This is a genomic window from Streptomyces sp. NBC_01261, from assembly GCF_036226385.1.
Classification (GTDB): Bacteria; Actinomycetota; Actinomycetes; order Streptomycetales; family Streptomycetaceae; genus Streptomyces.
On the sequence record NZ_CP108463.1, the window covers coordinates 10,443,191 to 10,500,131 of the forward strand.

General features: G+C 70.4%; 52 protein-coding genes and 3 pseudogenes (2 of these 55 cut by a window edge). 35 read left to right on the forward strand and 20 right to left on the reverse strand.

Translation table 11 applies throughout. From position 1 onward, the window contains the following. From glgB to OG226_RS46340, 5 genes are all read right to left on the reverse strand, one after another. Positions 1-338: the beginning of a 1,4-alpha-glucan branching enzyme gene (gene glgB / locus OG226_RS46320; RefSeq protein WP_329353715.1), read on the reverse strand. It extends 1,849 nt beyond the left edge of the window; only the first 338 of its 2,187 coding nucleotides appear in the window; the start codon lies at positions 336-338; the stop codon falls past the left edge of the window. Positions 339-907: 569 nt separating this feature from the next. Next, a complete protein-coding gene (locus OG226_RS46325) occupies positions 908-2,275 on the reverse strand; it encodes a maltokinase N-terminal cap-like domain-containing protein (RefSeq protein ID WP_329352544.1) in 1,368 nt (455 codons plus the stop codon). Between the two features lie 28 nt (positions 2,276-2,303). Next, positions 2,304-4,022 (reverse strand): maltose alpha-D-glucosyltransferase, encoded by a 1,719-nt coding sequence (gene treS, locus OG226_RS46330; protein ID WP_328685519.1) that lies wholly within the window; start codon positions 4,020-4,022, stop codon positions 2,304-2,306. After that, positions 4,019-6,010, reverse strand: coding sequence for an alpha-1,4-glucan--maltose-1-phosphate maltosyltransferase (locus OG226_RS46335; RefSeq protein WP_329352546.1), 1,992 nt, complete (start codon positions 6,008-6,010; stop codon positions 4,019-4,021). The genes treS and OG226_RS46335 overlap by 4 nt, the downstream gene beginning before the upstream one ends. A gap of 73 nt (positions 6,011-6,083) precedes the next feature. After that, the gene (locus OG226_RS46340; RefSeq protein WP_328685521.1) at positions 6,084-6,386 is read right to left on the reverse strand and encodes a DUF5133 domain-containing protein; all 303 of its coding nucleotides are present in this window, start codon (positions 6,384-6,386) and stop codon (positions 6,084-6,086) included. A 298-nt stretch (positions 6,387-6,684) separates the two neighbouring features. On the opposite strand from OG226_RS46340, the gene OG226_RS46345 reads away from it, so the two are divergent. Both OG226_RS46345 and glgX read left to right on the forward strand, forming a co-directional pair. Next, entirely contained in the window at positions 6,685-7,188 is a 504-nt protein-coding gene (locus OG226_RS46345) for a pep a2 (RefSeq protein WP_328685522.1), read from the forward strand. Beyond that, positions 7,185-9,350: a glycogen debranching protein GlgX gene (gene glgX, locus OG226_RS46350; RefSeq protein WP_329352548.1), complete on the forward strand. Its 2,166-nt coding sequence runs from the start codon at positions 7,185-7,187 to the stop codon at positions 9,348-9,350. The genes OG226_RS46345 and glgX overlap by 4 nt, the downstream gene beginning before the upstream one ends. Here glgX and OG226_RS46355 read toward each other — a convergent pair. Next, positions 9,328-10,131, reverse strand: coding sequence for a VOC family protein (locus OG226_RS46355; protein ID WP_328685524.1), 804 nt, complete (start codon positions 10,129-10,131; stop codon positions 9,328-9,330). The genes glgX and OG226_RS46355 overlap by 23 nt on opposite strands. A gap of 142 nt (positions 10,132-10,273) precedes the next feature. Between OG226_RS46355 and OG226_RS46360 the strand changes: the two genes are divergently transcribed. From OG226_RS46360 to OG226_RS46375, 4 genes are all read left to right on the forward strand, one after another. Then, on the forward strand, positions 10,274-10,729 hold the full coding sequence (locus OG226_RS46360; protein WP_328685525.1) for a MarR family winged helix-turn-helix transcriptional regulator: 456 nt from the start codon (positions 10,274-10,276) through the stop codon (positions 10,727-10,729). Further along, positions 10,726-11,616, forward strand: coding sequence for an ATP-binding cassette domain-containing protein (locus tag OG226_RS46365; protein WP_328685526.1), 891 nt, complete (start codon positions 10,726-10,728; stop codon positions 11,614-11,616). Before OG226_RS46360 ends, OG226_RS46365 begins: the two co-directional genes overlap by 4 nt. Beyond that, complete coding sequence (locus OG226_RS46370; RefSeq protein ID WP_328685527.1) at positions 11,576-12,436, forward strand: ABC transporter permease; 861 nt, start codon at positions 11,576-11,578, stop codon at positions 12,434-12,436. The genes OG226_RS46365 and OG226_RS46370 overlap by 41 nt, the downstream gene beginning before the upstream one ends. A gap of 189 nt (positions 12,437-12,625) precedes the next feature. Continuing rightward, positions 12,626-13,141 carry a hypothetical protein gene (locus OG226_RS46375; protein WP_328685528.1) on the forward strand — a complete coding sequence of 172 codons (516 nt, stop codon included), beginning with the start codon at positions 12,626-12,628 and terminating at the stop codon, positions 13,139-13,141. Between the two features lie 45 nt (positions 13,142-13,186). On the opposite strand, the gene hemC is transcribed toward OG226_RS46375, so the two are convergent. From hemC to OG226_RS46410, 7 genes are all read right to left on the reverse strand, one after another. Continuing rightward, positions 13,187-14,122 (reverse strand): hydroxymethylbilane synthase, encoded by a 936-nt coding sequence (gene hemC / locus OG226_RS46380; protein WP_328685529.1) that lies wholly within the window; start codon positions 14,120-14,122, stop codon positions 13,187-13,189. 61 nt (positions 14,123-14,183) lie between these two features. Beyond that, entirely contained in the window at positions 14,184-15,203 is a 1,020-nt protein-coding gene (locus OG226_RS46385) for a questin oxidase family protein (protein ID WP_328685530.1), read from the reverse strand. A gap of 225 nt (positions 15,204-15,428) precedes the next feature. After that, positions 15,429-16,991 (reverse strand): MGH1-like glycoside hydrolase domain-containing protein, encoded by a 1,563-nt coding sequence (locus OG226_RS46390; protein ID WP_329352550.1) that lies wholly within the window; start codon positions 16,989-16,991, stop codon positions 15,429-15,431. A 77-nt stretch (positions 16,992-17,068) separates the two neighbouring features. Beyond that, entirely contained in the window at positions 17,069-17,845 is a 777-nt protein-coding gene (locus OG226_RS46395) for an NPP1 family protein (RefSeq protein WP_328685532.1), read from the reverse strand. A 136-nt stretch (positions 17,846-17,981) separates the two neighbouring features. Beyond that, positions 17,982-18,929: an ATP-dependent DNA ligase gene (locus OG226_RS46400; RefSeq protein ID WP_329353716.1), complete on the reverse strand. Its 948-nt coding sequence runs from the start codon at positions 18,927-18,929 to the stop codon at positions 17,982-17,984. Between the two features lie 187 nt (positions 18,930-19,116). After that, on the reverse strand, positions 19,117-19,761 hold the full coding sequence (locus OG226_RS46405; RefSeq protein WP_329352551.1) for a response regulator transcription factor: 645 nt from the start codon (positions 19,759-19,761) through the stop codon (positions 19,117-19,119). A gap of 22 nt (positions 19,762-19,783) precedes the next feature. After that, complete coding sequence (locus OG226_RS46410) at positions 19,784-20,944, reverse strand: sensor histidine kinase (protein ID WP_329352553.1); 1,161 nt, start codon at positions 20,942-20,944, stop codon at positions 19,784-19,786. A 256-nt stretch (positions 20,945-21,200) separates the two neighbouring features. Here OG226_RS46410 and OG226_RS46415 point away from each other — a divergent pair. Both OG226_RS46415 and OG226_RS46420 read left to right on the forward strand, forming a co-directional pair. Beyond that, positions 21,201-21,842 (forward strand): annotated as a pseudogene (locus tag OG226_RS46415) (TetR/AcrR family transcriptional regulator); the annotation flags it as partial. A 51-nt stretch (positions 21,843-21,893) separates the two neighbouring features. Further along, positions 21,894-22,811: pseudogene (locus tag OG226_RS46420) on the forward strand (cytochrome P450); the annotation flags it as partial. 15 nt (positions 22,812-22,826) lie between these two features. On the opposite strand, the pseudogene OG226_RS46425 reads toward OG226_RS46420, so the two are convergent. Next, positions 22,827-22,997: pseudogene (locus tag OG226_RS46425) on the reverse strand (SDR family NAD(P)-dependent oxidoreductase); the annotation flags it as partial. Between the two features lie 333 nt (positions 22,998-23,330). Here OG226_RS46425 and OG226_RS46430 point away from each other — a divergent pair. Continuing rightward, positions 23,331-24,053 (forward strand): response regulator transcription factor, encoded by a 723-nt coding sequence (locus tag OG226_RS46430; RefSeq protein WP_328685535.1) that lies wholly within the window; start codon positions 23,331-23,333, stop codon positions 24,051-24,053. Between the two features lie 556 nt (positions 24,054-24,609). On the opposite strand, the gene OG226_RS46435 is transcribed toward OG226_RS46430, so the two are convergent. Further along, positions 24,610-25,518: an EamA family transporter gene (locus OG226_RS46435; RefSeq protein WP_329352555.1), complete on the reverse strand. Its 909-nt coding sequence runs from the start codon at positions 25,516-25,518 to the stop codon at positions 24,610-24,612. Between the two features lie 68 nt (positions 25,519-25,586). Here OG226_RS46435 and OG226_RS46440 point away from each other — a divergent pair, with 68 nt between their 5' ends. From OG226_RS46440 to OG226_RS46475, 8 genes are all read left to right on the forward strand, one after another. Continuing rightward, positions 25,587-26,441 (forward strand): LysR family transcriptional regulator, encoded by an 855-nt coding sequence (locus OG226_RS46440; protein WP_328685537.1) that lies wholly within the window; start codon positions 25,587-25,589, stop codon positions 26,439-26,441. A gap of 62 nt (positions 26,442-26,503) precedes the next feature. Continuing rightward, positions 26,504-27,241, forward strand: a complete 738-nt coding sequence (locus OG226_RS46445) for a tannase/feruloyl esterase family alpha/beta hydrolase (protein WP_329352556.1) — start codon at positions 26,504-26,506, stop codon at positions 27,239-27,241. A 185-nt stretch (positions 27,242-27,426) separates the two neighbouring features. Then, complete coding sequence (locus tag OG226_RS46450; RefSeq protein WP_329352557.1) at positions 27,427-28,077, forward strand: GntR family transcriptional regulator; 651 nt, start codon at positions 27,427-27,429, stop codon at positions 28,075-28,077. A 61-nt stretch (positions 28,078-28,138) separates the two neighbouring features. Further along, the gene (locus tag OG226_RS46455; RefSeq protein WP_328685540.1) at positions 28,139-28,888 is read left to right on the forward strand and encodes a PIG-L deacetylase family protein; all 750 of its coding nucleotides are present in this window, start codon (positions 28,139-28,141) and stop codon (positions 28,886-28,888) included. A 2-nt stretch (positions 28,889-28,890) separates the two neighbouring features. Continuing rightward, positions 28,891-29,595 carry a 4-carboxy-4-hydroxy-2-oxoadipate aldolase/oxaloacetate decarboxylase gene (locus tag OG226_RS46460; RefSeq protein WP_328686628.1) on the forward strand — a complete coding sequence of 235 codons (705 nt, stop codon included), beginning with the start codon at positions 28,891-28,893 and terminating at the stop codon, positions 29,593-29,595. Continuing rightward, the gene (locus OG226_RS46465) at positions 29,592-30,740 is read left to right on the forward strand and encodes a 4-oxalomesaconate tautomerase (RefSeq protein WP_329352559.1); all 1,149 of its coding nucleotides are present in this window, start codon (positions 29,592-29,594) and stop codon (positions 30,738-30,740) included. Before OG226_RS46460 ends, OG226_RS46465 begins: the two co-directional genes overlap by 4 nt. After that, entirely contained in the window at positions 30,721-31,671 is a 951-nt protein-coding gene (locus OG226_RS46470) for a catechol 2,3-dioxygenase (RefSeq protein ID WP_329352560.1), read from the forward strand. Before OG226_RS46465 ends, OG226_RS46470 begins: the two co-directional genes overlap by 20 nt. 136 nt (positions 31,672-31,807) lie before the next feature. Further along, the gene (locus OG226_RS46475; RefSeq protein ID WP_329352561.1) at positions 31,808-33,151 is read left to right on the forward strand and encodes an MFS transporter; all 1,344 of its coding nucleotides are present in this window, start codon (positions 31,808-31,810) and stop codon (positions 33,149-33,151) included. A 178-nt stretch (positions 33,152-33,329) separates the two neighbouring features. Here OG226_RS46475 and OG226_RS46480 read toward each other — a convergent pair whose 3' ends face one another. Then, the gene (locus OG226_RS46480; protein ID WP_329352562.1) at positions 33,330-33,740 is read right to left on the reverse strand and encodes a cupin domain-containing protein; all 411 of its coding nucleotides are present in this window, start codon (positions 33,738-33,740) and stop codon (positions 33,330-33,332) included. 234 nt (positions 33,741-33,974) lie between these two features. On the opposite strand from OG226_RS46480, the gene OG226_RS46485 reads away from it, so the two are divergent. The 12 genes from OG226_RS46485 to OG226_RS46540 all read left to right on the forward strand — a co-directional run bounded on the left by OG226_RS46485 (position 33,975) and on the right by OG226_RS46540 (position 45,468). Beyond that, positions 33,975-34,556 (forward strand): carboxymuconolactone decarboxylase family protein, encoded by a 582-nt coding sequence (locus OG226_RS46485; protein WP_329353717.1) that lies wholly within the window; start codon positions 33,975-33,977, stop codon positions 34,554-34,556. Next, a complete protein-coding gene (locus OG226_RS46490; RefSeq protein ID WP_329352563.1) occupies positions 34,553-36,055 on the forward strand; it encodes a sugar ABC transporter ATP-binding protein in 1,503 nt (500 codons plus the stop codon). Before OG226_RS46485 ends, OG226_RS46490 begins: the two co-directional genes overlap by 4 nt. Further along, complete coding sequence (locus OG226_RS46495) at positions 36,052-37,065, forward strand: ABC transporter permease (RefSeq protein ID WP_329352565.1); 1,014 nt, start codon at positions 36,052-36,054, stop codon at positions 37,063-37,065. The genes OG226_RS46490 and OG226_RS46495 overlap by 4 nt, the downstream gene beginning before the upstream one ends. Before the next feature lie 50 nt (positions 37,066-37,115). Next, a complete protein-coding gene (locus tag OG226_RS46500) occupies positions 37,116-38,066 on the forward strand; it encodes a sugar ABC transporter substrate-binding protein (RefSeq protein ID WP_328685547.1) in 951 nt (316 codons plus the stop codon). Positions 38,067-38,283: 217 nt separating this feature from the next. Then, positions 38,284-39,195, forward strand: a complete 912-nt coding sequence (locus tag OG226_RS46505; RefSeq protein ID WP_328685548.1) for a LysR family transcriptional regulator — start codon at positions 38,284-38,286, stop codon at positions 39,193-39,195. Positions 39,196-39,497: 302 nt separating this feature from the next. Next, on the forward strand, positions 39,498-40,418 hold the full coding sequence (locus OG226_RS46510) for a VOC family protein (RefSeq protein ID WP_328685549.1): 921 nt from the start codon (positions 39,498-39,500) through the stop codon (positions 40,416-40,418). 40 nt (positions 40,419-40,458) lie between these two features. Next, complete coding sequence (locus OG226_RS46515) at positions 40,459-41,907, forward strand: NAD-dependent succinate-semialdehyde dehydrogenase (protein ID WP_329352566.1); 1,449 nt, start codon at positions 40,459-40,461, stop codon at positions 41,905-41,907. Positions 41,908-41,913: 6 nt separating this feature from the next. Continuing rightward, on the forward strand, positions 41,914-42,684 hold the full coding sequence (locus OG226_RS46520) for a fumarylacetoacetate hydrolase family protein (protein ID WP_329352567.1): 771 nt from the start codon (positions 41,914-41,916) through the stop codon (positions 42,682-42,684). Then, on the forward strand, positions 42,681-43,052 hold the full coding sequence (locus tag OG226_RS46525; protein WP_019056998.1) for a VOC family protein: 372 nt from the start codon (positions 42,681-42,683) through the stop codon (positions 43,050-43,052). The genes OG226_RS46520 and OG226_RS46525 overlap by 4 nt, the downstream gene beginning before the upstream one ends. A gap of 26 nt (positions 43,053-43,078) precedes the next feature. Next, on the forward strand, positions 43,079-43,864 hold the full coding sequence (locus OG226_RS46530; RefSeq protein ID WP_329352569.1) for an alpha/beta fold hydrolase: 786 nt from the start codon (positions 43,079-43,081) through the stop codon (positions 43,862-43,864). Beyond that, a complete protein-coding gene (locus tag OG226_RS46535; RefSeq protein WP_329352571.1) occupies positions 43,861-44,436 on the forward strand; it encodes a GlcG/HbpS family heme-binding protein in 576 nt (191 codons plus the stop codon). Before OG226_RS46530 ends, OG226_RS46535 begins: the two co-directional genes overlap by 4 nt. 3 nt (positions 44,437-44,439) lie before the next feature. Next, positions 44,440-45,468, forward strand: a complete 1,029-nt coding sequence (locus tag OG226_RS46540; protein ID WP_328685554.1) for a methionine synthase II (cobalamin-independent)-like protein — start codon at positions 44,440-44,442, stop codon at positions 45,466-45,468. A gap of 54 nt (positions 45,469-45,522) precedes the next feature. On the opposite strand, the gene OG226_RS46545 is transcribed toward OG226_RS46540, so the two are convergent. Continuing rightward, entirely contained in the window at positions 45,523-45,810 is a 288-nt protein-coding gene (locus OG226_RS46545) for a putative quinol monooxygenase (RefSeq protein ID WP_328685555.1), read from the reverse strand. A gap of 305 nt (positions 45,811-46,115) precedes the next feature. Here OG226_RS46545 and OG226_RS46550 point away from each other — a divergent pair, with 305 nt between their 5' ends. The 5 genes from OG226_RS46550 to OG226_RS46570 all read left to right on the forward strand — a co-directional run bounded on the left by OG226_RS46550 (position 46,116) and on the right by OG226_RS46570 (position 52,625). After that, complete coding sequence (locus OG226_RS46550; RefSeq protein ID WP_329352572.1) at positions 46,116-47,528, forward strand: aldehyde dehydrogenase family protein; 1,413 nt, start codon at positions 46,116-46,118, stop codon at positions 47,526-47,528. Between the two features lie 47 nt (positions 47,529-47,575). Beyond that, positions 47,576-48,784, forward strand: coding sequence for an L-2-hydroxyglutarate oxidase (lhgO, locus tag OG226_RS46555; protein WP_329352574.1), 1,209 nt, complete (start codon positions 47,576-47,578; stop codon positions 48,782-48,784). A 156-nt stretch (positions 48,785-48,940) separates the two neighbouring features. After that, positions 48,941-49,801, forward strand: coding sequence for an amidohydrolase family protein (locus tag OG226_RS46560; RefSeq protein ID WP_328685558.1), 861 nt, complete (start codon positions 48,941-48,943; stop codon positions 49,799-49,801). Between the two features lie 13 nt (positions 49,802-49,814). Then, positions 49,815-51,524 (forward strand): thiamine pyrophosphate-dependent enzyme, encoded by a 1,710-nt coding sequence (locus OG226_RS46565; protein ID WP_329352576.1) that lies wholly within the window; start codon positions 49,815-49,817, stop codon positions 51,522-51,524. Positions 51,525-51,545: 21 nt separating this feature from the next. Then, positions 51,546-52,625 (forward strand): Ldh family oxidoreductase, encoded by a 1,080-nt coding sequence (locus OG226_RS46570; RefSeq protein ID WP_329352577.1) that lies wholly within the window; start codon positions 51,546-51,548, stop codon positions 52,623-52,625. Positions 52,626-52,691: 66 nt separating this feature from the next. On the opposite strand, the gene OG226_RS46575 is transcribed toward OG226_RS46570, so the two are convergent. The 3 genes from OG226_RS46575 to OG226_RS46585 all read right to left on the reverse strand — a co-directional run bounded on the left by OG226_RS46575 (position 52,692) and on the right by OG226_RS46585 (position 55,317). Beyond that, positions 52,692-53,627: an alpha/beta hydrolase fold domain-containing protein gene (locus tag OG226_RS46575; RefSeq protein WP_329352578.1), complete on the reverse strand. Its 936-nt coding sequence runs from the start codon at positions 53,625-53,627 to the stop codon at positions 52,692-52,694. Positions 53,628-53,882: 255 nt separating this feature from the next. Further along, on the reverse strand, positions 53,883-54,887 hold the full coding sequence (locus OG226_RS46580; protein ID WP_329352579.1) for a M56 family metallopeptidase: 1,005 nt from the start codon (positions 54,885-54,887) through the stop codon (positions 53,883-53,885). Between the two features lie 4 nt (positions 54,888-54,891). Continuing rightward, on the reverse strand, positions 54,892-55,317 hold the full coding sequence (locus OG226_RS46585) for a BlaI/MecI/CopY family transcriptional regulator (RefSeq protein ID WP_329352580.1): 426 nt from the start codon (positions 55,315-55,317) through the stop codon (positions 54,892-54,894). A 241-nt stretch (positions 55,318-55,558) separates the two neighbouring features. Between OG226_RS46585 and OG226_RS46590 the strand changes: the two genes are divergently transcribed. Beyond that, positions 55,559-56,941: the 5' portion of a glycosyltransferase gene (locus tag OG226_RS46590; RefSeq protein ID WP_329352581.1), read on the forward strand. Its footprint extends 72 nt past the window's final position; the window shows 1,383 of its 1,455 coding nt (coding positions 1-1,383); the start codon lies at positions 55,559-55,561; its stop codon lies beyond the right edge, outside the window.

The window sequence follows — 56,941 nt, forward strand, 5'->3', positions numbered from 1 at the left end:
AGGGCGGGCAGGAAGGCGTACGGGTCGTGCACCTCGTGCTCGTCGCCCTCCGCGTACGACACCAACAGCGTGTACACCGAGGGGAGTTGGGCGAGCGGGAGCACGCCGGAGAAGAGGCCGCCGCCCTCCGAGACGAGCGGGCTGTGCGTCCCGTCGATCAGGACGCTCACGGCACGGGCGTACGGACGCAGCGCCCGGAAGGCGATCCCGCCCGGCACCGGATGCGCGCCGAGAAGTGCGTGCGGGTCGTGGTGGGCGCCGGCGAGGAGCCGGTCGTGGTCGGCGGGGTCCAGCGGGGAGGCCGCCGTGGGACCGCCCGCGCCCGGGGGAACCGGAATGGTCGCGGGCGGGGAGGTGGTACCGGACAGGCCCTCATGCGCTCGGCCGGCAGTCGTAGGCGAATCGCTCGTCTCCGGCGCGGCGGGCCCGCTTGGTTCGCCCGTTTCCGGGGCGGCAGGCGTGGGCGAGCCGTTCGTCTCCGGTGCCTCGGTCGCGGTCCGGCCGACGGTCTTCGGTGGGCCAAGTACGGCCGGGGCGGAGCCGTCGGGTGCGGCGGGCCCGCTTGGTTCGCCCGTTTCCGGGTCGGCAGTCGTGGGCGAGCCGTTCGTCTCCGGTGCCTCGGTCGCGGTCCGGCCGACGGTCTTCGGTGGGCCAAGTACGGCCGGGGCGGAGCCGTCGGGTGCGGCGGGCCCGCTTGGTTCGCCCGTTTCCGGGCCGGAGGTTATGGGTGAGCCGTTCGTCGGGGGTGCCTCGGTCGCGGTCCGTTCGGTGGTCTCCGGCAGGCCGGGCGCGGCCGGGCCGCGGGCGTCCGGTGCGGCTGACCCGGTCGGTTCGCCCGTCTCCGGGCCGGCGGGCGTGGACGGACCGCCCGTCTCCTGAGGTGAAGTGTCGCGCAGGGCCACGGAGTTCAGCCTCCTCGGACGGCGAGACGCTCGATCGCCGCCATGGGTACGGGAAGCCAGTCCGGACGGTGTCTGGCCTCGTACAGCACTTCATACACGGCGCGGTCCGTCTCGTACGCGCGCAGCAGGGCGTGCTGGGTGCGGGGGTCCCAGCCGGCCCGGGCCGCGTAGCCCGCGCAGAAGGCATCCCGGCAGCGGCGCGCCCACTCCGGGCGCCAGGGCCGGCGCTGCCGGGCCGCGTAGTCGAAGGAGCGCAGCATGCCCGCGATGTCCCGCACCGGGGACTGCGCGCTGCGCCGTTCCGCCAGCGGCTTGGACGGCTCGCCCTCGAAGTCGATGACGAACCAGTCGCGACCGGCCCGCAGCACCTGCCCGAGATGCAGATCGCCGTGGATGCGCTGGGCGGGCGGCCCGGCATCCCGGCCGACGAGCGCCCCGAACGCGGTCCGCAGCCCCGGCACGAACGGCCGCAGCGCGGGCACTGAGTGCGCAGCCGCCTCCAGGTGCTCGGTCATGGCCGCCGCCGTACGGTCGTTCTCGGCGAGGGGGCGACTGGCGGACGGAAAGGCCGCGGCCAACGCGAGATGGACATCCGCGGTGGCCTGCCCCAACTCGTGTGCCTCGGTGGTGAATTCGTCACCGACGGCGAGTGCGCGCAGCGCGAGAGCCCAGCCGTCGGAGGCGTCCGGCAGGAACGGCTGGAGCACACCGAGTGTAGCGGCCCGCGGCTCCGCCGTCCGGAACCACGCCACCGGCGCCGGGACCCGCTTGCAACCCTGCGCCGCCAGCGCCCCCGGCAGCTCCAGGTCCGGATTGACGCCGGGCTGGATGCGCCGGAAGACCTTCAGGATGTACCGATCGCCGTACACCAGCGAGGAGTTGGACTGCTCGGCGCCCAGCAGCCGGGGCGTGAGTCCGGCGGGCACGGAGACCGCCGGGTCCGCCTCGAAGTGCAGGGGACCCGTCGCACCGGGGTGCCGCAGTCGCTCCAGCAACAGCTCCGCCGACCGCGGATCCTGTAGCGCGTCGTAGACCGCGAGACCGGCCAACGGACCTTCCTGCACCCGGCCGATGTAGGCCCGGGCGTGGCGCGGGGAGATGTGTTCCCTTACGCCGAGCAGGAGTTGATAGCAGTCGCCGGGCGGGGGAGTGCCCCCCGGTGAGGGCACCGGCGTATGCGAGGCGTGGACCAGCAAGTGCAGGCAGCCCGGGAAGAGTTCGGTCGTGGACAGCACGTCGAGGTCGGCCACCGGCCGGTCCTTGCCGGCGAACCAGCGCTGCCCGGGCAGCCATTCGCGCAGCAGCCCGGCGAGCGTGGCCGGAGGCCGGTCGACGCCGGGGCTGCTCAGTCGAAGCGGTGCGGTCTTCGGCATGGTGACGCGTCCTTTCGCCGGCACATCCTCAACGTCGTCGGCCGATGCGGGGAGCGGCTCGCGGGAGCCGGAACCAGTAGAAGCCGTGCCCCGCGAGCGTCAGCAGATACGGCAGTTCACCGATGGCCGGGAACCGCACCCCGCCGATCAGCTCCACGGGATGCCGGCCGTCGAACTCCCGCAGATCGAGCATGGTGGGCTGCGCGAACCGGGAGAAGTTGTGCACACACAGGACGAGGTCGTCCTCGTACTCGCGCAGGAACGCGATCACCGCCGGGTTCGACGACTGGAGCTCCGTGTAGGAGCCGAGCCCGAACGCCGGGTTCTGCTTGCGGATCTCGATCATGCGGCGGGTCCAGTGCAGCAGCGAGGAGGGCGACGACATCGACGCCTCGACGTTGGTGACCTGATAGCCGTAGACCGGGTCCATGATGGCCGGCAGGAAGAGGCGGCCCGGGTCGCAGGAGGAGAAGCCCGCGTTCCGGTCGGGGGTCCACTGCATGGGGGTGCGGACGGCGTCGCGGTCGCCGAGCCAGATGTTGTCGCCCATGCCGATCTCGTCGCCGTAGTAGAGGATCGGCGAGCCGGGGAGCGAGAGGAGCAGGGCCGTGAACAGTTCGATCTGGTTGCGGTCGTTGTCCAGCAAGGTCGCGAGGCGCCTGCGGATGCCGATGTTGGCGCGCATACGCGGGTCCTTGGCGTACTCGGCCCACATGTAGTCGCGTTCCTCGTCGGTGACCATCTCCAGGGTCAGCTCGTCGTGGTTGCGCAGGAAGATGCCCCACTGGCAACCCGAGGGAATCGCAGGGGTCTTGGCGAGAATCTCCGACACGGGATAGCGGGACTCACGGCGTACGGCCATGAAGATGCGGGGCATGACGGGGAAGTGGAATGCCATGTGGCACTCGTCCCCGCCGCCCTGATAGTCGCCGAAGTAGTCGACGACGTCCTCGGGCCACTGGTTCGCCTCCGCCAGCAGCACGGTGTCCGGGTACATCGCGTCGATCTCGCGGCGGACGCGCTTCAGGAAGTCGTGACTGGCGGGCAGGTTCTCGCAGTTGGTGCCTTCGGCCGCATAGAGATAGGGGACGGCATCGAGGCGGAAGCCGTCGATGCCGAGGTCCAGCCAGAAGCGGAGGGCGGCCAGGATCTCTTCCTGGACGGCCGGGTTCTCGTAGTTGAGGTCCGGCTGGTGGGAGAAGAAGCGGTGCCAGAAGTACTGCTTGCGGACGGGGTCGAAGGTCCAGTTGGAGGCTTCGGTGTCGACGAAGATGATGCGGGCGTCGGGGTACTGCTTGTCGTCGTCGGCCCACATGTAGTAGTCGCCGTAGGGGCCGTCGGGGTCTTTCCTCGACTCCTGGAACCACGGGTGCTGGTCGCTGGTGTGGTTCATGACGAAGTCGATGATGACGCGCATGCCGCGTTGGTGGGCGGAGTCGACGAACTCGACGAAGTCGGCGAGGTCGCCGAATTCGGGGAGGACGGCGGTGTAGTCGGAGACGTCGTAACCGCCGTCGCGCAGGGGGGATTTGAAGAAGGGGGGTAGCCAGAGGCAGTCGACGCCGAGCCACTGGAGGTAGTCGAGTTTGGCGGTGATGCCCTTGAGGTCACCGACGCCGTCGCCGTTGCTGTCCTGGAAGGAGCGGACCAGGACCTCGTAGAAGACGGCGCGTTTGAACCACTCGGGGTCCCGGTCCTTGGCGGGAGTGTCCTCGAAGGTGTCGTGGACCGGTTCGTTGACAGTCATGAAGCTCTTGACCCTCCGCTCTCTGTGGACCTCCGGACGTGCAACACGTGCGCGGGAGCCCGGCCGGGTTCGAGGCGCACATAGTTGGTCCTGCCCCACTGATAGGACTCACCCGTCAGTTCGTCGTACACCGACATGGATTCGTTTGATTCCAGGCCGAGTTGCGGCATGTCCAACGAGACCGTGGCCTCCTGGGTGTGGTGCGGATCCAGGTTGACGACCACCAGGACCGTGTCCACCCCCGTGGTCTTGCTGTACGCGATCAGCGCGTCGTTGTCCGTCCGGTGGAAGCGGAGATTCCTGAGCTGGTGCAGCGACGGATGACGGCGCCGGATGTCGTTCAACTTGCCCAGCAATGGCGCGATGCTACGTCCTTCCCGCTCGGCCGACTCCCAGTCGCGCGGGCGGAGTTGGTACTTCTCCGAGTCGAGATACTCCTCGCTCCCCGGCCGGAGAGGAGCGTTCTCACCTAGTTCGTAGCCACTGTAGACACCCCATGTGGGGGCGAGGGTGGCGGCGAGGACCGCGCGCAGTTCGAAGGCCGGCCGGCCGCCGTCCTGGAGGAACTCGTGGAGGATGTCCGGGGTGTTCACGAAGAGGTTCGGCCGCATGTAGGCCGCCGCCTCGCCCGACAACTCGCTCAGATACTCGGTGAGTTCCTGCTTCGTGTTGCGCCAGGTGAAGTAGGTGTACGACTGCTGGAACCCGACCTGCGCCAGGGTGGCCATCATCGCGGGGCGCGTGAACGCCTCCGCCAGGAAGATGATGTCCGGGTCGGTGCCGTTGATCTCCGCGATCACCCGCTCCCAGAACACCACCGGTTTGGTGTGCGGGTTGTCCACGCGGAAGATCCGCACCCCGTGGTCCATCCAGTGCCGCAGCACGCGGACGGTCTCGGTGACGAGTCCGTCCAGGTCCCGGTCGAAGGCGATCGGGTAGATGTCCTGGTACTTCTTCGGCGGGTTCTCCGCGTACGCGATCGTCCCGTCCGGGCGGTGGTGGAACCACTCCGGGTGCTTCTCCACCCACGGATGGTCCGGCGAGCACTGGAGCGCGAAGTCCAGCGCGATCTCCATGCCCAGTTCGGCGGCCCGCGCGACGAACGCGTCGAAGTCCTCCAGCGTGCCGAGCTGGGGGTGGATCGCGTCGTGGCCGCCCTCGGGGGAGCCGATGGCCCAGGGGACGCCGACGTCCTCACGCCCCGCGGACAGGGTGTTGTTCGGACCCTTGCGGAAGGTGCTCCCGATCGGGTGGATCGGCGGCAGGTAGACGACGTCGAAGCCCATCGCCGCGATGCCGTCCAGCCGTTTCGCGGCCGTACGGAACGTGCCGTGGGGCTGGGCCGGGGTGCCCTCGGAGCGCGGGAAGAACTCGTACCAGGCGCCGTACAACGCCCGCTCCCGCTCGACCAGGAGCGGTCGCGGTTCGGAGGTCGTGACCAGTTCCCGCAGGGGATACCGGGCCAGCACCCCGTCCACGCTCGGAGTCAACGCGGCCACGAACCGGGTGCCGACCGGCAGTGTGTCGTCGCGCAGCGTCTCCGCCGCGGCCAGCATCGTGGCGCGGGCCGGGCCCTCGGGCACCCCGGTGGCGGCTCGGGCGTACAGCTCCGCGCCCTCCTCCAGCATCAGGCCGATGTCGATGCCGGCCGGGATCTTGATGCGGGCGGCCCGGCGCCAGGTGGCGATGGGGTCGCCCCAGGCCTCCACGACGTAGGACCAACGGCCTGTCGCGGTCGGGGTGACCTCGGCGCCCCAGCGGTCGCTGCCGGGGACGAGTTCGCGCATCGGGGTCCATGGACCGGGGCGGCCGTCCGGGTCGTAGAGCACGACGTCGGCGCCGATCGTGTCGTGGCCCTCGCGGAAGACGGTGGCGGTGACCTGGAACGTCTCGCCGACCACCGCCTTCGCCGGGCGGGCGCCGCTGTCCACGGACGGGCGTACGTCACGTACCGGAATGCGGCCGATGGCTGCCGGGGTCGCGTTCATGGGTCTCACCTCCGTCGTGCCGGAGGCCGGGCTGTTCGCCCGGCCGTGGGTGCGAGCTGCGCCGGAAGGGGGACTACCTTCCCGCCGGGGACCGCTGATCGACCGTGACGGGCGGACCGCGGTGCACCACGGCCGCCGTACGGGGGAGGGCGTTCTGCTCCTGCTGGTACGTGCCCTGGCCGCCGCGCAGAAAGCGCTCGGCGGCCTCCGCGGCCTCGCGCGCGCAGCGTTTCCCCATCAGCACGCACAAGGTGTAGCCCGAGTCCTCGAAGGTGGCCCGTACCGTCCGGTCGCCCGGCGATGCGAGCATCACGCGTTCCCACGCCCGGTAGCGCCGCAGTTGGCGGGCCACTTCGGCTTTGGCGGGTAGCAGCATGGCGCTGTTCACCTTTCGCCTCGGCGGACCGCGGTTCCCGACCGTCGGGTGGCGGCCGTACCCGGAGCGGCATGGCTCCGTCACGGCAGTCGAGGCTTTCACTCATGGTGCACAGGTGATGACCCAGCGTCTTGTTGGTTCTTCAACTACCTCACCCGTCGCTCGTGTTGCACGAATGGCCTAGCGCTCGCACTCTGGAGGTGACTCAGAAGCGATCATTGCTCACGCTTCGTGTTCGGGGCCCCGGCCCCGCAGGGCGAGGGGAAGCGTGAGCTTCGCCGGTAGGGAGCCAACGACGATGAAGACCGCAGTCCCCTGCTACTACCACCTCGATGTGGACGTCAGCCAGGAACGGGTCGGGCAGGTCAGGCGCATCCTGGCCGCCCACCTCCGACTCTGGGACCTGGAGATCCTCGTGGAGCCCGTCTGTCGCGGCGCCGAGCTGCTGCTGCGGGCCATCGACGAGCACGCCACGGACAAGCACACGTCGATAGAGCTGTGGTGGAACGGGCAGCACCTGATCACCGCCATCGGCGACAACGACCGCGATCTGCGCCCGGACCAGGACCTGCGCGCCTGCCTCGCCCGGATCGCCGCGATGAGCGACGGCTGGGGCTGCTGCGCCACCGACACCGGTAGCAAGGTCATCTGGTTCTCGCAGCGCGCCCGCAGCGGCGAACGCGTGCCCCGGGTCCCCAGGACGCCCGCGCCGCGTCTGCGGGAGATGCTCCAACTCCCGCGCGAGGTACCGGCCGCCCTGCCGGCCCGCCCGACACACGGCGTCCTGGAGGACGCCAAGTGACCGCGCGCCCGTCCCGGAAAGGGGTGTCCGTCTGGAACGGGCACCCCTTTCCCCTGGGGGCCGCCTACGACGGGACGGGCACCAACTTCGCCCTGTTCAGCGAGGTCGCCGAACGTGTCGACCTCGTCCTTGTCGACGACGACGGCCGACACCGCGACATTCGGCTGACCGAGGCCGACGGCTTCGTGTGGCACTGCTATCTGCCGGGCGTCGGGCCCGGTCAGCGCTACGGCTACCGGGTGCACGGTCCGTGGGCTCCGGCCGTCGGGCACCGCTGCAACCCGGCGAAACTGCTCCTCGATCCGTACGCCCGGGCGGTGGACGGCCAGATCGACAACGACCCCTCGCTGTACGAGCGTTCGGCCGGACCCGCCCCCGGCGACAGCGCCGGGCACGGCATGCTCGGCGTGGTCACGGACCCGGCCTTCGACTGGGGCGACGACCGCCCGCCCCGGCGCTCCTACGCCGACACGGTGATCTACGAGGCCCATGTGAAGGGGCTGACCCGCACCCACCCGGAGGTCCCCGAGGAACTCCGGGGGACGTACGCGGGGCTCGCGCACCCTGCGGTCGTGGAGCATCTCGTCCAACTCGGCGTGACCGCAGTCGAGTTGATGCCGGTGCACCAGTTCGTGCAGGACGGGGTGCTCCAGGACCGGGGCCTGTCCAACTACTGGGGCTACAACACCATCGGCTTCTTCGCTCCCCACAACGCCTACGCCGCACACCGCGAACGCGGGCGCCAGGTCACCGAGTTCAAGTCCATGGTGAAGGCGCTGCACGCGGCCGGGCTCGAAGTCATCCTCGACGTGGTCTACAACCACACCGCCGAGGGTAACGAGAAGGGCCCCACCCTCTCCTTCCGGGGCATCGACAACGCCTCCTACTACCGTCTGGTGGACGGCGATTGGGGCCACTACTACGACACGACGGGCACCGGGAACAGTCTGCTGATGCGGCACCCGTACGTCCTTCAGCTGATCATGGACTCGCTGCGCTACTGGGTCACCGAGATGCATGTCGACGGCTTCCGCTTCGACCTCGCGGCCACGCTGGCCCGGCAGTTCCACGAGGTGGACCGGCTGTCGGCGTTCTTCGACCTGATCCAGCAGGACCCGGTGATCAGCCGCGTCAAGCTCATCGCCGAGCCGTGGGACGTGGGCGAGGGCGGCTACCAGGTGGGCAACTTCCCGCCGCTGTGGTCGGAGTGGAACGGCAAGTACCGTGATGCCGTACGGGACTTCTGGCGGGCCGGCGAGCACACGCTCGGCGAGTTCGCGTCCCGGCTCACCGGCTCCTCCGACCTGTACCAGCACAGCCGGCGCCGACCGCGCGCCAGCGTCAACTTCGTCACCGCGCACGACGGGTTCACCCTGCGCGACCTGGTCTCGTACAACGACAAGCACAACGAGGCCAACGGGGAAGGGAACCGGGACGGTGAGAGCGCCAACCGGTCCTGGAACTGCGGGGCCGAGGGCGAGACCGACGACCCCGCCGTGCTGGAGCTGCGCGCGCGTCAGCAGCGCAACTTCCTTGCCACGCTGCTCCTTTCGCAGGGCATCCCGATGCTCGGCCACGGCGACGAACTGGGCCGCAGCCAGCGTGGCAACAACAACGCCTACTGCCAGGACAACGAAGTCTCCTGGATAGACTGGGAGTTGACCGACGAGCAGCGTGGACTCGCCGACTTCACGCGGTATGTGATCGGGCTGCGCGCCGCGCATCCGGTGCTGAGGCGGCGCCGGTTCTTCCGCGGTGAGACCGCCGTGCACGCCGGACAGCCGCTGCCCGACCTGGTGTGGCTGCTGCCCGACGCCCGCGAGATGGCCGACCTGGACTGGCAGCGCTCCGACGCGCACAGCGTGGGCGTGTTCCTCAACGGTGACGCCATCGCCGAACGCGACCCGCGCGGCGGGCCCGTCGTCGACGACTCGTTCCTGCTCCTGCTCAACAGCTACTGGGAGCCCGTCGACTTCCGCCTGCCCGACGTCGCCTACGGCGAGCGCTGGACGACCCTGATCGACACCGCCGAGCCGCAGGGCGCCCCGGACGAGACGGAACACAAGGCCGGCACCGAGATGGCCGTAGCGGCGCGCGGTCTCGTGCTGTTGTCGCGGCCCGCGCGGGAGCCGGCCAGGGTCAGGGGGCGTCGCGGGAGGTGACCGTGAAGCGGGCGCCGTCGGGGTCGCGCAGGACGGCCTCGGTGGTGCTCTCCCGCAGGACGCTCCCGCCGTACGCCTCGGTGATCCGGGCGCAGGACCTGATGTCCGAGACCGAGAAGTGGACCTGCCAGTGCGGGCGGACGGTCGGGTCGGGGGCCGCCTCCAGGGCACCCGACTCGATCCGGGCCACGACGTTCCCACCGCTACGCAGGACGACCTCACCCCCCTCGTACCGCACGTCACAGCTCTGCGGGTCCGCCGAGGCCCAGTCGAGGACCTCGCCGTAGAAGATCGCCGCGTCGAAGGCGTCGCGGGTGCGCAGCCGGACGAAGGCGGGGGCCGAGCGGCGCCATGTCTCCCAGCCGCGGATGAGGTCGCCCTCCCAGATGCCGAAGGTCGCGCCGTCCCGGTCGCCGAGCAGGGCCGCGCGGCCGGGCGGGAAGGAGAGCGGTCCCACGGCGACCGTGCCGCCGCGCTCCCGGACCCGGGCCGCGGCCACGTCCGCGTCGGGCACGGCGAAGTACGGCGTCCACGCCACCGCGACCTGCCACATGGAGGCGACCGCGGCCAGACCGGCCACCGGGGTGTCGTTCGCCGTGGCGATCCGGAAGCGGTCGCCGAGGCTGGCGGAGCGCCACTTCCAGCCGAAGACGGCCTCGTAGAAGGCCTCCGTGCTCTCCAGGTCGCGGCTCGTGAGACTCACCCAGCAGGGTGCGCCGAACACCGAACGGGTGGAGACGGAGTCCGCTTCTCTCAGGGACGGTTTGCTGTCGTGGTTCATGGCAGTCGCGTTCCGATCTCGTGGACCGGCGGCCACCGGTCTCCACCAGTGTCCAACCGGAACCGGTCCCGCTGCCTCCCGAGCAGGTGTCTTGACCATCCTTTTGGGTTAGTTACCTCTGCTAAAGAGGTAATCTCCGAGTGTGGAGACGGAGAACTTCCCGGAAGAGCTGGCCGACGCGCTCGTCGGTGTCCAGCGGCTGATCCGCAGGCGACTGCGCAGCGAGATGGCCGTGCCGCGGCTGCGCGGCGCCGAGGTGGAGCTGCTGCGGCTGGTCGAGGTCCGGCCCGGTATCGGCATCTCGGACGCGGCGAAGGAGCTGTTCCTCGCGAGCAACTCGGTGTCGACGCTCGTCAACCAGCTCGTCCGGGACGGCTTCATGATCCGTGAGACGGACCCCGCCGACCGGCGGGCCGCCCGCCTCCAGCTCACCGAGGCGGCCAAGAGGCGCCTCAGCGACTGGCACGCGCGGCGCGCGGCGCTCGTACGGGGCCAGGTGGACCGTCTCGACCAGGCGGACCGGGACGCGCTGCGCGCGGCGATCCCGGCCCTGCGCCAACTGGCCGTCAATCTGCACGAGGAGGCCGAGGAGTCATGACGCCGTCCATCGACGCTGCCACCGGTACCGCCACTGACATCGCCACCGGGCGGTCCGCGGCCGTCAGCTGTACCCGGCTCGCCTATTCCTTCGGCGAGACGACCGCGGTCGACGGGCTCGACCTGTCCGTGAGGGAGGGCGAGGTCTTCGGACTGCTCGGCCCCAACGGCGCCGGGAAAACCACGGCGATCCGCTGTATCACCACCCTCCTGCCGGTCCCGGCGGGCATGGTCCACGTCTTCGGCCACGACACGGCCAAGGAACAGATGTCGGTGCGCCGCATGCTCGGCTACGTCCCGCAGCAGTTGTCCGCCGACAGCGGGCTCACCGGCCGCGAGAACGTCGCTCTCTTCGCCCGCGTCTTCGACGTGCCGCGCAAGGAACGCGCCGCGCGGGTCGCCCAGGCGCTGCGGGCGGTCGACCTCACCGACGCCGCCGACCGGCTCGCCAACACCTACTCCGGCGGCATGGTCCGCCGCCTCGAACTCGCGCAGGCCCTGGTCAGCGCGCCCCGCCTGCTCATCCTCGACGAACCCACGATCGGCCTCGACCCGATCGCCCGCACCAGCGTGTGGGAGCACATCAACGCCGTGCGCGAGGCCACCGGCATGACCGTCCTGGTCACCACCCACTACATGGACGAGGCCGACCAGTACTGCGACCGCGTCGGCCTCATGCACCGAGGCCGCATCCGCGCCCTGGGCACCCCGGACCAGCTCCGGGAGGGCCTCGGCGAACGCCGGCGCGCCGACGGAGCGCCCGCCACCGATCCGCTGCCCACCCTTGAGGACGTCTTCCGGGACATAGCCGGCAGCGGTCTCGAAGACCAGTCAGGAGGTTTCCGCGATGTCCGAAGCACCCGCCGCACCGCGAACCGCGTCGGCTGACCCAGCCCTTGAGAACGACCTGAACCTCCTCCTGACCCCGCCCCAACCCCGGGCAGGCTGGCGGCTGTTGCCCGCCCGCGTCATCGCGATGTGCGCGGTCGAACTCCAGAAACTCCGCCACGACCGCACCGAGTTGTACACCCGCGCCGTCCAACCCGCCCTGTGGCTGCTGATCTTCGGCCAGACCTTCACCCGCATCAAGGCGATCCCCACCGGCGGCATCCCCTACATCGACTACCTCGCCCCGGGCATCATCGCCCAGTCCGCGATGTTCATCGCCATCTTCTACGGCATCCAGATCATCTGGGAGCGGGACGCGGGCATCCTCAACAAGCTGCTTGTCACCCCGACCCCGCGCTCGGCGCTGATCACCGGCAAGGCCTTCGCGGCCGGCGTGAAGTCGCTGATCCAGGCCGTTGTCGTGGTCGTCATCGCCGCGCTCCTCGGGGTCGCGCTGACCTGGAACCCGCTGAAGCTGATCGGCGTCGGGGCGATCGTGATCCTCGGCTCGGCCTTCTTCTCCTGTCTGTCGATGACCATCGCCGGCATCGTGCTCAGCAGGGACCGGCTGATGGGCTTCGGACAGGCGATCACCATGCCGCTGTTCTTCGGGTCCAACGCCCTCTACCCGGTGGCGATCATGCCGGGGTGGCTGCAGGCGGTGAGCAAGGTGAACCCGCTGAGCTACGAAGTGGACGCCCTGCGCGGGCTGCTGCTCGGCACCCCGTCCCATGTGGGCACCGACTTCGCCGTGTTGCTGGTGGCCGCCGCACTGGGCATCGCGGCCGCCTCCTCCCTGCTCGGACGGCTCGCCCGCTGATCTTGGACGGGACGTGATGTGCGGCACGCCCCCGACCGGGATTCGACGGCCGGAAAGCGGATTCTTGCTGCGCACGGCTTGATCAGTGATCAAGCGGTCGAAAACGCTGGCCACAGCGCATTCCGCTCATTTGACAGTGCGCTGAGCGCACAGATAGGAAGCAGCTCTCTGAGGTCGAGAGGGTGCACTGTGTACGAGCCGAACGTGGTCGGGGACTGGCAGGAGTACGACGAACATGCCGGTCTGCGTGTCCGCGTCCACAGCCTGGCCGCCGCCGAGCCGCCACGCGGACGCGACGACGCGGCCGAAGGGCTGACCTACTTCACGCTCCGTGTCACCGTCGAGAACCGCGGCACACGGCACTACGGCATCCACCTGGAGGACGGCCAGATCGACGTCAGGGTCGGCCCCGACGGCGAGAGCGCCTTCATCGACTGGCGCAGCTCACAGTTCATCGAGGGCTTCGACGTCCATCCGCTGCGCCGCGCCACCGCCGTCGTCTACGCGGCCGGTCCCGAGGCCTCGCTGAAGCAGGTGGACGTACAGGTCCAGCTGCGGGTGGAGGAGGAGTGGACGGAGCGGCGCCTGTGGGCGGGCGGTATCGGTCTCTGCGAGGCGGCCGTCGCCGCCGGTGTGGGGCGGGACGGCCTGGCCCACCAGGTGAGCAAGTTCCTCCGGGACCAGGCGGAACCCGGTACCCCCTGAGCCTCCGGGACCAGGCGTGGCCCGGCACCCCCGGAGACTCCCGCGTCAGTGCGGGATGCCGTCGATGATCTCGCGGGCACCCTGCCGCAGCAGCGCCACCGCCACCGACGTGCCGAGCGTCGCCGGGTCCAGGCGGCCCGCCCACTCGTGGGCGTTGAGCCGGGTCTTGCCGTCCGGGGTGAACACACAGGCGCGCAGCGACAGTTCACCGCTCCGGTCGACCTGCGCGTACCCGGAGATCGGGCTGTTGCAGTGCCCCTGGAGAACGTGCAGGAACATACGCTCCGCAGTCGCCTCCCGATGCGTCTCCGGGTGGCCGAGCCCGCTGACCGTGTCGATGACCTCGGTGTCGCCCTCACGGCACTGCAGGGCGAGGATGCCCGCGCCGATCGGCGGCATCATCGCCTCGGGGGACAGCACCTCGCTGATCACGTCGAGCCGGTCGATGCGGTGCAGGCCGGACATCGCGACCAGCAGCGCGTCGGCCTCACCCGCCGCGAGCTTCTCCAGCCGCCGGTTGACGTTGCCCCGGAACGGCACGCATTCCAACTCCGGGTGCGTGGCGGCGAGTTGCGCGACCCGCCGGACCGACGAGGTGCCGATCCGGGTCCCGGCCGGCAACTCGTCGAGGGTCAGCCCGCCCGGGTGGACCAGGGCGTCACGGATGTCGTCCCGCTTCAGGAACGCGGCGAACGTCGTACCGGCCGGCAGCGGACGGTCGGCGGGCACGTCCTTCACACAGTGCACCGCGAGGTCCGCCACCCCGGCGAGCAGTGCGGCGTCCACCTCCTTGGTGAACGCCCCCTTGCCCTCGACCAGGGCCAGATCGCCCATCCACTTGTCGCCGGTCGTCTTGACCGGTACCACCTCGGTGCGCACCTGCGGATGAAGGACGGCCAACTCGGCGCGCACACGCTCCACTTGGGCCAGCGCCATGGGCGAGTCGCGGGAGACGATACGGATCAGTTCGGGCACGGACATGCGGACACGATAGACCGTCCGGCATGTCGCCGTTGACCGATGGGCGCACCTGGCAACAGCGTCAGGCCCGCCCCCGCACGAGGGGCTCACTGATCTCCACGGCCCGCAGTGCGGCGGCGAGAGCCCGCTCGTCCCCGACATCCAGGGCCGTGTCCGTCAACTTGATCACGTGCTCGTCCCCATGCTCCAGGGCCCGCTCCATCACCTCTTCGGCCGTAAGCCGCACGTGTGGAACGAAGTCGATCGCCTCCTTTGGGGCGTACATCGCGGTGACGGCCGCGGACGCCGTCCACGCCGCGTGCAGACTCGGCACCCACAGCTCGCGCGGCAGTGCGTCCAGGGCGCGCAGCACGGCGTTGGGCGCCGTAGCCGCATGCACCAGCATGGTCGGCTCACCGTGCCCGTGAGTGGCGTAACGATGCGTGGCCGCCCCCACCAGCTCACCGAGCCGCTCCCGCGCCACGTCCGGATCGCTCACCTCACCTGCCCAGACCGGCAGTCGCCGCACGGCGGCCAGCCGCGCCCGGAACCCGACCACGCCTCCCGCGATGGGCGGCACGGAGTCAAGGGCACCGGCTGCGCTGTGACCGGCGGCCAACTCCGCGATGCCGCCGACGGGTTGATGCCGCGCCGCCCAATATCCCAACCCGTGGGCGAGTTCGGTGAGCCGAGGTTCGTTCTCCTCCACACCGAGGGCCCGTACGGCATGCCCGACACGGATGACCGGATGGGTGGCGCCCGCGGCGATCCCGGGCAGCAACCGTGGCCACCACACGGCGAGCACGTCCCGCCAGGGCCGCTCGGCGAGAGCCCGGGAGAAGTAGCCGATCCAGTCGGCGGCCCGACGCGAATCCCCCAGCGCGTCAGCCCAGTTGGCGTCCGTGACAGCGGCCACCGGCTCGGGGAAGTCCTCCAGCTTGTCCCGATAGAGATCGAGCCAGCGATGAACGGCCCCCGCCTGGCCACGCGCGGCAAGCGCCTCGGCAACCATCGGGGCGTGGTTACTGAGCCACCCCTCCCGCTCGGGCCCGGTGGAGTGCAGCCGCCCGAATGCTTCTTCCAACGTTCCACTCGTATCCATACCCAGCACGCTAGGCCCGGTCCTGTATCCGCAGAACGGCCCGAAGGAGGAAGAGCCACCCACCTCCGGTCCTAGTCCCGAGGACCGAGGCGGATTGGTCGCGGGGCTGTGCCGATGTGCGGCTCCGCCGCGCGGGCGCGACCAGCCACGACGGCGCGGCACCCGAACGGCGACCCATCAAGACCCCGCGGCGGAGCCGCACATCACCCCCAACCGGCCGATCGCTCACTCCGCCAGCACGATCGAGATCACCCGACGCCCCCGCCCACCAGCAGCCACGACCGGTGAACCCGGCGCCCCGTCCACCGTGCAGGACTGCACCCGACTCCCACCCCCGCTCAGCGATACATCCAGCGTCATCCCCCGATACGGCAACCCCCGCAGACTCACCGCCCCCCAGTTCGCCGGCAGACACGGGCTCAGCCGTAGCGAGTCGTCCGTGAACGTCAGGCCGAACAGGCCGTCGTGGATAAGGCGGAGATACGCCGTCGCCGACCAGGTCTGGTCGGGCTGGGAGACGAAGTGGTCGGCATGCCCGCTCGCGCCGCCCTGCCAGCCGCCGTCCACGACGCCGGAAACGGAGTTGTACAGCTCGTAGAAGCCACCGCCCGCCGTGACCAGATCGGCGAGGGTGTCGACGGCGAGGGCGAACGGCTCGGCGCGGCCCGCGTCGGCGGCGGCCTGGCCGTACAGCCCGTGGACCATCGGCCAGACCATCACGTTGTGCCGCCCCGGATGCCGGTCGTCGAAGCGCGGGAAGTGCGGCCACACGTTGACGATGCCGTACGGCTGCCAGTGCGTGGAGTCGAGGATCCGGACGGCACGTTCGGGGTCGGCGACGCCGAGCAGGATCGCGAGGGCCAGGCCCGCGCCCTCCTGCGAGGTGTCGACGTGCCCGGCACGCGTGCCCTCGCCGTGCACGAGATAGGCGTAGGTGCCGGCGTCCGCGCGCCACAGGTGCTTGTCGATCGCCGTGCGCAGGTGCTCCGCGTCCGAGCGGAACGACGCGGCCTGTACGGGGTGGCCGAGGGCCTCGGACATGGCGGCGAGGGCGAGTTGGGCGCCGTGGTAGAGGGAGTTGGTCGACAGGCACATCAGCTTGTCGGCGTGCGGGTGGTCGAGGACGAAGGACGAGTGGACGGATGTCGAGGCGGGCGGGCTGGGGTAGCCGGAGATGCCGTCGTTCATGAAGCCGGGGCCCTCGAAGAGGCCGAACGACGGGTTGAAGTGCTGGGCGCGGCGGGCCGCGAGGGTATGCGCGGACGTGTCGTAGGCCCGGGTCAGGAAGTCCCGGTCGCCGGTGACCAGGTAGTGGTGGTGCGCGGCGAGGACCCACACGATCTGGTCCCACCACTGGTTGTCCTGCTGGACGACGAACCCGTCCCGCGTGCGGTCGACCACGGACCACAGGGTGTTGCGGCCGACGTCCGGCGCCAGCAGGCTCACCCCGCTCCACGCGTTGACGGCCGCGTCCCGCGTCCACCGCTGCGGCGCGGGATAGCCGCCGCCCGCCCGGACGACGGTGCCGGGCGGATAGGACAGCAGGCCGGAACGGTCGTACACCGAGCGGTCGGCGCCGATGGTGTTGGCGCCGGAGACGGATCTGAGCGCGGACGCGTAGACGGTGCCGAGGCGGCGTTGGACGGCCTGGTCGTCGAAGGCGAGGGTGGGCACGGTGTATCCGTTCCCGGGAGCCGGTCCCTGCGCGCCCGCCGGGACCGCCGTCGCCCCGGCGATGCCCAGCGCGATCAGGAGAGCCCGCCGCGAGATCCCGCGTTCAGCTGCCACGTTCCGTCCTCTCGGGCTCCCGGGGTCGAGATGACTCCGGGAGCCCTGAGAACGATGGTGCCCCCTGACCGGTTCGGTCAGGCGCTGGGGTCGAACGTGATTCCGGACGGCTTGGCCGAGGTGAGGTGGGCCACGAAGTTCGCGTCCTTGAGACCGAAGTTGGCGCTGCCGAAGTCGTACGCGCTCAACTTGTCGCGCAGGCCCGCCGGGTAGCCGTTCCAGCCGACGAGCGGCGGGTACTGCCAGGTGTGCTTGGCGTTCTCCGGCGGCTCGTCGTTCGCGTTCCCCAGCCGGAAGTCGTGCGTGCCGATGCCGTCCTTGTGGTAGACGATCTTGGCGTGCGTGCCGTCGAAGCGGACGTCGGACGCCGCGTGCACGGTGAACGAACCGTGGTTGGACGTCGAGACGTACTGGATCGTGCCGTTCTGCACCCACACCACGACGTGTTCCCAGTCGTTGCGGTGCCCGCCGATGCTGGAGTTGGCGACGGCCTGGTCCTTCTCGAAGTACAGGCCGTACATGTACGCGCACCAGCCGTTGTCGCACTTGTAGCGCGAGTAGCTGTTGGTGTTGTCGAGGTCCGAGGCGTCGTGGCACTCGCCGCTGAGCGAACCCGTCGGTTTCAGGCCGCCGTTGATCGTCCCGTCGGGGCCGATCGCGGGCGTCGGGTAACAGCCGTCCGTGTCGTAGTCGAAGGCCGGCAGATACGTCTGCTCGGCGGCCTCGGCGTTCGCGGGCAGCGCCGTGGGCGGGGCGGCAAAGGCCGCGGAGGGGAAGGCGATGACGAGCGCGGCGGCACCGCCGAGGCCGACGAGCCACCTTCCGCGGCGGGTGCGGGACTTCTGGGACGACACTGCGTCCTCCTCTTGGGTGCAGCCCAACGGCTATGGGGGAAAGGGCTTTCATGGTGCCGACTTTCCATGTACGCGCCAAGGGGGTGGGATGTCACTTCGGTAACGGGCGCCCCAATACTTGAGCTACGCAACTTCCTTACCCCTCGGGCAGATCCGCCGCCGACTCCTCCGGTGCGAGGTCCGGACGCAGCCGCAGCCAGGACGGCTGGCGCAGCATCCCGGCCCGGGTGCGGGTGCTGTAGCGGACCTCGCCGACCAGCCGGGGCACCACCCAGCGCGCTGCGGCGACCGGCGGTACGGGGTCGAAGGGGCACGTGTCGGTCCCGCCCGCCCGCAGCAGTACGGCCAGTTCGGCGCGCTCGGCCTCGCTCCAGCCGGTGCCGACATTGCCGACGTACCGCAGCCGCCCGCCCGCGCGCTGCCCCACCAGCACCGCACCGGGCAGGCCCGTCAGGCGCCCCTTGCCGGGCACCCAGCCGCCGACCAGCACGTCCTCGCTGCGCAGGTTGCGGATCTTGATCCAGGCGCGGGAACGGACCCCGGGTTCGTACACCGAGTCCAGTCGCTTGCAGACGAGGCCTTCGAGCCCGTGCTCGTGGGTGGCTCGCAGGGCTTCTTCGCCATGTCCGTTGAGGGCGGCGGGAGTTGACCAGTACGGGCCGTCGAGGTCGAACTGCTCCAGCGCGGCGCGTCGGCGGGCGTAGGGGAGGGCGAGGAGCGGTTGTCCGAGGTGGGGGATGTCGAACAGCACGAGATGGACGGGTGTTTCGGCGGCTCGGCGCGCCGCCTGCGCCGGTGACCCGGCCAGACCCATCCGGCCCTGCAGCAACTGGAAGTCGGCGCGGCCCTGTTGGTCCAGGGCGAGCACCTCGCCGTCGAGGATGGCTGGAGTGGAGCCCAACTCGCGGCCCAGGGCGAGCAGTTCGGGGTAGGCGGCGGTGATGTCCTCCCCGGAGCGGGCACGCAGGAGGACGCTGCCGTCGCCGGGGAGGTAGACGAGTACGCGCTGGCCGTCCTGTTTGGTCTCGTAGGCCCAGCGGGAGTCCTGCGCGGCGGGCGGGAGCGGACCGGAGGCGGCGAGCATGGGCGGGATGTGGGGGAGTGGCGTCGGTGGCGGGGTCACGGCAGAGGTGTCGACGGGGGTGGGCGGTGGCACGCGTGTTTCGGGGCGGGTTCGCCTGAACGGGGGTGGTTCGGCGAGAGGGGTGCCGGGTGTGCGTACGCGCCGCCGCCCGTGTCGTCCCCGGGCGCGAGGAGCGGCGGCGCGTGCGTCACACGTTCCGCAGATACGCCAGGACCGCCAGCACCCGGCGGTGCCCACTGTCGCTCTGCGGCAGGCTCAGCTTCAGGAACACGTTGCCGATGTGCTTGCTGACCGCGCGTTCCGTGACCACCAGGGTTTTGGCGATCGTCGTGTTGTCGTGGCCCTCCGCCATCAGCTTGAGCACCTCGCGCTCGCGCGGGGTCAGCGAGTCCAGCGGGGAATCGCGGCGCCGGGTGAGCAACTCGGTCACCACCTCGGGGTCGAGCGCCGTACCGCCGGCCGCCACCCGGTCCAGCGCGTCGAGGAACTCGTCCACGCGGCCGATCCGGTCCTTGAGCAGATAGCCGACCCCGCTCGCGCCGACCCCCAACAGCTCGGCGGCGTACGACTCCTCGACGTACTGCGACAGCACCAGCACCGGCAGCCCGGGGATGCGTTCCCGTGCCTCCAGCGCGGCACGCAGGCCCTCGTCGCGGAAACCGGGCGGCATCCGAACATCCAGCACGGCCACGTCCGGCCGGTGTTCGAGCAGCGCGGGCAGCACCTCGGGCCCGCTGCCCGCGACGGCCACCACCTCGTGCCCCGCCGACGTCAGCAGCAGGACCAAGCCTTCCCTGAGCAGGGCGTTGTCCTCGGCGAGCACGACTCTCACGACAGTTCCGCCTCAACCACACTCACCAGACGCACGGCAGCTCCACTTCGATCACGGTAGGTCCCCCCACGGGGCTGGTCACAGTCACACTGCCGTCGAGCGCGGCGACCCGGCGCTGCATACCCAGCAACCCCGAACCCCCTGCCTCGTCGGCCCCGCCCCGGCCCTCGTCGCGCACCCGGACGCGCAGTCCGGTGCGGGCGCGGGCGAGGTGGACGTCGGCGCGGTCGGTGCCGCTGTACTTGGCCGCGTTGGTCAGCGACTCGGCGATCACGAAGTACGCGGCCGCCTCCACCGCCGCGGGCGCGCGCGGCCCGTCGTGTCCGTCGGCCAGCCCGTCCACGGTCACGGTGACGGTCAGCGCGCTGCTGGCGGCGAGCGCGCGCACCGCGCCGACCAGGCCGCGGTCGGTGAGGATCGGCGGATGGATGGCGCGTACGACATGCCGCAGATCCGTCAGCGCCTCCTCGGCCAGCGTCTGCGCGTCGTCGAGCATCCTGCGGGCCGCCGCCGGGTCCTGGTCGTAGGCCCGCTTGGCGAGCCCGATCCGCATCGACAGCGAGACCAGCCGGGCCTGGGTGCCGTCGTGCAGATCGCGTTCGATCCGGCGCAGTTCGGCGCCGTGCGCGGCGATCGCGCCCGCCCGGGTCTGCACCAACTCCTCGACCCGAACGGCTAGTTGGGCCTTCGGTGAGGGCTTCAGCAGGACGGTGGACCAGTGCGCGTCGAGATCCGCGAGCCGACTGATCAACGGCAGGACGACGGCCCGGCGGCGCAGCAGCCCGCACCACACGCCGTCGACGACCAGACCCAGCGGCCACAACGGCAGCATCAGCACGGGCAGCGCGCCGTAGGCGTAGTAGGCGACCATCCAGCGGAAGTCGGTGAGCGTGCTCGGGTCGCGGACCGCCGTGCGCACCCGGTCCCGCACGGTGCCGGTGAGCGGTTGGTACGCCTCGGGGATCTTCCGGCCGGTCCACGCGCCCGTCTGCTGCCGCTTGGCACCGGCGATCCGCCGTATCAGCAGCACCGTCTCCGGGAGCATGAACGCGCCGACCACCGCGGCCGTGGCGATCGCGGTGATCAGGAGCACGGTGATGAAGATGTACGACCCGAAGGCCATCGCGGCCGAGACGACCAGCTGGACTGTCGCCCGGGCGGCCTGCCGCAAGGTAGCGCGCATGAAGATCAGGTTAGGCGCATCGGCCCGGGCGCGGGCGAGTGGGCGACGGAATCGTTGAGGCAACACGTCAGCCAAGATCCAAGTCTGCTCGATCGGGACGAAACCACACAGCGGGCGGAGGGAAGCACCCGTGAAGCCGCTGCTCGCGTCGGCGCCCACGTGGCCGGAAAACGGCGATGGTCAAGTCAGTTGCTTGTCCTGAATGAGGGCTTCCGCTTGTCTGGGCCGCGGGCCCAGGAGAACGGCGGTGGCCGCGATGGCGGACGGGACGACGGTGCGGACCGAAGTGGTCGCCGGTACCCGGGAGTTGATCCTCACGACGGCGGAGCGGCTGTTCGCCGAGCACGGTGTTCATGCCGTCTCCGACCGCCACGTCAGCGAAGCCGCCGGCCAGGGCGACAACGCGGCCGTCGGCTACCACTTCGGTACCAAGGCCGACCTGGTCCGGGCCATCGCCCGCAAGCACGCCGAACGGGTCGAGGGGAACCGGGTCCGCCTGCTCGCCGAGATCGGCGACTCCACGGCCGTACGGGACTGGGTGTCCTGTCCGGTCCGCCCGAACACCGAGCATCTGGCGGCCCTGGGCGGCCCCACCTGGCACGCCCGGTTCTGCGCCCAGGTCATGACCGACCCCGCCCTCCACCGGATCATGGTCGAGGAGTCCCTCGGCTCCCCGTCCCCGCGGCGGCTCGTCGACGGACTGTGGCGCTGCCTGCCCCGGCTGCCCGACGAGGTGCGGGCCGAACGCGCCTCCATGGCACGCCGCCTGATCCTCCACACCTGCGCCGAACGCGAGCGCGCCCTCGCCGAGAACACCCGCACGCCCAGGGCGAATTGGCATGACGCCGCCACCGGTCTCGTCGACGTGATCGTCGGCCTGTCGCGGACCCCCGTCACCTGCCCCCCCACCCGAACCACTCGACCGTACGAGCGGAGAAGCGGTGAATCGATGCCCCCCACGCCGAACGCTGTCGACCGACTCCCCACCGACATCGCCCTGTTCCCGATGCCCAGGGCCGCGGCCTGTCCCTTCGACCCGCCGCCCCGGCTGCGTACCGAACAGCAGGAGCGGCCGCTCACCCGGGTCCGCCTGTGGGACGGCAGCAACCCCTGGCTGGTGACCCGGTACGCCGACCAGCGGACGCTGCTCCTGGACCCGAGGGTCAGCGCCGACGTCACCGGCCCCGGCTGCCCGGGCCAGATCGCGTTCACCGGCGAGAACACCGCCAGTTGCATCCTGATGGACGACCCCGAACAGGCCCGGCTGCGCCGGATGGTCACCGCGCCGTTCGCCATCAAGCGGATGGACGCCCTGCGCCCCGCCGTCCAGAAGATCGTGGACAACCTGATCGACGACCTGCTGGCCGGCCCCGACCCCGTCGATCTGGTGCAGGCGTTCGCGCTGCCCGTGCCCGCGCTGGTGATCTGCGAACTGCTCGGAGTGCCGTACGGCGACCACGACTTCTTCCAGGAGAACAGCAGCACCCTCATTAGGCGGGACGCGTCCACCGAGGAGCGGATGGTCGCCGGCGCACGGCTGATCGAGTACCTCGACAGCCTGCTGGGCACGAAGGCGGCCAATCCCGCCCAGGACCTGCTGTCGGGGCTGGTCGCGCGAATCGAGTCGGGCGAACTGACCAGCTCGGAGGCGGCCCGCATGGGCGTGCTGCTCCTCGCGGCCGACCATGAGACGACCGCCCACATGATCGCCCTGGGGACCCTCGCCCTCCTCGAACACCCCGACCAGCTCGCCCTGTTGCGGGACACGGACGATCCCGAGCTGGTCGTCTCGGCGGTCGAGGAACTCCTGCGGTACCTCAACATCCCGCACGACGGACGGCGCCGAGTGGCCCTGGAGGACATCGACGACGCGCACGGCGGAACCCCCGTCGTGCTCGATCTCCTCGACCGTCCGCTCGGCGCCCGGCCGGTCCTGGTCCGCCACCGCGCCCTCGGCACCCGCGAGGGCGAACTGCAGCGCGGCGGCCCGTCCGATCCCGGACCCCGCCCCGGTGACGACGACACTGCGCCCTTGAAGGCCGATGCCGTGCATGGCGTACTCCTTGGTTCTGCGCGGGTCGGCCGCGGTCGTCCCGAGGTGGGGGAGAGGGTTCGTCCGCGGACCCGGCGCCGATCTGGGGGAGTGGCCGGCGACCGGGTCCGGGACGGCGCCGACCCCCGTCCCCACGGGTTCGGCGCGGGGGCCGCCTTCTGCTCAAGGCGGCCCCGGCTCTGGTGAGCCAGGGCTCAGCTGTGCTCCTGACTCCTGTCGGCCCGCACTTGGGGCGGGCTTCCTTGAGTTAGGCAAGCATATCCGACTTACTTGAGTCAAGCAATCGAATGCATATTGCTTGAGTCAGGCAAGCAGGACTGTAGGGTGACGCTCATGTCCACGTACGACAGCATCAGTGAGACACGATCACCCGCCCGCGGTGGCGGGCAGCATCTGCTCGTCGCCGTGGACGAGCCGGACAACGCCGAACTCCTCTCCACGACACTGGAGTTGGCGGGCTACCACATCAGGACGGCCGGCAACGGCACCGAGGTGGTGTCCCGGCTCGCGGAGCAGCGGTTCGAACTGGTCGTCATCGACGCGGAGTTGCCCGAGATGGACGCCCTCGCGCAGGGCCGCCGACTCGTCACGCACCGCCCGCCCGTCCTCCTGCTCACCGGCTGGGACGCTCTCGACAAGCTGCTGCCCGAACTGGGCGCGGGGGAGCGGGACTACGTCACCAAGCCCTTCCGGATCGCCGAAGTGCTCGCCCGTATCCAGGTGTTACTGCGCGGCCGGGGAGGCGGACGCGACGGCGCGCTGCACTACGCCGACCTCGTGCTCGACGACACCACCTGTCAGGCGCGGCGCGGCCGGCGCACCCTCGATCTCACGCCCGCGGAGTACCGGCTGCTGCGCCACCTCCTCGTCAACGCGCACAAGGTGCTGTCCAAGGAGCAGATCAGCCGCTACGTCTGGGGCGACTTCCGCGGCGACAACGCGATGGAGCAGCTCGTCTCCCGCCTCCGCCGCAAGGTGGACCAGGAAGGCGCGGCACTCATCCATACCCGCCGGGGCTTCGGCTACTGGCTCGGACGGGCGGCCGGCGAGGCGTGAGCGCGCGGGTGCCCCGCCGGGGAGTTGCAAGGGATTCGCGGAGCAAATATGGGCACCCTGTGAAGCGGGGTGCGAGGCGATGTCACGGTGACGTGGCGCCGCCCTTTTCTCGTCGCGTTCGGGGGTCGACGGTGTCACGTCAGCGTCGGTCAACTCGCGTGCAATGCAACTGAGTTGACCGTTCCTGACATCTCTGTCCGGTTCATGGCGACAGCGTCGACGCTCGTCGCCGTCTCCAGCATGGCCGGGCACTACGCCTCACTCACCCTCGAGACCAGAACCTTCGGTTCCGGCACAGCGCGACGAAGCAGGAAGCCACGGAATCCGGTCCGGAGCCCGTGCCGCAAAGCGGCAGAGCACCGGACCGGAAGGCCAGAATCTCCCTGCTCCAACAGAGAGAGCAAGCCAATACAACAACGATGGCAAGCCCTCCGCACGCAGCGAGTCGTACGGCGGCGGCCCCATCGAGTTCCACGCGCTGCTCAGGCAATGGCGGGAGGACAGCGACATGCGGGACGTCCTGGCCGAGTGACAAGGGTGGGCGGGCCTCTGCTGTTCAGTCCCTGGACGTGAGAATGCTCAGCGCGTTCGCGGCCACGACGGCACCGATGCCCGCCCACTCCGCCCAGCCCAGCCGCTGCCCCAGGCCGATCCAGCCGACCACGGCGGCGAGCACGGGATTGACGCTCATGAACAGCCCGAAGGCCGGAGCCGGCACCCGGCGTAGCGTGAACAGATCCGCCAGATAGGGCACCGCCGACGACAGCACCCCGGCCGCCACCGCACACGCGGCAGCCGTCAGGGTCGGCGGGTGCCGGACCGCGACGATGATCCCGACCGGCAGGAACATCAGCGCGGACACGCCGGCCGCGGCCGCCGGGCCCTGCGCCCCGGGGACGCGCCGCCCGACGGTCCGGTTGAGCAGGATGTACGACGCCCAGCACGCGGCGGCCAGCAGCCCGAGCCCCATGCCCAGATAGTCGGCCGAGGGGCGTGGCCGCATCAGCGTCACCACGCCCGCCATCGCGATCAGCGCACAACAGGCGTCCACGCGACGGCGGGTCGCGGCCAGCGCGATGGACAGCGGACCCAGGAACTCCAGCGTCACCGCCAGACCGAGGCCGACACGGTCGATGGCGGTGTACAGGGACAGGTTCATCGTCCCGAACACCACGGCCAGCAGCAGCACAGGCCACCACTGCCGCCAGGTGAACTCCCGCAACCGGGGCCTGCCCACGGCGAACAGGACGACCGCGGCGACGTACTGGCGCACCGCGACGACCCCCACGGGCCCGATGACCGGGAAGGCGAGGGAGCCGATCGCCGCACCGAGCTGGTTGGACAGACCGCTGCCGGCCATGGTGGCGACCCCGACGAGGCCCACCCGGGTCGGCTGCGGGGTGACAAGTTCCCTGGCGGGCAGGGGAGTTGAGGCGGCGGCGCGTGCGGGGGCGACTTCGGGCATGCTCCGATCGTGCGCCCGTTTGACACTTGCGCAAAATGCAAGGACGGGACGATCTATACGCTTGAGTCATGGATATGGAGTTGAGGCAGCTGCGGTGTCTCGTCGCGATCGTCGACGAGGGCACCTTCACGGACGCCGCCGCCACGCTCGGCGTCTCCCAGGCCGCCGTCTCCCGCACCCTCGCCTCGCTCGAACGCGCCTTGGGCGTACGGCTGTTGAGGCGCACCTCGCGGGCGGTGACCCCGACGAGCACCGGGCTGCGGGTGGTCGCGCACGCCCGGCGGGTGCTCGGCGAGGTCGACGACCTGGTCCGTGAGGTCGCCTCGGGCCACGCCCATCTGCGCATCGGCTACGCCTGGTCGGCGCTCGGCCGGCACACGCTGCCCTTCCAGCGCCGCTGGAGCAGGACGCACCCGGAGACCGACCTGCACCTGGTACGCGTCAACTCCGCCACCGCGGGCCTCGGGGAGGGTGCCTGCGAACTCGCCGTGGTCCGCAGGCCGTTGGACGACCGGCGGTTCGAGTCGGCCATCGTCGGGCTGGAGCGGCGGCTGTGCGCGATGGCCTCCGACGACCCCCTCGCCCGCCGCCGTTCGGTCCGGCTGGCCGACCTGGCGGGGCGCACCCTCCTCGTCGACCGTCGTACCGGCACGACGACCGCCGACCTGTGGCCGCCCGACTCCCGCCCGGCCACCGAGGACACGCATGACGTGGACGACTGGCTCACCGTGATCGCCACCGGCCGCAGCGTCGGCATGACCGCGGAGTCGACCGCAAACCAGTACCCGAGGCCCGGAGTCGTCTACCGCCCGGTGCGCGACAGCGAGCCGGTCGCCGTACGGCTCGCCTGGTGGAAGGACGACCCGCACCCCGCCACCCAGGCCGTACTGGAACTGCTCACCACGCTCTACCGCGAGGCCTGAGTCCGTCACCCGGGTGGCCCCGGGCGGCGGCCTCCGCCGGGGGCCGACTCGACGCTGACAGCATGAGCCCTGGTCATGCCCACTCGTCGAAGCGGACGAGGATCGTCATCCTGGTGGCCGTCGTCGTCGCGGCCCTCGTCACCGGCCTCGCGCTGCTGCCCGACACGTTCTCGGCGGACGCCGACGCGAGCGCGCACGTCACCAAGGTGTCCACCCGTCCCACCGCCAGCGGTGACGTGGGCAAGAACCTGCCGGTCAGCAAGCCGAAGATCTCCTGCACCGAGCTGCTGCGGAAGGATTTCGGCGCGCTCGACGACGCGGCGACGTCCGTGGCCTCGGCGAGCGTGGTGGCCAAGGGCGACGCGAACGCCTACGAGTACGAGTACTGCGACGTCAAGGGCACCGTCGCCCCGCAGATCCAGTTCGAACTGCGGCTGCCGACGAAGACGTACCGGCAGCGCTACCTGCAGGAGGGGTGCGGCGGCTACTGCGGCATGGTCGGCGGCAGCGCCCAGCCCGCCGCCTCGACCGGCTGCGCCCCCAAGAACACCGAGGCTTCCGCGGGTGCCGGCAGCACCGCGCCCACCGTCGAATACACCCGGCCCGTCTACCCGTACCCGCAACTCGTCGCCTACGACGGCTCGGGGGACAAGAAGGACGCGGCCAACTACCGCGCCTACACGCCCGACAAGCTGCCCGACGACCACTACAAGTGGGCGGGCTCCTTCACCTCGGGCTACCAGGAGTGGTGCGAGACGAAGGACGGCAAGTCGCTGAGCTGTAGCCGCCACGAGTCGTAGGCAAGCATGAGAAAGTCGTAGAAATTCGCTGTCCCCTGCCCGCCCCTGGCCGGTCCATGGGCGGGCAGGGGCGTGTCTGCGGTAAGTATGGGCGGAGCTATGCGTGCAATACGGCGGACAAAATTGTTGACAATCTTGTTTGGCTAGATTTAGGTTCGACAGGCACTCACTCAGGGAGGGCAACGATGCCGAAAGAAGCCCGTCCGAGCACCGGGGAGCAGGCCAAGCAGCATGCGCTCACGCAGCTGCGGCAGGCGATCCTGCAGGGCGACATGGCACCGGCGCAGCGGTTGGTGGAGAACGAACTCGCCGAGCAGTTCGATGTGACGCGGGCCAGCATCCGGGCGGCGCTGATCGATCTGGCGGCCGAGGGACTGGTGGAGCGGATCCGCAACCGGGGGTCCCGGGTGCGGGTGGTGACCGTGGAGGAAGCGGTCGCGATCACGGAGTGCCGCATGGTCCTGGAGGGACTGTGCGCGGCCAAGGCGGCCGTCGCGGCCAGCGACGAGCAGCTGACCGAACTGGTGGACCTGGGCCGGGCCATGACCAAGGCCGTGGCCGACGGCGAGCCGGTCACCTACTCCGAGCTCAACAGCGAACTCCACTACAAGGTACGGGAGTTCTCCGGCCAGCAGACGGCCGTGTCCCTGCTGGAGCGGCTCAACGCCCAACTGGTGCGGCACCGCTTTCAGTTGGCGCTGCGACCGGGGCGTCCGCAGCAGTCCCTGAGTCAGCATCTGGCGATGATCGAGGCGATCACGGCCAGGGACCCCGAGGCGGCCGAGGCGGCCGTCCGCGCCCATCTCACCAGTGTGATCGAGGCGTTGCGCGACTGACGCGCGGCGCATCGGCACGCCTGGGGCGGGCGCACACCTGTCCATCAAGGAGATTCGAGTCATGACGCACGGCAACGCGCCCGCCCCCCCACGATCGACACTCGTCGTCACGGCGCACGCCGGGGACTTCGTCTGGCGGGCGGGCGGTGCCATCGCCCTGGCCGCCGCCCGCGGCGAGAAGGTCACCATCGCCTGTCTGACCTTCGGCGAGCGCGGCGAGTCCGCGAAGGCCTGGCGCGAGGGCAAGAAGCTGGACGAGATCAAGGCGATGCGCCGGGACGAGGCCGAGCGTGCCGCGGCCACCCTCGGCGCCGAGGTCCGCTTCTTCGACGCGGGCGACTATCCCCTGGTCGCCACCGCCGAGTTGACCGACAAACTCGTCGAGGTCTACCGCGCCACGCAGCCCGACGTCGTGCTCACCCACCCCGCCGAGGACCCGTACAACGGCGACCACCCGGCCGCCAACCGGATGGCGCTGGAGGCCCGCGTCCTCGCGCAGGCCATCGGCTATCCCGGCGAGGGCGAGATCATCGGCGCCCCGCCGGTCTTCTACTTCGAGCCGCACCAGCCCGAGATGAGCGGCTTCAAGCCCGAGGTCCTCCTCGACATCACCGAGGTCTGGGATACCAAGCGCAAGGCGATGGAGTGCCTCGGCGCCCAGCAGCACCTGTGGGACTACTACACCGACCTGGCCGTCCGTCGTGGTGTCCAGCTCAAGCGCAACGCGGGCCCGAACCTGGGCCTGGCCCACAAGACGATGGCCGAGGCGTACATGCGCCCGTACCCGCAGATCGCGAAGGAGCTGGGATGACCATGGGCGGCGTGATCGTCACCAACCCCCCGAAGGCGGACGCCGAGGACGTCGAGGCGCTGGCCGCCTTCGGTGTGGCCACCGTCAGCGAGGCCATGGGCCGCACCGGTCTGCTCGGACCGTCGATCCGCCCTGTCCAGCAGGGTGTTCGGGTCGCGGGCACCGCCGTGACCGTGCTCAGCTGGCCCGGCGACAACCTCATGATCCACGCGGCCGTGGAGCAGTGCGGCGAGGGCGACATCCTCGTCGTCACCACCACCTCCCCGTGCACGGACGGCCTGTTCGGCGAGCTCTTCGCCACCGCGCTGCGGAAGCGCGGGGTGCGCGGAGTCGTCCTGAACACCGGCATCCGCGACACCCAGGAACTCCGCGACATGGGCTTCGCCGCCTGGTCCCGCGCCGTCTCCTCCCAGGGCACCGTCAAGGCCACCGGCGGCTCGGTCAACGTGCCGATCGCCATCGACGGCCAGGTCGTCCGCCCCGGTGACGTGATCGTCGCCGACGACGACGGCGTGGTGGTCGTCCCGCGGGAGAAGGCCCGCGAGACCGCCGAGAGGTCCGAGGCCCGCGAGGCCAAGGAGGCCGCCACCCGCGCCGCCTTCCTGGAGGGTCAACTCGGCCTGGACCGCTACGGTTTGCGAGACACCCTCAAGCGTCTCGGCGTCGAGTACCGGTCGTACGAGGAGTACACCGGAGCCGGCTCGTGACCGGGCCCGCGGAGGTCCGCTGCATGCTGATGCGCGGCGGTACCTCCAAGGGCGCCTACTTCCTTGCCGAGGACCTCCCCGCCGACCCGGCCGAACGTGACGACCTGCTCCTGCGCGTCATGGGCAGCCCCGACCCGCGCCAGATCGACGGCCTGGGTGGCGCCCACCCGCTCACCAGCAAGGTCGGCGTGGTCTCCGCCTCGACCGACCCCGAGGCCGACGTCGACTACCTGTTCCTGCAAGTCGCCGTCGACCGCCCCGAGGTGACGGACCGTCAGAACTGCGGGAACATCCTCGCCGGAATCGGCCCGTTCGCCGTGGAACGGGGGCTCGTGGCCCCCGGTGACGGCGAGACGTCCGTCCGCATCCGGATGCTCAACACCGGGGAACTGGCGATCGCGCGCTTCCCGACTCCGGGCGGGCGCGTCGGCTACACCGGCATCGCGGAGATTTCCGGTGTGCCCGGCACGGCCGCACCCGTGGTGATCGAATTCCCGCCGGGCGCGAACCCGTTGCTGCCGACCGGCCGCGTCCGTGACGTGATCGCCGGCACCGAGGTGACGTGCGTCGACAACGGCATGCCGGTCGTCCTGATCCCGGCCGTCGCACTGGACGTCACGGGGTACGAGACGCCCAGTGACCTGGAGGAGAACGCCACTCTCGCCGCCCGCCTGCGGGAGATCCGCCTGGCGGCCGGAAAGCTGATGGGCCTCGGTGACGTCGAGCACACCACGATCCCCAAGCTCAGCCTGCTCGCACCGCCCACGGACGGTGGCGCCGTGACGACCCGCACCTTCATCCCGGTGCGCTGCCACACCTCCATCGGCGTCCTGGGCGCCGCGAGCGTGGCGGCGGGGCTCCTCGTCCCCGGCGGGGTGGGGGAGGGCATCGCGGAATTCGCCGTACAAAGTGACCGAATTCGCATCGAGCATCCCAGCGGATTCCTGGACATCGAAACCAGCGTGGACGCCGGATCGGCGGGCTCCGCTCCCGTGGTCCGCAGCACCGCGGTCGTCCGCACCGCACGCAAGATCTTCGACGGCACGGTCTTCCCCAGGCCCGCCGACATCGCACCGACCCGCAACGCCCCAACTCCCGTACCCGCAAGCCCCCTTGGAGGCAACGATGGCTCCGCCGCTCGGTGACATCGCCCATATCGGCCACGCCCAGCTCTTCACCCCGGACCTGGACGCCAGTGTCGCCTTCTTCACCGACTACCTGGGCCTCACCGTCAACGGCCGGGACGGCGACACCGTCTACCTGCGGACCTACGACGACTACGAGCACCACAGCCTGGTTCTCACCGCCCGCGCACAGCCCGGCCTCGGCCGGCTCGCGTTGCGCACTTCCAGCGAGGAGGCGCTCCAGCGTCGTATCAAGGCGGTCGAGGAGGCGGGCGGCGCCGGCAGGTGGGTCGAGGACGAACCCGGCCTCGGCAAGCTCTACGTCACCACGGACCCGGACGGCCACGAGCACGCCCTGTACTGGGAGAGCGAGTACTACCGGGCCCCCGACGAGCTGAAGCCGGCCCTGAAGAACCAGCCGCAGGCCAAGCCCAACAGGGGTGTCGGCGTACGGCGGTTGGACCACATCAACTTCCTTGCCGCGGACGTGCTGTCCAGTGCCGAGTTCCAGCAACAGGTGCTGGGCGCAAGGCCGACGGAGCAGATCCGGCTCAACGGCGGGCGGATCGCGGCGCGTTGGCTGACGTACACGAACAAGTCGTACGACGTCGTCTACACCGAGGACTGGACCGGTTCGACCGGCCGGCTGCACCACATCGCCTTCGCGACCGACACCCGCGAGGACATCCTGCGCGCGGCCGATCTCGCCATCGACACCGGCGTGTTCATCGAGACGGGCCCGCACAAGCACGCCATTCAGCAGACGTTCTTCCTCTACGTCTACGAGCCCGGCGGCAACCGCATCGAGCTGTGCAACCCGCTCACCCGACTCGTCCTGGCGCCCGACTGGCCGCTGATCACCTGGACCGAGGAGGAGCGGAAGAAGGGGCAGGCCTGGGGCCTGAAGACCATCGAGTCCTTCCACACGCACGGGACGCCGCCGGTCGGCTGAGCGCTGCTCGGAAGCCACTGAGCGGTGCGCGAGAGCCACCCCGAGCGATTGTCGATGAGATTGTTGACAAAAACGTTGACTATCGAGCGGGTGGCTCTTTAGCGTCTAGCGCACCACGTACGAGAGGTAACCAACGATGTCTTCCTCCCCCTCGCCGTCCCCCGCGCCCGCCCTGTCCGCGCGCGCCGGCAGGCTGGCCCTCCTGGTCATCGGTCTGTGCTGGCTGGCCGTCCTCTTCGACGGCCTCGACATGTTCATCTACGGCTCGGTGCTGCCGCACCTGCTGGAGACGAAGACCTTCGGTCTCACCGCCGACCAGGCCGGCGACCTCGGCAGCTACGCCACCTTCGGCATGCTCGTCGGCGCCCTCACCGCGGGCACGGTCGCGGACCGGATCGGCCGCAAGCAGCTGATGATCGGCTGCGTGACGCTCTTCTCGCTCGCCTCCGGCATCTGCGCGGTCTCGGGCAGTGTCGAGGTCTTCGGCCTCGGCCGCACCCTCGCCGGTGTCGGCCTCGGCGGTCTGCTGCCCACCGCGATCAGCATGGTCTCCGACTACGCCCCGCGCGGCCGTACCGCCCTCACCATCGGCATGCTGATGACCGCCCACCACGCCGGCGGCATCCTCTCCGCCTACGTGGCCAAGTGGCTGGTGGAGCCGGTCGGTTGGCGCGCCGCGTTCTGGGTCTGCGTCCTCCCGCTGGTCTTCGTCCCGGTGCTGCTGAAGTTCCTGCCCGAGTCGCTGAGCTTCCTCGTCGCCAAGGGCCGCACCGACGAGGCCCACGCCCTCGCCGAACGCTTCGAGGTCCAACTGCCCGCCGCGGCAGGCAAGAAGACCGCGGCCGACCGCTGGGACGCCCTGCTCGCCCTCTTCCGCGGCGGCGAACGGCTCCAGACCCTGCTGTACTGGCTCGCCTCCTTCGGCGGCCTGCTCCTCGTCTACGGCGTCGCCACCTGGCTGCCCACCCTGATGCGCGCCGAGGGCTACGAACTGGCCAACGCCCTCACGTTTGTCGTGGTGTTCAACCTCGGCGGCATCGTTGGCATGCTCGTCGCCGGCCGCGCCGCCGACCGCTTCGGCGCCCCGCGCATCTCGGCGATCTGGTTCGCGCTCACCGCCGTGGGTGTCTTCCTGCTCGGTGTCCACATGAACCAGGCCGTGACGATGCTGGTCGTCTTCCTCACCGGCGTCTTCCTCAACAGCGCCCAGACGATGATCTACGCGACCGTCTCGATCCGCTCGACCCCGGACAACCGTGCCACCGCGGTCGGTTGGACCTCCGGCATGGGCCGCTTCGGCGCCGTCTTCGGCCCGTGGCTCGGCGGCCAGCTCCTCGCCTCGGGCAACGGCGACTGGGGCTTCACGTCCTTCGCCATCGCCGGTCTGTCCTCGATGGTGTTCATCGGCATCGCGGCGCTCCGCAGCTCGAAGCAGACCGAACAGGCCGGTGCGGAGCAGGAGTTGGTCGCCAGCCACTGACCGCGCCCCCGGCCCGGGTGACAGGGGCGGGACCCGACGCCGGCCACCGCAGCGGATGCGGGGCCGGCGTCGGTCTGTGGACACGTCGGCCTGTCCGAGCATGTCGACCTGTCCGGACACGAAGAAGCGCCTGCCGCCCAAGTGGGCGCAGGCGCGGGCTGGTTGACGAGGGTGTCCCTCAGTCCCTGCCCATCTGGTCCTCCGCCGACAGGTGTTCCACCGTCTTCCCCGTCTCGGTGAAGGTGCGCGTGACGTACCCCGACGAGTACACCCACAGGATGCGCAGCGGGGTGTCGCCGATGTTCCGGAACAGGTGGGGGATCGGGGAGGGGACGTAGGTGGTGTCGTACCGCTCCAGCTTCGTCACCTCGCCGTCGACCACCACCTCCGCACGGCCCTCCAGGATCGTGACGTGCTCGTCGCAGTTGTGCGAGTGCAACGGCGCCCCGGAGCCGACCGGATACACGCTCATCCCACTGGTGATCCGGTTCTCCCCGCCCGTCGACGGCGTCGTGACGAGAGGCGTCGTGACGACGGCACCGCCCCGGTCGAGCACGGGCACGGACGCGACCTTGATGATCGTGGTCATCCGGATTTCCTTTCCGCTCACACGCTTCTGCGTCGCATGACGTTAGGCCCCGCGTGAAGGAATGGGTGCCCTCTGGCGTGCAGCTTTACCTTGCATTTCGAGAGGGGTGAGCTTCCCGGACCCGCCTGTACCGTCGGCACGCATCGCACGGATTCACGAACCGTGCACGTAACGCGCCGGAAAGAAAAGGCAGGTACAGGCCCTATGAGGCTCCCCGTTCTCACCGAAGAGGAAATGGACCCGCGCCAGCAGGAACTGGCCGCCCGCATAGCCGGCCGGCGCGGTGCCGTCCGTGGTCCCTTCCGAGTCTGGCTGCACAGCCCGGAGATGTGCGAACGGGCCGAATCCCTCGGCGCGTTCGCCCGCTTCGACTGCGTCCTCCCCAAGCACCTGCGGGAACTCACGCTGCTGATGGCCGCCCGCAACTGGGACGCGCAGTACTCCTGGAACGCCCATGTGCACCAGGCGATCGAGGCCGGCATCCCGGAGGCCGCCGTCCAGGCGATCGCCGAGAAGCGCGAGGCCGTGTTCGACAACGAGGCGGACCAGGCCTTCTACCGGTTCTGCCGCGAGATCCTCGACGAGCACTTCGTCACCGACGAGACCTTCGCCGCCGCACTGGACCACTTCGGCTCCAAGGGGCTGGTCGACACCATCGGCGCGCTCGGCAACTTCACCATGCTCGGCATGTGCCTGAACACCTTCCAGGTGGACCTCCAGGCCGACAAGGAACCCCCGTTCCCGGACATCCGCGGCTACGGCCGTTTCACCCCGGACGGGCCCGTCGGTTCCGTCGGTTCCGAGCCACGCTCGTGACAACCCCGGGGCAGGGCGCGGTACTTCGCGTCCGGGGGATCACCAAGAGCTTCGGTGGCGCGGCTGCCCTCAAGGGCGTCGACCTCGATCTGTACCCCGGCGAGGTCCACGCGCTGATGGGCATGAACGGGGCCGGCAAGTCGACGCTGGTGCAGGTCCTTTCGGGGGTCCATCAGCCCGACGCAGGCACAGTCGAGGTCAACGGGCAGGCGCAGCACGGACTTACGGTCCGCAGGGCACGCCGGCTCGGTATCGCGTCGGTGCCCCAGCGCCGGGAGCTGGCGATCGGGCTCACCGTCGCCGAGAACGTGATGCTGGGCGACCTGCCGACGCGCGGCGGGGCCGTGCGCTGGAGGGCGGTCAACTCCGAGGCGCGCAAGGCATTGGAGGGGCTCGGCATCGACATCGACGTGACGCGGACCGCGGGTTCGCTCACCGTCGCCGAGCAGACCATGGTCGAGGTGGCCCGCGAGGTCCGCCGCGGCGGACGCATCCTGATCCTCGACGAACCGACCGCCTGTCTGAGCGCCGAAGCGGCCCACCAGATAAGGGAGTTGGTCCGCACCCTGCGCGACGAGGGCGTCGCCGTCGTCTATATCTCGCACTACATCGACGAGGTGCTGGCCGTCGCCGACCGCGTCACGGTGCTGCGGGACGGAGCGGTCGTACGCAGCGCCCCGGCCGCCGAGTTCGACGCCGCCGGTCTCGTGCGCAGCATGGTCGGCCGGGACGTCGTGTCGCAGCGGTCCCAACGACCCGCCCCCAAGGACGAGATCGGGCTCACGGTGCGCGGCCTCACCGACGGCCGGGCCGTACGGGACTTCACCGTCGAGGTACGCAAGGGCGAGATCGTCGCCGTGCTCGGACCGGCCGGGGACGCGCAGTCACGTCTCTTCGACCTGCTCTCCGGGCGCCGCCGTCCCGACACCGGCCGACTCGCCGTGGACGGAACTCCCGTGCCGTACGGCCGAGTTCACGCCTCCCTGTCCAGCGGTCTGCGCTGCGTCACCGGCGACCGCCGCGCCCTCGGCCTGGTCGCGGAGTTGTCCCTGGACGAGAACCTGATGCTGGCCGGTGACCGCCTCGCCCGCCGCCGGACGCACCGACGGGCCCAACTCGCCCGCCGGGCAGCCCCGTTGCGCCACAGCTACGGCGTGGTCGCGCTCGCCGGGAACCCGCCGGTGGGCGCGCTGTCCGGGGGCAACCAGCAGAAGGTGCTGCTCGCCAAGTGGCTCCAGACCGAGCCGGTCGCCTGCTTCCTGGAGGACCCCACCAACGGGGTCGACATCGCGGCCATGGCCGACATCCACGCTCTCGTCGACGACCTCGCCTCGCGCGGTGTCGCCGTACTCCTCGCCTCCTCGTCCGCCGAGGAGGTCATGCGCCTCGCCGACCGGGTCGTCGTCGTCAGCGCCGGCCGGACGGTCGCCGAGCACGACATCGACGCCATCACCCACGACGAACTCGTCGCCACCGCCCTCGGAGGTCAACCGCAGTGAGCGTCAAGACACTTCCCGACGCCCCCGGCGTCGACGACCCACCCGGGAAAGCCCGTTCGCGCTTCTCGCCGACGGCATTGCGCCGGGCTCCGCACACCGGACTGACAGCCGTCCTGATCGTCGTCATCGTGGCCACCTCGATGCGGACCGACTCGTTCGCGACCGACACGAACGTCATCAACATCCTGCGTCAGGTCAGCGTCGTCGCCGTGATCGCGGCCGGACTCACGCTGCTGATGACCGCGGGCGGCATGGACTTCTCGATGGGCAGCAACGTCGCCGTGACGACCGCGGTCGGGGCGCAGTTGCTGGCCCACGGCCACTCCACCGCCTTCACCGTCGTCGTCACCCTCGTGCTGGCCACGCTGATCGGTCTGGTCAACGGGGTGGTCGTGACGTTCACGAACGTGGCCCCCTTCGTCGCGACCCTGGCCACGGCCACCCTGCTCGACGGCGTCGCCCTGCTCGTGCTCGACAGCGTCAGCGTCTCCATCGGCAGCAAGATGTTCGCCCTCGGCAACAACAAGATCCTCGGGGTGCCGTACCTGCTGGTCGTCGCGATCCTCGTGCTGATGGCGACCGCCCTGGTCATGCGGTTCACCGTGTTCGGCCGCGACGCCTTCGCCATCGGCGGCAACGAGCACGTGGCCCGGCTCAGCGGCATCAACGTCACCGCCCGCAAGCTCTCGCTCTACGCCCTCACCGGCGCCCTGTCCGGCCTCGCGGGCCTGATGCTGCTGTCCCGGCTCAGCGGCAGCAGCCCCGGCACCGGCGGACTCTCCCTCCAGCTCCAGGCCGTCGCCGCGGTCGTCATCGGCGGCACCGCCCTGGCCGGCGGCCACGGCACGGTTGTCGGCACCGCGCTCGGCGTGGTCCTCCTCGGGGTGGTCGCCAACGCGCTGAACCTGCTCCAGGTCTCCAGCAACTACCAGTCGGTCTCCGTCGGCGCGGTGCTGCTCATCGCGGCCGTCGCCAACGAGATGCACAAGGCACGTTCCGCACGGCATTGACCCGTCCCACTCACCGCGTCCGAATCCTGTATCCACAAAGGCGGTTCACCATGAGAATTTCGTTCCGTTCCCGCAGAACCATGCTCGCCGCGTTCGCCGGCACCACTCTCGTACTGAGCGGTTGTGGCACGAGCGACGACAGCGGGAGTTCCGGCGATGTCACCCTCGGATTCGTCAACGGCGGCGACACCGAGTTCCACAGCTGTCTCCAGAAAGCGGTCGAGCAGGAGGCGAAGACGGAGAACGCCAAGGTCTTCACCGCCAACTCGCACCAGAATTCCACCACCGAACTGTCCAACATCGAGGACATGACCTCGCGCAATGTGAGCGCGCTGATCGTGCAGACGGTCAACGTGGACGCGCTGAAGGGCGACATCGCCAAGGCGAAGGCCGCGAAGATACCGATCTACCTGACCTCCGTGGCCACCAGCGACGTCGACGACATCCTCGGTGCGGCCGTCGTGGACCTCACCAAGGTCGGCGCCCTGGACGCGGGCTGGGTCGCGACCGACGCGGGCGGCAAGAGCGTCGAGGTCGGTGTGATCGCGGGTGCGCCCGGCGCCGCCTCCGACCTCCTCGTGGGCGGCTTCACCAAGGCGCTGCCCAGCACCGCGAAGGTGGTCGCGAACCAGCCGGGCATGTTCAACCCGGTGAAGGCGCAGGACGTCGCGGAGAACATGATCCAGGCCCACCCGAACCTGCAGTACGCGTTCGTCGCCTCCGAGGACATGGCCCTGGCCGCCCGCAAGGCGTTCGACGCGGCCGGCAAGAAGGACGTCAAGATCGTCACCGTCAACGGCACCGACGAGGGCCTGGCCGCGGTCAAGGACGGCCGGCTCTCCGCCACCGTGGCCAACTCGGCCATGGCGATCGGACAGACCGCGGTCAAGAACGCGGTCGGTCTGCTGGCCGAGAAAAAGGTTGACAAAATTGCCAACATTCCTCTTTTGTTGGTGACCAAGGACAACCTGAGCAAGGCCCCCCAGTACTGCCCGAAGTGACGAGCACCGCTTGAGGCAACGCGCACCGCTTCGAGCAGCGGGGTCCGGTGCCGGGAGCGACGCCTGCCTCATTGTTGTCCGAGCCGCCTGTCCGCCACATCGCCGGAATGTCCAAGTGGAGCCGCCACCAGGACATCCCGGCAGGGGCGGACCCATCAGTACGACCGGCACCGCCGCCGGGGCCCACCCCTGGCACACGTGGGCCTCCGGAGGAATCATGGATCGACTGCTCCTCATGCACAGCTTCGTCACCGTCGCGCAGGCCGGCAGCTTCAGCGGGGCGGCGAAGAAGCTGGGCTCGTCGGGCTCGCTCGTGTCGCGGCACGTGGCCGAGCTGGAGCGCCAGGTGGGCGTCCGCTTGGTCAACCGCACCGCCCGCTCGGTCAGCCTCACCGAACCGGGGCTGAAGTACGCCGAGTTCGCGGCCCGCATCCTCGACGAGATCGAGGCCGAGGACGCCGTCATCTCGCACCTCCACGACCGCGCCGAGGGCACCCTGAGCATCATCTGCCCGAAGTGGATAGGCAGCCTGGACCTCGGGGACGCGATCGCCGCCTTCTCCGCGGCCCACCCCAAGATCCACGTCCGCTTCGAACTGGGCGGCATGTCGGACCGTACGTACGACTTCCTGGACAGCGGCTTCGACGTCGCCTTCCACACCCGCGACCTGCGCGACTCCAGCGTCCGCCTCAAGAAGATCGCCTCGCTGCCCTTCGTGCTCTGCGCCTCCGAGAAGTACCTGGAGCGCGGCGGCCCGCTCACCGAGCCCAACGGCCTCGCCCACCACGACTGCCTGGTCCACGTGAACGACCCCGTCTGGCGCATCGGCCACGGCCACGCCTCCACCCTGCACAAGATCCGCAACATCGCCTTCTCGTCCAACTCGTACATCGCCCTCCAGAAGGCCGCCGTCCACGGCCGCGGCATCGCCCTGCTGCCCCAACGCCCGGCCTACGACGACCTGATGACCGGCGCCCTCCAGGTCCTGCTCCCCGAGCTGGCGGTCCCCGACCGCCCCCTGTTCGCGATCTACGGCCCCGGCCAGGCCACCCCGCGAAAGGTCAGCGTGTTCCTGGACTTCCTCGCCGAATGGTTCTCACAGAATCCCATTCCGGCCATCGGGTCGTAGGGCCTGTCCGGCGGATCCTGTCGCAGACGCGGGGTGTGGCACGTCCTCCCTCATTGCCCTAAAGGCGTGAGGGGGCCCCAGCGGCGTTGCCGTCGGTTGTCGACGTCCTCCTCCGCCTTGCAGCCGCACGCGCCACACCCCGCTCACCGGCGCTGATGAGGCACCGATGTTTTCCTGCGAGCTGATCCGCCGGACAGGCCCCAGCCGCAAGAAACGATTGCGAATTCAGACGAGCCCGGACCATTGAGGCCTTCACGCCGCGAAATCTAGGCTCGCCGGGCGACCCGCGAAACGAGGCATCCATGGGAATCCAGAGAATCGAATCCGTCACCTACGGGATCGACGACGTAGACGAATGTGTCCGTTTCTTCGGCGACTTCGGGCTGTTCCTGCTGGAACGCACCGAGGAGCACGCGGTCTTCGAGACCCTCACCGGGCAGACCCTCCACCTGGACACCCTGCCCGGCCCCCTGCTGCCGCCGCCGGTGGAGGCAGGCCCTACCATCCGTGAGGTGGTCTGGGGCGTCGACACCCCGGAGGAACTCGCCAGCCTGGTCGCCGAGTTGGGCCGCGACCGCAGGGTCCACGAGAGCGCCGACGGCGTCCATCACACCGTGGACGAGAGCGGCTTCGGCGTCGGACTCGCCCTGGCCCGCCCGAAGAACGCGGACGTCACCCCGCGCCCCGCCAACGCGCTGGGCAGCGTGGCCCGTTGGAACACCGCGCTGGACCCGCTCACCCGGGCCTTCCCGCTGCGCATGTGCCATGTCGCGCTGAACATCGTCAAGGCCGGGCGAGAGGAAGCCGTCGCCTTCTACACCGAACGGCTCGGCTTCCGGCCCACCGACATCGTCGAACCCATGGGCGTCTTCATGCAGGCACCGGGCGACGACGACCAGCACACCATGCTGCTGTGCCACCGCCCCGACCGCGCCGGCGTCAACCACATCGCCTACGAGGTCCCCGGCTTCGACGACGTCGTCGAGGGCGGCAACCACATGATCGAGCGCGGCTGGCGGGAGGCCCGCAAGCTCGGCCGCCACACCGTCGGCTCGAACGTCTTCCGCTTCCTGCACGCCCCGTGCGGGGGCCGCGTCGAGTACGCGGCGGACATGGACCGCGTCGACGACACCTACGAGACCCGCGTCCACGAGACCACCCCGCCGCACCACATCTGGGCGCTGCGCTCCAACCGCGATCAGCAGGACGCCCCCGCCACCTGACCTCCACTCCCGCCTTTCCAGCCTGAGAGGGCACCGACTCATGACCTCCGACCACGGCTACCCCGCCGTCCGCATGTACATCGCGGGCGAGTGGTGCCAGGGCGGCACCGGACGGACCGCCCCGATCGTGAACCCGGCCACCGAGAAGGTGATCGGCGACGTACCCCTCGCCACGACCGCCGACCTCGACCGCGCCCTCGACGCGGCCACCGAGGGCTTCCGCACCTGGCGCGACACCCCGATGGCCAAGCGCTCCGCGATCCTGCACGCCGCCGCCGACCTCATCACCGAACGCGCCCCCGACATCGGCCGCGTCATGGCCCAGGAGCAGGGCAAGCCCCTCCGCGAGGGCACCACCGAGGCCCTGCGCACCGCCGACACCCTGCGCTGGCACATCGAGGACGCCCGCCGCGCCTACGGCCGGATCATCCCGTCCGCACCCGGCACCGTCCTCACCGTCCGCCGCGAACCCGTCGGCCCCGTAGCCGCGTTCGTGCCGTGGAACTTCCCCGTCGGCGGCCCCAACCGCAAGCTCTCCTCCGCCCTGTCCGCAGGCTGCTCGATCGTCATCAAGGCCTCCGAGGAGACCCCGGGCACGGCTGCCGCGCTGGTCGCCTGCTACGCCGACGCGGGGCTTCCCGCCGGCGTCCTCAACCTCGTCTTCGGCGAACCGGCCGCGGTGTCGGCCCGCTTGATCCCCTCACCGAAGATCCGCCTGGTCGCCTTCACCGGCTCGGTCCCGGTCGGCAAGCTCCTCGCCGCCCAGGCCGGCGAGGTCATGAAGCCCACCCTGATGGAACTCGGCGGCCACGCCCCGGTCATCGTCTGCGCCGACGCCGACCCCGTGAAGTCCGCCCGCAAGGCGGCCCAGGCGAAGTTCTTCAACGCGGGCCAGGTGTGCACCTCCCCGAGCCGCTTCTTCGTCCACGCGAGCATCGTCGACGCGTTCACCGCCGAGTTCGTGAAGGCCGCGCAGGAAGTCACCGTGGGAGACGGCCTCGACGCCGACACCACCATGGGTCCGCTCGCCAACGAGCGCCGACTGCACGCCATGGAGACCCTGGTCGCCGACGCCGTGGAGCGCGGCGCCAAGGTGCTCACCGGCGGCCAACGCCTCAGCAGGGACGGCTACTTCTACGCCCCGACCGTCCTCACCGACGTACCGGCGGACGCGCGGCTGATGCACGAGGAACCCTTCGGCCCACTCGCCCCGATCGTGCCCTTCACCGACCTGAACGAGACCCTGGCCATCGCCAACTCCCTTCCCTACGGCCTCGCCGCCTACGGTTTCACCGAGTCCGCCGCCACCGCCGAGAAGCTCTCGGACACGCTGGAGGCCGGCATCCTCTCCATCAACCACTGCGGCGGCTCCGTCGCCGAGGCCCCCTCCGGCGGGGTCAAGGAGAGCGGCTACGGCAGGGAGGGCGGCCCCGAGGCCCTCGACGCCTACCTGATCACCAAGCGCGTCTCGCACCTGCTGGCGGGCTGAACCGCCATGAGGTACACGCGAGTCGCGGTCGGCGGCCGGGCGGTGTGGGGCCGCGTGGGGGAGGAGGACGTCGAGCTGCTGTCCGAGTCCCCGATCGACGGCGACCCGTCTGTGATCGGCATGGTCGCGGTTGCCGACGCGCAGTGGCTGCCCGTCGTCGTCCCGCCGGTGTTCTACGCCGTCGGCATGAACTACCCGCGCCACATCGAGCACGCCCGCGCCGAGACACCCACCCGCCCCGAGGTCGGCTACCGGGCCAACAACGCGCTCACCGGCCACCGTTCGCCCATCGTCAAGCCGACCGGGGTCGAGGGCCGCTTCGAGGCCGAGCCCGAACTCGTCGCGGTCATCGGCCGCACGCTGAAGCACGCCTCCTACGACGAGGCCCGCGAGTCGGTCTTCGGTTGGACGATCGGCAACGACGTGAGCGCCCGCACCTGGCAGCACCAGGACCGCTCCTTCTGGCGCAGCAAGAACAGCGACACGTTCAAGCCCATGGGCCCGTGGATCGAGACCGACGTCGACGGGCTCGCGCAGACCACGACACTCCGTGTGAACGGCGAGGTCCGCGCCTCGTTCGCCACCGGCGACATGGTCTTCGACCCCTTCGACCACATCGTCGAACTCACCAGGCACATCACCATGCACCCGGGCGACGTGCTGTGGATGGGCGCCGAGTCCACCTGCCAACTCGAACCCGGGGACACCGTGGACATCGAGATCAGCGGCATAGGCGTCCTGTCCAACCCCGTACACAGCGAAGGGAATCCGTCATGAGCAGCGCACCCCGCTACATCCACCACGTCAACTTCCCCACCACCGACCCCGACCGCACCGCCGAGTGGTACACGAAGGTCTTCGGGATGAAGCGCATCATGCCCAAGTCCAACACCCGTGTGGTGCTGATGACCCGCGGCAACTTCGACCTCCATTTCACCCCGGTCGAGGAGATGGAGCGCATGGCGCCCTATCACTTCGCCGTCGAGGTCGACGACTGGGACGACTTCCTCGCCCACCTCAAGGAGCTGGGCATCCGGCACACCCGGCCGATCGAACGGCCCGAGAACCAGTCGAAGTTCTGCTACATCCACGACCCCGACCACACCATGATCGAGCTCGTCTTCCACGGCCGCCGCCCCAACTAACCACCCGCGTACAGGAGTTCACCCCCATGTCCATCGCCGACTCCGACGGTACCTCCATCTACTACGAGCGCCACGGCAGCGGTCCGGCGATCCTGTTCGTGCACGGCAGTGGCGGCCACCACGCCGCATGGTGGCAGCAAGTGGCCGCGCTGCGCGAGGAGTTCACGGTCGTCACCGTGGATCTGCGCGGCTTCGGCAAGTCCGACTCGTCGATGCCTGAGTTCGACGGCCAGGACTTCCCCGGTGACGTGGTCGCGGTACTGGACCAAGAGGACCTGCACGATGCCATGTTGGTGGGGCAGTCCATCGGCTCGGTCGCCGCGCTTCGCGCCGGACTGCTCCGTCCCGAGCGCGTCGGCTCCGTCGTCCTCGGCCACTCGCTGGGCGGCATCAGCCACCCCGAGCTGAAGGAACTCGCCGCCGCCGACCGCGCCGAGGCCGTCAAACTGCCCGTCATCGACCGCCTGTTGACCAAGAGGTTCCAGCGGGAACGGGCCGATCTCACCTTCCTCTTCCAGCAGATGGGCACCTTCAACGTCGCCAGGATGCAGGACCTGCGCAACCTCGACACCGACGGCCCGACCCTGGACGACATCCACGCGTCGGGCGTCAAGGTCGCCTTCCTCGCCGGCGAGAAGGACGCGGTGCTCAGCGTGAAGACCGTGACCCGCGCCCACGAACTGCTGCCCGGCTCACACCTGGAGATCGTCCCGGAAGCCCCGCACTCCATGTACTGGGAGACGCCCGCGAAGTACAACGCCGCCGTCGCCCACCTGCGCCGCACCCTCACCGCACCGAAGGAAGCAGCATGAGCAGCCTCACCCTGGACGCCGCCGAGGAGATCATCGACGCCGCCCACAAGCGCGCCCAGTCCATCGGAAAGGCGGTCAGCGTCGCCGTCGTGGACGCGGGCGGTTTCCCCATCGCCATCCGCCGCCCGGACGGCGCCCGCCCGCTCACCCCGGACATCGCCCGCGCCAAGGCGTACACGGCCGCGATCATGCAGCGCCCCGGCAAGATGCTGAAGAAGTGGCAGGAGAGCCAGCCCGTCTTCTTCGCCCAGCTCTCCCAACTCCCCGGCGCCGCCATGCCGATCATGGCCACCGAAGGCAGCCTCACCATCAAGAAGGACGGCGAGATCATCGGCGGCCTCGGCATCGCGGGCGGCACCGCGGACGAGGACCAGCAGATCGCCGAGGAGGTCCTCGCGTCCCTCGGCTACGAACTGGAGTTCGCCGCCTGGGGTGTTGCGGGCGAGCCGGCCTCGACCTCGTCTTCTTCTTCCCCGTCCCTGTCCCCGTCCTCGTCCCTGTCCCCGTCCCCGTCCTCGTCCCTGTCCCCGTCCCCGTCCCTGTCCCCGTCCTCGTCCGGAAAGGACGCATGACCCATGGCGGACACGTTCAACTACCGCATCGACCACCACGGCAGCCTGGTCCGCCCCGCCGAACTCACCACCGCACACGCGTCGGGCGACCCCGAGGCACTGAAGGAGGCGGAACTCCAGGCGGTCAAGGACGCGGTCGCCTTCCAGCGCAAGCTACGCTCCACCGTCGTCACCGACGGCGACTTCCCTCGGGAGGACTTCCGCAGTGCGGTTCTTGACGGAGTGTCAGGCTTCCGGCGTACGGACGAGACCGACGCCGACGGCCTCACCCGCTGGGTCGCGGAGTCCCTTCCGAAGGTCAACGGCCCACTGCTCGCGGACTGGGCGGCACGCCTCACCGAACTGACGGTGATCGCCCCGAAGGCCTCGCTGCCCTCGCCCGCGTACCTCGCCGCCACCACCTTCCAGCCCGGCCACGGCCCCTCCTCCGCAAGGGAGTTGGGCGAGGCACTGGCGGAGATCGTCCTCGCCGAGATCGAGCTGCTGGTCTCCAAGGGCGTCCGCCTGATCCAGCTCAACAACCCGCTTCTGCTGGGGCAGTTGGGGACCGACCCGACCGACCCCGGCGCGCTCTCCTTCGAGGACGCGCTCGCGGTCGACGCCCTCGCGGTACGCCTGGACGAGCGCCCCGAAGGCGTACGGATCGGTCTCGCCCCCGGCCCGGTCGCCCCCGCCGCGATCGACTGGGCCCGCGCCGAGCAGCTCTACGGCGCGATCGCCGCCGACCGCTGGATCCTCCCCTTCGACCAGGGCACCCCGGCCGAACTCGCCCTCGTCAAGGCCCTGCCCGAGGAGCGTGACTTCTGCCTGGGTCTCGTCGACGCGACCGTGCCCGCGCTGGAGGACATCGACACGGTGATGGCCAGGCTGGATGCCGTGGGGGAGTTCAAGGACCTGGAGGACGGGGCCGTAGCGCCGTCCCGGGGTTTCGCCGACGTGGCGAGCCGACCGCTGCTGAGCACCGAACAGCAGCGCCGGAAGATCGAATTGGTGGAGACGGTGGCACGGTACGTGTGGGGCAACGAGTTCTGACGTACGGGCCGGGAAGCGCGGGAGACGCGCTTCCCGGCGAGGTCTCGGCAGACCTCAGAGCACCTCGGCGAACGTCACCCTGCGGTCGGTCAGCAGGGGCCAGATCGTCCGCACGATCAGCTCGTTGAAGTGCCCGGCCGCCTTGTGCGCGTCGAAACCGGCCCGGTCGGCGTACTGCTCGTACAGCACGAAACTCCCCGGCACGTCCGCCTCGGCGTGCACCTCGTACGCCAGGTTCGCCGGCTCGGCACGGGTGTGTTCGCGCACCTTCAGCAACGCGGCGCGCACCGTGGCCTCGTCGGCGGGTTCGCAGAAGTAGTGGGCGATGACGGCGTAGGCCATGTCGTGTCTCTCCTCGTCGAAATCCTCGGCGGATCCGCGAATCCTCTGTGGATCCCCGGCTCCCGGCGGCAGGTCGGCGGCTGCCGTCCGGCCCGCCGATTCCAGCACGGAACAACCCTCCGCCGACCTGCGCCCCGCGCAAGCAATGCCTGCCTCCGCGGGGCTGGTGGCACCGCCCCCACATGGTGTGTTGTCGCATCCGGCCCACTGTGGCCGCCGACTGTGCAGACCGCGGACCCGCACCGCGGCGGACGAAGGAAGTGATCTTCATACGAAGCCTGGAAACCCTCTCCGGTGGAGAGTGGGTGACGACCGGCGAGTGGATCGAGGTGCACAACCCCGCCGACGTCCGCACCCCCCTCGCGCGCATCCCCGCCCTCGCCGCCAAGGACGTCACCCGCGCCTACGACCACGCCGAGCGCGGCTTCGCCGTATGGAAGCGCACCAGCCCCTTCGAACGGGCCCGCGTCTTCACCGAGGCGGCCAGGCTGATCCGCGAACGCGTCGACGAGATCGCCGCCGACGTCACCGCCGAGAACGGCAAGACCGGCGCCGAGGCCCGCGGCGAGACCCTCAAGGCCGCCGACTTCCTCGACTACTACGCGGGCCTGGCCCGCCAGGGCTACGGCACCCTCCTGCACGACGCCCGCCCCGACACCCGCGTGCACACCCAGCGCGAGCCGATCGGCGTGATCCTCGTGATCAGCCCCTGGAACGACCCGTTGATCACCCCGGCCCGCAAGCTCGCCCCGCTGCTCGCCACCGGCAACGCGGCCGTGTTCAAGCCGGCCACCGAGACACCGTTGTCGGGCCTGCACTTCGCCCGCGCCCTGCACGACGCGGGCCTGCCCGCCGGTGTCCTGAACGTCGTCACCGGCCGCACCGCCGAGATCGAGGAGGCGCTCCTCGACGACCCGCGCATCGTCGCCGTCACCTTCACCGGCTCCAACGAGGTCGGAGGCCGCATCCGCCGCCGTCTCGCCGACCGCAACGTCCGCTTCCAGGGCGAACTCGGCGGCAAGAACGCCTCGGTGATCCTGGCGGACGCAGACCTGACGTTCGCCGCGAAGACCGTCGTAGCAGCCTCCTTCGGCCAGGCCGGACAGCGCTGCACCGCCACCAGCCGGGTCGTCGTGGAGGGGCCGGTGTACGACGAGTTCACGCGGCTCCTGGTCGTGGAGGTCGGGGCGCTGAAGGTCGGCCCGGGCAGTGACCCGGCGACCACCCTGTGCCCACTCTCCAGCCCGAAGCAGCGCGACAGCGTCCTCGCCCACCTCGCGGGGGCCGTGGAACAAGGCGCGACCGTTCTCACCGGCGGCCACGCGGACACCGAGGGCGACCACGCGCACGGCTGCTTCGTCCAGCCGACCGTGCTCGCCGACGTCACCGCCGAGACGGCGATCTGGCGCGCGGAGGTCTTCGGACCGGTCCTCGCCGTGCGCGCCGTGGACGACTTCGCACAGGCCGTCGACGCGGTCAACGACTCCGAATTCGGCCTCGCCGCGGCCGTGTTCACCCGCGACCTCGCCTCCGCGTACCGCTTCGCCGACGAGGCCGAGTGCGGGCAGATCGCGGTCAACGCGACCACCCCCGGCTGGGACGTGCACCTGCCCTTCGGTGGATTCCACGATTCCGGCACCGGCTACAAGGAACAGGGCGACGAGGTCCTGCGCTTCTCGACACGGGTCAAGACCATTGCCATCCACTTCTGTGCCTGACTAAGTCGGTACGACAGAGATTTGGTACGACAGAGAGGAGGATGCCGATGGCTGACCAGACGATCGGCATCGTCGGCGCCGGCATCGTGGGCCTGGCCACCGCCCGCGAGATCGCCCTGCGCCGCCCCGGCACCCGGGTCGTGGTCCTGGAGAAGGAACAGGAGGTCGCCGTCCACCAGACCGGCCACAACTCCGGGGTCGTACACGCCGGCATCTACTACGCGCCGGGAAGCCTCAAGGCCGAGCTGTGCGTGCGCGGCGTAGCGATCCTGCGCGAGTACTGCCAGGACCGCGGGCTGCCGTACGACGAGATCGGCAAGCTCGTAGTGGCCGTACGCCAGGACGAGTTGGGCCGGATGGAGAACCTCTACGAGCGGGCCAGGAACAACCACGTGCCCGAACTCCGCAGGATCTCCCAGGCCGAGATCAAGGAGCTGGAGCCGCACGCCGGCGGCATCGCCGCGCTGCACTCCCCGCGCACCGCGATCACCGACTACCCCGGGATCGCAAGGGAGTTCGCGAAGGACATCGAGGCCTCCGGGGGCGAGGTGCGGCTCGGTTTCCCGGTCACGTCCATCACCAATGTGCCGGGCGGCATCGAGGTCGCCTCGGGCCAACTACGTGTCCGCGTCGACCGGTTGATCCTCTGCGCGGGCCTCCACTCGGACGCCGTGGCGAAGTTGGCGCAGGACAGGAGGGAACCGAAGATCATCCCGTTCCGGGGCGAGTACATGCTCCTCAAGCCGGACCGCACGCACCTGGTGCGCGGGCTCATCTACCCGGTGCCGGACCCCCGTTACCCCTTCCTCGGCGTGCACTTCACCCCGCGTGTCGACGGCACCGTCGAGGTCGGCCCGAACGCTGTCCTGGCCCTGGCCAGGGAGGGCTACAAGCTCAGCCGCTTCTCCCTGAAGGACCTCGCCGGACTCGCCGCGTACCCCGGCTCCTGGAAGATGGCCGCCCAGCACTGGCGGACCGGCATCAAGGAGTACCGCGGCTCCCTGTCCGCGAAGGCCTTCATGAAGGACGCGGAGTCGTACGTCCCCGGTGTCGGCGTCTCCGACGTCGTACGCGGCGGGGCGGGCGTCCGCGCCCAGGCACTGGACCCCGACGGCACCCTCGTGGACGACTTCCGCATCCATCAGGTGGGCCGGATCACCGCCGTGCGCAACGCGCCCTCGCCGGCCGCCACGGCGTCCATGGCGATCGCCGAGCACATCGTCGGCGCCGTGTTCGACAACCCGTCCGCACACTGAGAATGCCCTGCGTACAGCGGTGTTTCGCGCAACTACTGCTTGCGCTCCCAGGGCTCGGCAAGGCCTCCTGACCCGCCTAGCGTTCCTTCCGCACCACCACCTCACCAGCCCCTTCGCACGACCTTCGTACGACCTTCGAGAGAAAGAGCTCACGACATGTTCGTTGTCGACACGCAGATCCACATCTGGAAGGAAGAGGCCCCGGACCGCCCCTGGGTCCCGGGCGCGCGGGAGCGCATCCGCCTCAACGGACACCGCGAGGACCCCTTCTCCTACGAAGAGGCCCTGGAGCTGATGGACGAGGCCGGCGTGAACCGGGCCCTGATCCTGCCGCCGTCCTGGGAGGGCGACCGCATCGACTACGCCCTGGAGGCCTGCGAGGCGCACCCGGACCGCTTCGGCATCATGGCGCGCATCCCGCAGAACAAGCCCGAAGAGGGCAAGGCGATGCTGGCGGACTTCGCGCAGAATCCGCATGTGAAGGGCACCCGCCTCACCTTCCACCGGCCGCAGGACCGCAACTGGATGATCGACGGCACCAACGACTGGTACTGGCCGATCGCCGAGGAACTGCGCGTCCCGACGATGGTCCACGCGCCCATCTGGAAGCGGGAGTTGGGCGAGATCGCCGCCAAGCACCCCGAGCTGAAGATCATCATCGACCACATGGGCATCATGGCCCGCTGCGTCGACGACGCGATCGGCTACTGGGTCTCGGAGACCGCCGACCTGGCCGCGCACCCGAACATCTACGTGAAGCTCTCGGCGCTCCCGGGCTACTCCACGCAGCCGTTCCCGAACAACAACATCCAGAAGTACGTCCGCGAGATGGTCGACAGGTTGGGCCCGCAGCGCTGCTTCTACGGCACCGACATCACCCGGCTGCTCGGCCACGGCATCACCTACACCGACACGATCGAGCAGTTCACCAAGCACTGGGACTTCACGCCCGAGGAGCTTGAATGGATCATGGGCCGCGGTATCTCCGAGGTCCTGAACTGGCCGATCGAGGGCTGAGGAACCACGAGAGATGACCGACACCACCAACACCCCCGGCGCCGACGGCGGCGACGCTCTCGTCAGCGCCTTCAACGCCGTCGGCGCCGACTACATCTTCTGCTCGTCGGGCTCCGAGTGGGCCCCCGTCTGGGAGTCCCTCGCCCGCCGCCACCGCGACGGACTGCCCTGCCCGCGGTACCTGGACCTGACCCACGAGACCGTCGCCGTCGGCATGGCCACCGGCTACGGCCTCGTCAAGCGCCGGCCGCAGGGCGTCCTGCTGCACGCGGCCCCCGGTCTGCTCCAGGGTTCGATGGCCGTGCACGGGGCGCTGCTCGCGGGCGTCCCGATGGTGGTCAGCTCCTCGGAGTCCACCACGTACGGCGACGGCCCCGGCCAGGACCCCGGCGGCCAGTGGTACCGCAACCTGTCCGTCGTGGGCGGCCTGCACCAGATCGCCCAGCCCTTCACCAAGTGGTCCAACGAGGCCGCCAGCGTCCACACCCTTCCTACGGTGGTGACGCGGGCGGCGGAACTGGCCTGGCGGGCCCCGGCGGGACCGGCGTACCTCAACGTCCCGCTGGAGATCCTGCTGGAGGAGTGGGACGGGCGCGAGGCCAAGCCGATCGTGCGGCCCGGCTCGACGCACAGTTCACCCGAAGAGGTCGACCCTGTCGCCCAGTTGATCCGCGAGGCCGAGAACCCGGTCATCGTCACGGAGACGGCGGGCCGTGAGGCGGGCGGTTTCGAGGCGCTCGTCGCGTTCGCCGAGGCGTGGAACATCCCGGTCGTCGAGCCCGACTCGGCGGTCTGCGGCAACTTCCCGCGCACCCACTCCCTCCACGCCGGCAGCGACATCGGCCCGTGGATGGACGAGGCGGACCTGATTCTTCTGGTCAACTGCCGTGCTCCCTTCTACCCGCCGTCGCGCCGCCCCTCCAAGGCGACGATCGTCGTCATCGACGAGGTGCCGCAACGCCCGCACGTCGTCTACCAAGTCCTGTTCGCCGACGCGTACTTGGAAGGCAACGTCACCAACACCTTGCGCCAACTGGCCAAGCGCGCAAAGGACGTGGACGCGGGGGCCGTAGCCGTACGCCGTGCGGCCCAGGAGCGGCGGCACGCCGACGAGCAGGCCGCGATCGCCGCCGCCGAGGCGAAAGCCGCACAGGCGGAGGGCATCGACCCGGTCCTCGTCGCCGCGACTCTGCGCCAGCTGCTGGACGGCCAGGGCGGGATCGTCGTCGACGAGACCATCACCCACAGCCGCGTCGTCAAGCGCCATGTCCAGACCGCCGACCCCGACTCGTACTTCTACGTCCAGGGCGGCCTCGGCCAGGGCATCGCGGTCGCGCTCGGCGTCAAACTCGCCGCGCGGGAACGCCCGGTGGTGCTCACCATCGGCGACGGCGCGTTCACGTACAACCCGGTGATCCCGTCGTACGACGCGTCCAACGCCTACGAACTCCCGTTGCTGATCGTGGTGTTCAACAACCGCGTCTACAAGTCGATGAACCTCAACCACCGCAGGTTCTACCCCGAGGGAGCCGCCGCCGACACCGGGGAGTGGCTCGGCACCGATCTGCACCGGCTGCCCCGACTCGCCGCGTTCGCAGCGCCGTTCGGGATGCACACCGAGACGGTCGACGCGCCCGAGGCCCTCGCCCCCGCGCTGGAGCGGGCGCTCAAGGCCGTGGCGGAAGGCACCACCGCCGTCGTCGACGTGCTCGTCACCCGCTGAACCAGGAAGGCACCCACCACCATGTCCGACACCGCAACGCCCAAGCCGGGCAAGGTACTTGTCGCCGCCGACGACCTGCGCACCTTCTCCGCCGCGCTCCTGGAGAAGGGCGGCCTGAACACCGAGCAGGCGCGCACCACCGCCGACGTGTTCGTATGGGCCGCGCTGCGCGGCGTCGACTCGCACGGCATCGCCCGCGTCCCCGCCTACCTGGAGCTGCTCGCCAAGGGCGTGGCCAACGCCGACGCGGACCTCAGGATCGAGTCGACTGCCCCGGCCGCGGCCGTCCTTGACGCAGACCGTGCTCCCGGCCCCGTGGCCCTCAGCGCCGCCGCCGACGAGGCGGTCACCCGGGCCAGGATCAGCGGAGTCGCCGCCGTCGGGGTCCGCCGCACCGTCCACACCGGTGCCATCGGCTACTACGTGTCGAAGATCGCCGAGCAGGGACTCGTCGGCATCGGCTATGTCGCCGGGATGCCCAACATGGGCTACACCGGCGTCAAGGGCGCCGCCGTGGCCACCAGTCCGCTCGCCATCGCCGTACCGGCCGAGTCCCACGCCCCGCTGCTCCTCGACATGGCCACCGCGACCATCGCCCTGGGCAAGATCCGCCAGGCGAAGGCGAGCGGCACCCCGCTGCCCGAGGGTGCGGCGGCCATGGCGGACGGCACCCCGACCACCGACCCCGAAGTGGCCGTCATGCCATTGCCGTTGGGGGGTGCCAAGGGCTCCGGGATGTCCCTGGCCTTCGAACTGCTCACCAGCGTGCTGGTCGGTGCGCCGATCTTCGCCGCGTTCCACTCGGACGACCCCGAGGGCCGCAAGCACCGTCAGAACGCCCTGCTGATCGCCCTCGACCCGGCGGCCTTCGGCGACCCGGCCGCGTTCAAGGCGGCGGTCGATGAAACGCTGGCCACCCTCAAGCGACTGCCGCCGGCGGACGGCGCCGAGGGCGTCTTCTACCCCGGCGAGCGCAGCGCTGCGGTCGCCGAGGGGCGGGGTGCGAAGGGCATCCCCGTCGCACCCAAGGTCTGGCGTGAACTGACCGAGGCGGCAGGGAAGTTCGGCCTCACGCCGCCGGAGCCGGTGCCGTCGGCGTGACCCGGAGCCACTTCGCCGACCGTCCGAGGGGGACGGTCGGCGAAGTGCGTTGTGCGGGAGAGGGGTTCAGACGGTGCCGACGGCATCCCGCACCTGACGGGCGATCAGGGCATAGGTGTGCAGAGCCCGTTCGTCGTCCTTGCCGTCGTAGCCGTGGTCGGCTCCGGCGACATCGATGTGCCCGGCCAGGGCACCCGCCGTCCGCAGTCGGTCGGCGTAGGCGATGCCCTCCGCCTTGAGCAGGTCGTACTCCGCCGTGATGACCAGGGCCGGAGCGATGCCCTTCAGGTCCGCGGTGTCCGACGGATGGGCGGGCGACACCAGCCGGTCGGCCCGTACCTTCGGATCCGGGACGTACGACGTGTCGAAGACCTCGGCCATCCAGGGCTTCAACACGGGCTTGGCGATGGCGGAGTGCTTGTCCTTGGCGCTGGTCGCCAGGTCCAGCGGCGGGTAGTGCAGCACCTGGAGCGCGATCGAGGGCCCGCCCTCCTCCAGCGCCTGCCGCGCCACCGCCGCCGCGAGTCCACCCCCGGCACTCTGCCCGCCCACGGTGAGCCGCTCCCCGTCCCAGCCCTGCTCACCGCCGTGCTCCGCGATCCACCGGACCACCTCGAAGGCCTGCCGGGGCGGCGCGGGGAACGGGTGCTGCGGCGCGACGACATAGTCGACGTTGACCACGACGACGCCTGCCTCCGCCGCGAGGAAGCGGCACAGCGGGTCGTCGAGTTCGGTCAGCGGGACGACGTAGCCGCCGCCGTGGAAGTTCACGTGCACCGGCGGAGGCGGCCCTTCACCGGCCGGCAGGTACACCGTGGCCCGCGCCGGGGCGATGCTGGTCGGGATCGTCAACTCCCTTGTCCGGCGCGGGAATTCAGGCAACCGCTGATGTGAGGAGGCGGCGGAGCCACGTCCGCTCGGGCGCCGGTCGGCCATCACGGCGAGACGCTGGAAGGACTTGGCGGCGAGGGCGGCCACCGCCGGCCGGGCGAGGACAGACATGCCGCTCCATTCGTGGAGTGAGCGCGACGGGGGATCTCAGCCCGATCGCCGGAAGCCGATCGACAGGTTTCCTGGCGATGAGTAGGGCGACGATAGCACGGGTGTATTTCGGGTGGATGCTGGGATCGGCGCTGTTCAGGGGCGGCGGGCCTCGGGGGCTGGGGTGGTTGTAGAAGTGTGACACTTACTCGTGTCAGTGTCACAATTCCACGGGACACCCCCTCCGGGGGCGGGAGAGGCGTCCGGCGGATCAGCTCAGCGGTGTTGGACAGGTCCGTCCGACTGTCCGTGTCCACAGCCCGCCTCGTGCTGCTGGCCCGAGGGCGCCGGAACGGCCCGTGCCTCCGTCGTCACGCACGCCGCCCGCTGCGCTGTCTCGATCATCTCCTCGCTGTCGGTCGCCGCGTCGGCCAGGCTCACGCAGCACACCACGAGCAGTGCGGCGCCCGCGACGAACGGCAGGGCCCGGCGCGGGGGAGGAGGGGCGAGGAGCGCCCGGACCCGCTGCGGCACCGCTCCGCCGGTCGCGGCCAGTGCCGGGCGCGAACGGTTCGCCGAGCCGGCGAGCGCGGCCCGGCCCACGGCATGGGCGACGACCGTACGATCGCCGACGCGCACCGCGGCCTCCTCGTCGGCCCAGCGCTCCAGGACGAAACCGCCCGCGTTGGACAGCGGTCGTAGGAGCGGATTCACGGCGGCGGAGAGGCGCCAGAGGGTCTGGAAGAGATGGTGGCGGCCACGCAGATGTGCGCGCTCGTGGGCGAGAAGTGCCTCGCGTTCGCCGGCGCCGAGGCAGCGCAGCATCCCGCTCGACACCACGATCCGCCCGGGCGCCCCCGGCAGCGCGAACGCCTCCGGCGACTCGATGTCCATGACGGCCAACTCCGTGTCACCGGGCAGGAGTCGGCACTCGCGGCGGGCCCAGCGCAGATGCCGTAGCTGACGTGTGGCGGCGACGGAGAGACCCGTGACGGACGCGAGGAGGGCGAGGGCGGCGGCCCCGGCGACCGTCAGGTGGACCGGGTCGGAGGCACGCACGGCCGCGACCGACCATCGGCCCTCTTCGGCGACCTCCGGGATCTGCACCAGCCCGGCGAACGCCAGCAGCGCCAGTGAACCCAGCCAGCCGAGCGACGCCACCAGCGCTGCGGAAGCCAGTGACCAGGCGGCCGGGCGCGGGGCCAGCCGAGGGGCGGCGCGGGGTGCGAACACCGCGAGGACCATGGTGATCAGAAGGGGGACGTACACGCTGATCAGCACCGGCTCACGGTCCTTCGTCGACGCGGCCGGTGAGGTGGGGCCCGTCGTTCCCGGAGAGCAGTCGCTGTAGCAACTGCTCGTCCTGCGCGGAGAGTTCGGAGACGAAGCGGGTGAGCACCGCCTCGCGGTCGGTGCCGTGCTCCAGCAGTGAGCGCATCCGCTCCGCGGTGTGGGTCGCCTCGTCCCGGGCCGGCGCGTACGCGTACCCGCGGCCCGCGCGCTTCCGGACGAGCATCCCCTTGTCGTACAGGCGCGACAGGATCGTCAGCACGGTCGTGTACGCGAGGTCCCCGGGCAGCCGGTCCTTGACCTGGCGCGCGGTCTGCGGCTCGTCGGCCCCGTAGAGGGCGGCGAGAACCCCGCTCTCCAGCTCACCGCGCGCCCGCCTGCCGGAGGTCGCGCCGGGCTCGTCGTTCTTCCGGTCGTGCACTGTTCACCCCACCGCCTTTCACCGCTCGGCGTCACAGCCTACCCGCGCACCTACTACGGCCTGTAGGAAGTGCGCGAAGGGCTCGAAAGGGTGGGCCGAGGGGTCGTAGAGATCGACCGAGCAGTCGGTCGCCGGGTCGATCAAGGGCTTTGCGAACACGATCTACTACATGTTGTACGAGCTTACCTACTACATGTTGTAGAGTTTCGCCGCTCCACTCCACCTGCGGAGGAAGAAGCCCATGCCCCACCTCGGAAACACGGTGCGCCGTCCGTCGTCGGCCGAGCGTGTCGTGATCGTCTCGGCGAGCGTCGGAGCCGGTCACGACGGCGCCGCCGCCGAACTGGAGCGGCGGCTGGTGGCGGCCGGTCTCACGGTCGACCGGCTCGACCTGCTGGACGTGCTCCCCGCCCGGCTCGGCCGGCTCGTGCGGGACGGCTATCACCGCCTGCTCGTCCGGGCGCCGTGGGCCTACCAGCGGATCTACAGCAGCACCGAGCGCGCAGGGGGCGGCGGCGCCGTCGCGAGGGCGCTGCTCCGCTCCGCCGAGGAACGGCTGCTACGTGCCCTGCCCGCCGACACGGGCGCCGTCGTGTCGACCTACCCGGGCGCGAGCCGGGTCCTGGGCAACCTCCGGCTCGACGGCCGGCTGACCGTGCCGGTCCTCACCTACCTCACCGACTTCTCGGTGCACCCACTGTGGGTGGCCGACGGCGTCGACGTCCACCTCGCGCTGCACGCCGTGCCCGCCGCGCAGGCCCGGGCCGCCGGCGCACGCGACGTCCGGGTGTGCGGCCCGGTCGCGGACCCGCGCTTCCACCCCGTGGACGCGCCGGAACGCGCCGCGGCCCGCGCCCGCTTCGGTCTGCCCCCAACTGCCCCGCTGGCCTTGCTCGTTGCCGGTTCCTGGGGCGTGGGCCCGGTCCGGGAGGTCGCCCGTGACCTGCGCGACTGCGGCGCGGCCGTACCGCTCGTGGTCTGCGGCCGCAACGAGACACTGGCCGACCAACTCCGCGCGGACGGCATCGAACACGTCCACGGCTGGGTCGACGACATGCCCGGCCTGATGCACGCGGCCGACGTCCTGGTCCAGAACGCCGGCGGCCTCACCTCGCTGGAGGCCTTCGCCACCGGCCTGCCCGTCGCCAGCTACGGCTGCATACCCGGCCACGGACTGACCAACGCGGCGGCCCTGGACGAGGCGGGCGTCGCCGCGTGGATCCGGGACCCGGCCCAACTCAAGCACGTGCTGAGCGAGTTGATCGACGGCCCACGTGGACTGCTGCAACGGGAGGCGGGCCTCGCCCTGTTCGCGGACGAGCCGCTCGGGCCGGCCCGGGGCCCGGCAGCGGAGACGGCCAGGATCTGCCGAGCGGCCGTCGGGGCTGCCGCCGGAACCACCACCGGGCCTCCCAGGCCACTCACCGCGCGGCCCGCCACCCTGTCCACCGTGTCACTCACCGCGCCGCCCATCGCTCGGCGGGTCGGCCGACCGGCCGCTGTGCGGCTCGCGACCACCACCGTCCTGGCGTGCGCGGTCTGGGCGGGCGCGGTCGGCACGGCGGTCGCCACGACCGAGGGCGGCCCGCGCCTGATGCATGCCATCGGACACGGCCTCGACCTC

Coding starts and splice junctions, on each gene's coding strand:
- OG226_RS46560 (WP_328685558.1), top strand. CDS start 48,941: ATGTTCGTTGTCGACACGCAGATCCACATCTGGAAGGAAGAGGCCCCG.
- OG226_RS46485 (WP_329353717.1), top strand. CDS start 33,975: ATGGACCCGCGCCAGCAGGAACTGGCCGCCCGCATAGCCGGCCGGCGC.
- OG226_RS46565 (WP_329352576.1), top strand. CDS start 49,815: ATGACCGACACCACCAACACCCCCGGCGCCGACGGCGGCGACGCTCTC.
- OG226_RS46370 (WP_328685527.1), top strand. CDS start 11,576: ATGTCCGAAGCACCCGCCGCACCGCGAACCGCGTCGGCTGACCCAGCC.
- OG226_RS46505 (WP_328685548.1), top strand. CDS start 38,284: ATGGATCGACTGCTCCTCATGCACAGCTTCGTCACCGTCGCGCAGGCC.
- OG226_RS46410 (WP_329352553.1), bottom strand. CDS start 20,944: ATGCGCGCTACCTTGCGGCAGGCCGCCCGGGCGACAGTCCAGCTGGTC.
- OG226_RS46470 (WP_329352560.1), top strand. CDS start 30,721: ATGGCTCCGCCGCTCGGTGACATCGCCCATATCGGCCACGCCCAGCTC.
- OG226_RS46535 (WP_329352571.1), top strand. CDS start 43,861: ATGAGCAGCCTCACCCTGGACGCCGCCGAGGAGATCATCGACGCCGCC.
- OG226_RS46480 (WP_329352562.1), bottom strand. CDS start 33,740: ATGACCACGATCATCAAGGTCGCGTCCGTGCCCGTGCTCGACCGGGGC.
- OG226_RS46500 (WP_328685547.1), top strand. CDS start 37,116: ATGAGAATTTCGTTCCGTTCCCGCAGAACCATGCTCGCCGCGTTCGCC.
- OG226_RS46525 (WP_019056998.1), top strand. CDS start 42,681: ATGAGCAGCGCACCCCGCTACATCCACCACGTCAACTTCCCCACCACC.
- OG226_RS46325 (WP_329352544.1), bottom strand. CDS start 2,275: ATGCCGAAGACCGCACCGCTTCGACTGAGCAGCCCCGGCGTCGACCGG.
- OG226_RS46345 (WP_328685522.1), top strand. CDS start 6,685: ATGAAGACCGCAGTCCCCTGCTACTACCACCTCGATGTGGACGTCAGC.
- OG226_RS46460 (WP_328686628.1), top strand. CDS start 28,891: ATGGGCGGCGTGATCGTCACCAACCCCCCGAAGGCGGACGCCGAGGAC.
- OG226_RS46520 (WP_329352567.1), top strand. CDS start 41,914: ATGAGGTACACGCGAGTCGCGGTCGGCGGCCGGGCGGTGTGGGGCCGC.
- OG226_RS46355 (WP_328685524.1), bottom strand. CDS start 10,131: ATGAACCACGACAGCAAACCGTCCCTGAGAGAAGCGGACTCCGTCTCC.
- OG226_RS46455 (WP_328685540.1), top strand. CDS start 28,139: ATGACGCACGGCAACGCGCCCGCCCCCCCACGATCGACACTCGTCGTC.
- OG226_RS46435 (WP_329352555.1), bottom strand. CDS start 25,518: ATGCCCGAAGTCGCCCCCGCACGCGCCGCCGCCTCAACTCCCCTGCCC.
- OG226_RS46540 (WP_328685554.1), top strand. CDS start 44,440: ATGGCGGACACGTTCAACTACCGCATCGACCACCACGGCAGCCTGGTC.
- OG226_RS46570 (WP_329352577.1), top strand. CDS start 51,546: ATGTCCGACACCGCAACGCCCAAGCCGGGCAAGGTACTTGTCGCCGCC.
- OG226_RS46385 (WP_328685530.1), bottom strand. CDS start 15,203: ATGGATACGAGTGGAACGTTGGAAGAAGCATTCGGGCGGCTGCACTCC.
- OG226_RS46445 (WP_329352556.1), top strand. CDS start 26,504: ATGAGCCCTGGTCATGCCCACTCGTCGAAGCGGACGAGGATCGTCATC.
- OG226_RS46510 (WP_328685549.1), top strand. CDS start 39,498: ATGGGAATCCAGAGAATCGAATCCGTCACCTACGGGATCGACGACGTA.
- OG226_RS46335 (WP_329352546.1), bottom strand. CDS start 6,010: ATGAACGCGACCCCGGCAGCCATCGGCCGCATTCCGGTACGTGACGTA.
- OG226_RS46400 (WP_329353716.1), bottom strand. CDS start 18,929: ATGCTCGCCGCCTCCGGTCCGCTCCCGCCCGCCGCGCAGGACTCCCGC.
- OG226_RS46545 (WP_328685555.1), bottom strand. CDS start 45,810: ATGGCCTACGCCGTCATCGCCCACTACTTCTGCGAACCCGCCGACGAG.
- OG226_RS46440 (WP_328685537.1), top strand. CDS start 25,587: ATGGATATGGAGTTGAGGCAGCTGCGGTGTCTCGTCGCGATCGTCGAC.
- OG226_RS46575 (WP_329352578.1), bottom strand. CDS start 53,627: ATGTCTGTCCTCGCCCGGCCGGCGGTGGCCGCCCTCGCCGCCAAGTCC.
- treS (WP_328685519.1), bottom strand. CDS start 4,022: ATGACTGTCAACGAACCGGTCCACGACACCTTCGAGGACACTCCCGCC.
- OG226_RS46450 (WP_329352557.1), top strand. CDS start 27,427: ATGCCGAAAGAAGCCCGTCCGAGCACCGGGGAGCAGGCCAAGCAGCAT.
- hemC (WP_328685529.1), bottom strand. CDS start 14,122: ATGTCCGTGCCCGAACTGATCCGTATCGTCTCCCGCGACTCGCCCATG.
- OG226_RS46340 (WP_328685521.1), bottom strand. CDS start 6,386: ATGCTGCTACCCGCCAAAGCCGAAGTGGCCCGCCAACTGCGGCGCTAC.
- OG226_RS46515 (WP_329352566.1), top strand. CDS start 40,459: ATGACCTCCGACCACGGCTACCCCGCCGTCCGCATGTACATCGCGGGC.
- OG226_RS46365 (WP_328685526.1), top strand. CDS start 10,726: ATGACGCCGTCCATCGACGCTGCCACCGGTACCGCCACTGACATCGCC.
- OG226_RS46475 (WP_329352561.1), top strand. CDS start 31,808: ATGTCTTCCTCCCCCTCGCCGTCCCCCGCGCCCGCCCTGTCCGCGCGC.
- lhgO (WP_329352574.1), top strand. CDS start 47,576: ATGGCTGACCAGACGATCGGCATCGTCGGCGCCGGCATCGTGGGCCTG.
- OG226_RS46530 (WP_329352569.1), top strand. CDS start 43,079: ATGTCCATCGCCGACTCCGACGGTACCTCCATCTACTACGAGCGCCAC.
- OG226_RS46430 (WP_328685535.1), top strand. CDS start 23,331: ATGTCCACGTACGACAGCATCAGTGAGACACGATCACCCGCCCGCGGT.